Origin of the sequence: Streptomyces zagrosensis (assembly GCF_014203645.1) — a bacterium.
Classification (GTDB): Bacteria; Actinomycetota; Actinomycetes; order Streptomycetales; family Streptomycetaceae; genus Streptomyces; species Streptomyces zagrosensis.
In genome coordinates this window covers 804,353-860,815 of record NZ_JACHJL010000001.1, presented here as the reverse complement: position 1 = coordinate 860,815, position 56,463 = coordinate 804,353, and the positions used below count along the sequence as shown (strand labels likewise).

General features: G+C 69.3%; 55 protein-coding genes (2 of these 55 only partly in view). 23 read left to right on the top strand and 32 right to left on the bottom strand.

Annotated features, from left to right (window positions below; translation table 11 throughout):
- A protein-coding gene (locus FHS42_RS03650; protein ID WP_184569094.1) for an HNH endonuclease crosses the window boundary here: on the top strand, window positions 1-105 show its final stretch. It extends 399 nt beyond the left edge of the window; only the last 105 of its 504 coding nucleotides appear in the window; its start codon lies beyond the left edge, outside the window; the stop codon is at window positions 103-105.
- A gap of 164 nt (window positions 106-269) precedes the next feature.
- Here FHS42_RS03650 and FHS42_RS03645 read toward each other — a convergent pair whose 3' ends face one another.
- The 3 genes from FHS42_RS03645 to FHS42_RS03635 form a co-directional block, all read right to left on the bottom strand.
- On the bottom strand, window positions 270-1,220 hold the full coding sequence (locus FHS42_RS03645; RefSeq protein ID WP_184568980.1) for an SPFH domain-containing protein: 951 nt from the start codon (window positions 1,218-1,220) through the stop codon (window positions 270-272).
- Between the two features lie 123 nt (window positions 1,221-1,343).
- Window positions 1,344-1,766: an NfeD family protein gene (locus tag FHS42_RS03640; RefSeq protein WP_312866690.1), complete on the bottom strand. Its 423-nt coding sequence runs from the start codon at window positions 1,764-1,766 to the stop codon at window positions 1,344-1,346.
- Window positions 1,767-1,885: 119 nt separating this feature from the next.
- The gene (locus FHS42_RS03635; protein WP_184568979.1) at window positions 1,886-2,677 is read right to left on the bottom strand and encodes an ABC transporter ATP-binding protein; all 792 of its coding nucleotides are present in this window, start codon (window positions 2,675-2,677) and stop codon (window positions 1,886-1,888) included.
- A 110-nt stretch (window positions 2,678-2,787) separates the two neighbouring features.
- Here FHS42_RS03635 and FHS42_RS03630 point away from each other — a divergent pair, with 110 nt between their 5' ends.
- Entirely contained in the window at window positions 2,788-3,654 is an 867-nt protein-coding gene (locus FHS42_RS03630; RefSeq protein WP_184568978.1) for an Rv1486c family protein, read from the top strand.
- Window positions 3,655-3,789: 135 nt separating this feature from the next.
- Here the strand turns inward: FHS42_RS03630 and FHS42_RS03625 are convergent, their stop codons facing one another.
- From FHS42_RS03625 to FHS42_RS03610, 4 genes are all read right to left on the bottom strand, one after another.
- Window positions 3,790-4,029: a chaplin gene (locus FHS42_RS03625; RefSeq protein WP_184568977.1), complete on the bottom strand. Its 240-nt coding sequence runs from the start codon at window positions 4,027-4,029 to the stop codon at window positions 3,790-3,792.
- A 525-nt stretch (window positions 4,030-4,554) separates the two neighbouring features.
- Complete coding sequence (locus FHS42_RS03620) at window positions 4,555-4,797, bottom strand: chaplin (RefSeq protein WP_184568976.1); 243 nt, start codon at window positions 4,795-4,797, stop codon at window positions 4,555-4,557.
- Between the two features lie 114 nt (window positions 4,798-4,911).
- On the bottom strand, window positions 4,912-5,541 hold the full coding sequence (locus tag FHS42_RS03615; RefSeq protein ID WP_184569092.1) for a response regulator: 630 nt from the start codon (window positions 5,539-5,541) through the stop codon (window positions 4,912-4,914).
- Between the two features lie 58 nt (window positions 5,542-5,599).
- Window positions 5,600-6,760, bottom strand: coding sequence for a GAF domain-containing sensor histidine kinase (locus FHS42_RS03610; protein ID WP_184568975.1), 1,161 nt, complete (start codon window positions 6,758-6,760; stop codon window positions 5,600-5,602).
- Window positions 6,761-6,910: 150 nt separating this feature from the next.
- Between FHS42_RS03610 and FHS42_RS03605 the strand changes: the two genes are divergently transcribed.
- Window positions 6,911-7,612: a nitroreductase family protein gene (locus FHS42_RS03605; RefSeq protein ID WP_184568974.1), complete on the top strand. Its 702-nt coding sequence runs from the start codon at window positions 6,911-6,913 to the stop codon at window positions 7,610-7,612.
- Between the two features lie 322 nt (window positions 7,613-7,934).
- Window positions 7,935-8,702 carry a transglycosylase SLT domain-containing protein gene (locus FHS42_RS03600; protein ID WP_184568973.1) on the top strand — a complete coding sequence of 256 codons (768 nt, stop codon included), beginning with the start codon at window positions 7,935-7,937 and terminating at the stop codon, window positions 8,700-8,702.
- Window positions 8,703-8,940: 238 nt separating this feature from the next.
- Here the strand turns inward: FHS42_RS03600 and FHS42_RS03595 are convergent, their stop codons facing one another.
- Window positions 8,941-11,685 carry an ABC transporter ATP-binding protein/permease gene (locus FHS42_RS03595; RefSeq protein ID WP_184568972.1) on the bottom strand — a complete coding sequence of 915 codons (2,745 nt, stop codon included), beginning with the start codon at window positions 11,683-11,685 and terminating at the stop codon, window positions 8,941-8,943.
- Between the two features lie 999 nt (window positions 11,686-12,684).
- On the opposite strand from FHS42_RS03595, the gene serB reads away from it, so the two are divergent.
- Entirely contained in the window at window positions 12,685-13,929 is a 1,245-nt protein-coding gene (gene serB, locus FHS42_RS03590) for a phosphoserine phosphatase SerB (protein WP_184568971.1), read from the top strand.
- 35 nt (window positions 13,930-13,964) lie between these two features.
- Window positions 13,965-14,336 (top strand): VOC family protein, encoded by a 372-nt coding sequence (locus FHS42_RS03585; RefSeq protein ID WP_184568970.1) that lies wholly within the window; start codon window positions 13,965-13,967, stop codon window positions 14,334-14,336.
- 185 nt (window positions 14,337-14,521) lie between these two features.
- Here FHS42_RS03585 and FHS42_RS03580 read toward each other — a convergent pair whose 3' ends face one another.
- From FHS42_RS03580 to FHS42_RS03570, 4 genes are all read right to left on the bottom strand, one after another.
- On the bottom strand, window positions 14,522-15,040 hold the full coding sequence (locus FHS42_RS03580; RefSeq protein WP_184568969.1) for a SixA phosphatase family protein: 519 nt from the start codon (window positions 15,038-15,040) through the stop codon (window positions 14,522-14,524).
- A 401-nt stretch (window positions 15,041-15,441) separates the two neighbouring features.
- Entirely contained in the window at window positions 15,442-15,723 is a 282-nt protein-coding gene (locus FHS42_RS03575; protein WP_246494122.1) for a hypothetical protein, read from the bottom strand.
- Window positions 15,724-16,077: 354 nt separating this feature from the next.
- The gene (locus FHS42_RS38075; protein ID WP_281392684.1) at window positions 16,078-16,194 is read right to left on the bottom strand and encodes an SGM_5486 family transporter-associated protein; all 117 of its coding nucleotides are present in this window, start codon (window positions 16,192-16,194) and stop codon (window positions 16,078-16,080) included.
- Window positions 16,195-16,235: 41 nt separating this feature from the next.
- Window positions 16,236-17,768, bottom strand: coding sequence for a CynX/NimT family MFS transporter (locus FHS42_RS03570; protein WP_246494121.1), 1,533 nt, complete (start codon window positions 17,766-17,768; stop codon window positions 16,236-16,238).
- 198 nt (window positions 17,769-17,966) lie between these two features.
- Between FHS42_RS03570 and FHS42_RS03565 the strand changes: the two genes are divergently transcribed.
- Entirely contained in the window at window positions 17,967-18,641 is a 675-nt protein-coding gene (locus FHS42_RS03565; protein WP_184568968.1) for a FadR/GntR family transcriptional regulator, read from the top strand.
- Between the two features lie 35 nt (window positions 18,642-18,676).
- Here FHS42_RS03565 and FHS42_RS03560 read toward each other — a convergent pair whose 3' ends face one another.
- The 3 genes from FHS42_RS03560 to fabG form a co-directional block, all read right to left on the bottom strand.
- Window positions 18,677-18,967, bottom strand: a complete 291-nt coding sequence (locus tag FHS42_RS03560; RefSeq protein WP_184568967.1) for a hypothetical protein — start codon at window positions 18,965-18,967, stop codon at window positions 18,677-18,679.
- 329 nt (window positions 18,968-19,296) lie between these two features.
- Entirely contained in the window at window positions 19,297-20,073 is a 777-nt protein-coding gene (gene fabI, locus FHS42_RS03555; RefSeq protein ID WP_184568966.1) for an enoyl-ACP reductase FabI, read from the bottom strand.
- 5 nt (window positions 20,074-20,078) lie between these two features.
- Window positions 20,079-20,783: a 3-oxoacyl-[acyl-carrier-protein] reductase gene (gene fabG, locus FHS42_RS03550; RefSeq protein WP_184568965.1), complete on the bottom strand. Its 705-nt coding sequence runs from the start codon at window positions 20,781-20,783 to the stop codon at window positions 20,079-20,081.
- Between the two features lie 345 nt (window positions 20,784-21,128).
- Here fabG and FHS42_RS03545 point away from each other — a divergent pair, with 345 nt between their 5' ends.
- The 3 genes from FHS42_RS03545 to tyrS all read left to right on the top strand — a co-directional run bounded on the left by FHS42_RS03545 (window position 21,129) and on the right by tyrS (window position 25,416).
- The gene (locus tag FHS42_RS03545) at window positions 21,129-22,652 is read left to right on the top strand and encodes a TldD/PmbA family protein (protein ID WP_184568964.1); all 1,524 of its coding nucleotides are present in this window, start codon (window positions 21,129-21,131) and stop codon (window positions 22,650-22,652) included.
- On the top strand, window positions 22,649-24,082 hold the full coding sequence (locus tag FHS42_RS03540) for a metallopeptidase TldD-related protein (RefSeq protein ID WP_184568963.1): 1,434 nt from the start codon (window positions 22,649-22,651) through the stop codon (window positions 24,080-24,082). The genes FHS42_RS03545 and FHS42_RS03540 overlap by 4 nt, the downstream gene beginning before the upstream one ends.
- Window positions 24,083-24,147: 65 nt before the next feature.
- Entirely contained in the window at window positions 24,148-25,416 is a 1,269-nt protein-coding gene (tyrS, locus tag FHS42_RS03535) for a tyrosine--tRNA ligase (protein WP_184568962.1), read from the top strand.
- Between the two features lie 147 nt (window positions 25,417-25,563).
- On the opposite strand, the gene FHS42_RS03530 is transcribed toward tyrS, so the two are convergent.
- Window positions 25,564-25,836, bottom strand: a complete 273-nt coding sequence (locus FHS42_RS03530; protein ID WP_184568961.1) for a GlsB/YeaQ/YmgE family stress response membrane protein — start codon at window positions 25,834-25,836, stop codon at window positions 25,564-25,566.
- 214 nt (window positions 25,837-26,050) lie between these two features.
- Here FHS42_RS03530 and FHS42_RS03525 point away from each other — a divergent pair, with 214 nt between their 5' ends.
- Both FHS42_RS03525 and FHS42_RS03520 read left to right on the top strand, forming a co-directional pair.
- Window positions 26,051-26,425, top strand: coding sequence for a DUF3099 domain-containing protein (locus FHS42_RS03525; RefSeq protein ID WP_184568960.1), 375 nt, complete (start codon window positions 26,051-26,053; stop codon window positions 26,423-26,425).
- Window positions 26,426-26,663: 238 nt separating this feature from the next.
- A complete protein-coding gene (locus FHS42_RS03520) occupies window positions 26,664-26,852 on the top strand; it encodes a hypothetical protein (RefSeq protein ID WP_184569089.1) in 189 nt (62 codons plus the stop codon).
- Here the strand turns inward: FHS42_RS03520 and moaA are convergent, their stop codons facing one another.
- From moaA to FHS42_RS36545, 3 genes are all read right to left on the bottom strand, one after another.
- Window positions 26,853-27,842 (bottom strand): GTP 3',8-cyclase MoaA, encoded by a 990-nt coding sequence (gene moaA, locus FHS42_RS03515; RefSeq protein ID WP_184568959.1) that lies wholly within the window; start codon window positions 27,840-27,842, stop codon window positions 26,853-26,855.
- Between the two features lie 383 nt (window positions 27,843-28,225).
- Complete coding sequence (locus FHS42_RS03510) at window positions 28,226-29,848, bottom strand: monocarboxylic acid transporter (RefSeq protein ID WP_184568958.1); 1,623 nt, start codon at window positions 29,846-29,848, stop codon at window positions 28,226-28,228.
- The gene (locus FHS42_RS36545; protein WP_184568957.1) at window positions 29,845-30,192 is read right to left on the bottom strand and encodes a DUF485 domain-containing protein; all 348 of its coding nucleotides are present in this window, start codon (window positions 30,190-30,192) and stop codon (window positions 29,845-29,847) included. The genes FHS42_RS03510 and FHS42_RS36545 overlap by 4 nt, the downstream gene beginning before the upstream one ends.
- Before the next feature lie 526 nt (window positions 30,193-30,718).
- Between FHS42_RS36545 and FHS42_RS03500 the strand changes: the two genes are divergently transcribed.
- Window positions 30,719-32,284, top strand: a complete 1,566-nt coding sequence (locus tag FHS42_RS03500; RefSeq protein WP_184568956.1) for a S8 family peptidase — start codon at window positions 30,719-30,721, stop codon at window positions 32,282-32,284.
- A gap of 114 nt (window positions 32,285-32,398) precedes the next feature.
- Here the strand turns inward: FHS42_RS03500 and FHS42_RS03495 are convergent, their stop codons facing one another.
- On the bottom strand, window positions 32,399-33,220 hold the full coding sequence (locus FHS42_RS03495; RefSeq protein ID WP_184568955.1) for a lysoplasmalogenase: 822 nt from the start codon (window positions 33,218-33,220) through the stop codon (window positions 32,399-32,401).
- Window positions 33,217-34,260: a sterol desaturase family protein gene (locus FHS42_RS03490; protein ID WP_184568954.1), complete on the bottom strand. Its 1,044-nt coding sequence runs from the start codon at window positions 34,258-34,260 to the stop codon at window positions 33,217-33,219. The genes FHS42_RS03495 and FHS42_RS03490 overlap by 4 nt, the downstream gene beginning before the upstream one ends.
- Window positions 34,261-34,622: 362 nt before the next feature.
- Here FHS42_RS03490 and FHS42_RS03485 point away from each other — a divergent pair, with 362 nt between their 5' ends.
- The 5 genes from FHS42_RS03485 (at window position 34,623) to FHS42_RS03465 (ending at window position 41,145) form a co-directional block, all read left to right on the top strand.
- The gene (locus FHS42_RS03485) at window positions 34,623-35,630 is read left to right on the top strand and encodes a DEDDh family exonuclease (RefSeq protein ID WP_184568953.1); all 1,008 of its coding nucleotides are present in this window, start codon (window positions 34,623-34,625) and stop codon (window positions 35,628-35,630) included.
- A 190-nt stretch (window positions 35,631-35,820) separates the two neighbouring features.
- Window positions 35,821-36,726, top strand: a complete 906-nt coding sequence (locus FHS42_RS03480; RefSeq protein WP_184568952.1) for an SURF1 family cytochrome oxidase biogenesis protein — start codon at window positions 35,821-35,823, stop codon at window positions 36,724-36,726.
- A gap of 84 nt (window positions 36,727-36,810) precedes the next feature.
- Window positions 36,811-38,721: a glycoside hydrolase family 15 protein gene (locus FHS42_RS03475; protein WP_246494120.1), complete on the top strand. Its 1,911-nt coding sequence runs from the start codon at window positions 36,811-36,813 to the stop codon at window positions 38,719-38,721.
- A gap of 4 nt (window positions 38,722-38,725) precedes the next feature.
- Window positions 38,726-39,481: an SDR family oxidoreductase gene (locus tag FHS42_RS03470; protein ID WP_184568951.1), complete on the top strand. Its 756-nt coding sequence runs from the start codon at window positions 38,726-38,728 to the stop codon at window positions 39,479-39,481.
- 104 nt (window positions 39,482-39,585) lie between these two features.
- Window positions 39,586-41,145, top strand: coding sequence for a phosphatidylinositol-specific phospholipase C domain-containing protein (locus FHS42_RS03465; RefSeq protein ID WP_184568950.1), 1,560 nt, complete (start codon window positions 39,586-39,588; stop codon window positions 41,143-41,145).
- A gap of 185 nt (window positions 41,146-41,330) precedes the next feature.
- Here FHS42_RS03465 and amaP read toward each other — a convergent pair whose 3' ends face one another.
- From amaP to FHS42_RS03440, 5 genes are all read right to left on the bottom strand, one after another.
- Window positions 41,331-41,960, bottom strand: a complete 630-nt coding sequence (gene amaP / locus FHS42_RS03460; protein WP_184568949.1) for an alkaline shock response membrane anchor protein AmaP — start codon at window positions 41,958-41,960, stop codon at window positions 41,331-41,333.
- A gap of 8 nt (window positions 41,961-41,968) precedes the next feature.
- The gene (locus FHS42_RS03455) at window positions 41,969-42,733 is read right to left on the bottom strand and encodes a DUF6286 domain-containing protein (protein WP_376772523.1); all 765 of its coding nucleotides are present in this window, start codon (window positions 42,731-42,733) and stop codon (window positions 41,969-41,971) included.
- Between the two features lie 227 nt (window positions 42,734-42,960).
- Complete coding sequence (locus FHS42_RS03450) at window positions 42,961-43,332, bottom strand: Asp23/Gls24 family envelope stress response protein (RefSeq protein ID WP_184568947.1); 372 nt, start codon at window positions 43,330-43,332, stop codon at window positions 42,961-42,963.
- Between the two features lie 6 nt (window positions 43,333-43,338).
- Window positions 43,339-43,530 (bottom strand): hypothetical protein, encoded by a 192-nt coding sequence (locus FHS42_RS03445; RefSeq protein WP_184568946.1) that lies wholly within the window; start codon window positions 43,528-43,530, stop codon window positions 43,339-43,341.
- Between the two features lie 107 nt (window positions 43,531-43,637).
- Window positions 43,638-44,099 (bottom strand): Asp23/Gls24 family envelope stress response protein, encoded by a 462-nt coding sequence (locus FHS42_RS03440; protein ID WP_184568945.1) that lies wholly within the window; start codon window positions 44,097-44,099, stop codon window positions 43,638-43,640.
- Window positions 44,100-44,309: 210 nt separating this feature from the next.
- Here FHS42_RS03440 and FHS42_RS03435 point away from each other — a divergent pair, with 210 nt between their 5' ends.
- Window positions 44,310-45,305 (top strand): nucleopolyhedrovirus P10 family protein, encoded by a 996-nt coding sequence (locus FHS42_RS03435; protein WP_184568944.1) that lies wholly within the window; start codon window positions 44,310-44,312, stop codon window positions 45,303-45,305.
- A gap of 74 nt (window positions 45,306-45,379) precedes the next feature.
- Here FHS42_RS03435 and FHS42_RS03430 read toward each other — a convergent pair whose 3' ends face one another.
- The 5 genes from FHS42_RS03430 to FHS42_RS03410 form a co-directional block, all read right to left on the bottom strand.
- On the bottom strand, window positions 45,380-46,159 hold the full coding sequence (locus FHS42_RS03430; protein ID WP_184569087.1) for an enoyl-CoA hydratase/isomerase family protein: 780 nt from the start codon (window positions 46,157-46,159) through the stop codon (window positions 45,380-45,382).
- Between the two features lie 147 nt (window positions 46,160-46,306).
- Complete coding sequence (locus FHS42_RS03425) at window positions 46,307-46,528, bottom strand: helix-turn-helix domain-containing protein (protein WP_184568943.1); 222 nt, start codon at window positions 46,526-46,528, stop codon at window positions 46,307-46,309.
- Between the two features lie 364 nt (window positions 46,529-46,892).
- On the bottom strand, window positions 46,893-48,491 hold the full coding sequence (locus FHS42_RS03420; protein ID WP_184568942.1) for an ABC-F family ATP-binding cassette domain-containing protein: 1,599 nt from the start codon (window positions 48,489-48,491) through the stop codon (window positions 46,893-46,895).
- Between the two features lie 764 nt (window positions 48,492-49,255).
- Window positions 49,256-50,854, bottom strand: coding sequence for a hypothetical protein (locus FHS42_RS03415; protein WP_312866688.1), 1,599 nt, complete (start codon window positions 50,852-50,854; stop codon window positions 49,256-49,258).
- A 248-nt stretch (window positions 50,855-51,102) separates the two neighbouring features.
- Window positions 51,103-52,221 (bottom strand): alpha/beta hydrolase, encoded by a 1,119-nt coding sequence (locus tag FHS42_RS03410; RefSeq protein WP_184568941.1) that lies wholly within the window; start codon window positions 52,219-52,221, stop codon window positions 51,103-51,105.
- Between the two features lie 186 nt (window positions 52,222-52,407).
- Here FHS42_RS03410 and FHS42_RS03405 point away from each other — a divergent pair, with 186 nt between their 5' ends.
- Entirely contained in the window at window positions 52,408-52,704 is a 297-nt protein-coding gene (locus FHS42_RS03405) for a hypothetical protein (protein ID WP_184568940.1), read from the top strand.
- Window positions 52,705-52,740: 36 nt separating this feature from the next.
- On the opposite strand, the gene FHS42_RS03400 is transcribed toward FHS42_RS03405, so the two are convergent.
- The gene (locus tag FHS42_RS03400) at window positions 52,741-53,520 is read right to left on the bottom strand and encodes a class II aldolase/adducin family protein (protein WP_184568939.1); all 780 of its coding nucleotides are present in this window, start codon (window positions 53,518-53,520) and stop codon (window positions 52,741-52,743) included.
- Window positions 53,521-53,778: 258 nt separating this feature from the next.
- Between FHS42_RS03400 and FHS42_RS38975 the strand changes: the two genes are divergently transcribed.
- The 3 genes from FHS42_RS38975 to FHS42_RS03385 all read left to right on the top strand — a co-directional run.
- Window positions 53,779-54,873: a lysozyme gene (locus FHS42_RS38975; RefSeq protein WP_376772514.1), complete on the top strand. Its 1,095-nt coding sequence runs from the start codon at window positions 53,779-53,781 to the stop codon at window positions 54,871-54,873.
- A 155-nt stretch (window positions 54,874-55,028) separates the two neighbouring features.
- Window positions 55,029-56,375, top strand: coding sequence for an inorganic phosphate transporter (locus FHS42_RS03390; protein WP_184568938.1), 1,347 nt, complete (start codon window positions 55,029-55,031; stop codon window positions 56,373-56,375).
- 67 nt (window positions 56,376-56,442) lie between these two features.
- Window positions 56,443-56,463, top strand: partial view of a hypothetical protein gene (locus FHS42_RS03385; RefSeq protein ID WP_184568937.1) — the beginning only. Its footprint extends 228 nt past the window's final position; the window shows 21 of its 249 coding nt (coding positions 1-21); it begins with the start codon at window positions 56,443-56,445; its stop codon lies off the right edge, out of view.

The following is a 56,463-nucleotide window of genomic DNA, read 5'->3' as shown; positions in this document are numbered from 1 at the left end:
TTGCTGCGCGCGCCCTTCGCGCCGTCGCCATCGGACGCCCTGGTCCTGGGTCTCGGTGGTGCTGGTCGGCAGGCGCTCCCGGACTGGCTGCCGGTGCCCGCCTGACGGCACCGCAACGGTGTGAGGCAAAAACGATGGCCCCGTCGCTCGGTGGAGCGGCGGGGCCGTGTCGTGCGCCGGGTGCGGTCACCATGTGTACTGACTGCGGCGCGGTGGCTCTTGGGCCGCCGCGGGCGCGGATGGCCGGCGCGTGCGTAGTGCGGCTGTCGTCAGTCGATCCCGGGCTGCTCGCGACGCTGCCTGGGCGCAGCTTCCGAGCCGCCACCCGACCCTGAATTGCCGCCCATGGGGCCGAAGTTGCCGAGTGCGCCGCCTAGGCCCTTGAGGGCGTCACCGATCTCGCTGGGCACGATCCAGAGCTTGTTGGCGTCGCCCTCGGCGATCTTCGGGAGCATCTGGAGGTACTGGTAGGAGAGCAGTTTTTGGTCCGCGTCGCCCGCGTGGATGGATTCGAAGACCGTACGGATCGCTTGCGCCTCGCCCTCGGCACGCAGCGCGGCGGCTTTGGCATCACCTTCGGCGCGGAGGATGGAGGACTGCTTTTCACCCTCAGCGCGCAGAATTTCCGACTGCCGGACACCCTCGGCCTGCAAGATCGCGGCGCGCTTGTCACGGTCGGCGCGCATCTGCTTTTCCATCGAGTCCTGGATGGAGGTCGGCGGCTCGATCGCCTTCAGCTCAACGCGGTTGACGCGGATGCCCCATTTGCCGGTGGCCTCGTCCAGCACGCCGCGGAGCGCCGCGTTGATCTCCTCGCGGGAGGTCAGGGTCCGCTCCAGGTCCATGCCGCCGATGATGTTGCGCAGCGTGGTGACGGTGAGCTGCTCGATCGCCTGGATGTAGCTGGCGACCTCGTAGGTCGCGGCGCGGGCGTCGGTGACCTGGTAGTAGATGACGGTGTCGATGTTGACCACCAGGTTGTCCTGGGTGATCACCGGCTGCGGCGGGAAGGGGACGACCTGTTCACGCAGGTCAACGCGGTTACGTACGGAGTCGATAAACGGGACGACGATGTTCAGTCCGGCGTTGAGGGTCCGTGTGTAGCGCCCGAAACGCTCGACGATGGCCGCGCTCGCCTGGGGGATGACTTGGATCGTCTTGATCAAGGCGATAAACACGAGCACCACCAGGATGATCAGGACGATGATGATCGAGTCCACTGTGGCTCCCCGTGCCCTTCGGTTGTCGGTCGATCTTGGATAGGTGAGTCTGTCAGATCAGCGGACCACCGCACAGCCGGGGCGCCGCTTCGTGTGCACAGCTCATATCCCTGTTCGTACGGCTCACATCACGACGGCGGTCGCTCCGTCGATCTCCACCACATCGACCTGTTGGCCCGGCTCGTATGCCTGGTCGTCGTCGAGGGAACGGGCGGACCAGACCTCGCCTGCGAGCTTGATGCGCCCGCCGCCTCTGTCAACTCGCTCCAGGACGACGGCCTGTCGGCCTTTCAGCGCTTCGATGCCACTGGCCAGGGACGGGCGCTGGGTACGGTTGCGCGCGGCGATCGGGCGCACGACGGCGACCAGCGCGACCGAGGCGATGGCGAAGACCACCACCTGGAGCACGACGCCACCGCCGAGCGCGGCAGTGAGGGCACCGGCGACGGCACCCACGGCGAACATTCCGAATTCGGGCATCGCCGTCAGTACGAGAGGGATACCCAGTCCGACGGCGGCAATTAGCCACCACACCCATGCGTCCACGGGGTCATGGTAGTTGTCGGATCACACCGAGGACAGGGCACCGCACAGTCTGCGCCATTACGGGCCGATCGGCCCCGTCGCGCCCAGGCTTCGACGCGGGATGCCGGCCGCGCGGCGGATCACTTCAGTGGCAGGCCCTGCGCGGTCCAGCGCTCACCGTTGCGCCCCACGACCAGGGGAAGGCCGAAACAGTGCGACAGGTTACGGGAGTTGAGTTCACTCTCCATGGGGCCGGCGGCTAGCACCTCACCCTGTCGGATCATCAGGACGTGGGTGAAGCCCGGGGGAATCTCCTCGACGTGGTGCGTCACCATGATCATGGAGGGTGCGTACGGATCGCGGGCGAGCCTGCCAAGCCGGCGCACGAGGTCCTCACGTCCGCCGAGGTCGAGACCGGCGGCGGGCTCGTCGAGGAGCAACAACTCGGGGTCGGTCATCATGGCGCGGGCAATCAGGGTGCGCTTGCGCTCACCCTCGGAGAGGGTGCCGAACTTGCGGTCGAGGTAATCGCTCATGCCCAGCCGGTCGAGGAAGGCACGGGCGCGGTCCTCGTCCACGGACTCGTAGCTCTCTTGCCAACTCGCGGTCATCCCGTAGGCGGCGGTGAGTACGGTCTGCAACACGGTTTGGCTGCGCGGCAGCTTGTCGGCCACGCCGATGCCTGCCATGCCGATGCGCGGCCGGAGGTCAAAAACGTCTACTCCGCCGAGCTTTTCGCCGAGGATCTGCACAGCGCCGGCGGTCGGGAACAGATAGCTGGAGGCAATGTTGAGGAGAGTCGTCTTGCCCGCGCCGTTGGGGCCAAGGATCACCCATCGTTCTCCCTCGGCGACCGACCACGAGACATGGTCCACCAGAGCCCGGCCGTCGCGGACCACAGATACGTCCACCAGCTCCAGAACATCGCTCATGAGCGCGTTGTCTCCCATTGCAGTCTCGTCATGTCGCGTGTGCCGGCGGGCACAGCTCCCAAGCAAAACCTACGCCACCCGTTGTCGGTGCCAGTCCTTAGGCTGGTGGCATGCTCGATGAACCTCGTTCAGGACGCCTGGCCGCGTGGGGAAACGCCCTTCTTGCCGGGCTTGTCTCCCCTGATGACGCGGCGCACCGTATGACCGGCGCGGATGCGTCACACCGCGTCGCCGACCTGCCGGAGAGACCTGCTCCGCCTGGTGTGACGCCGAATGCGGCGCCGGTCGGTCTGACGCTGGCGATAGGACGGTTGCGTGCGCTCGGCGCGACCGGGCTGTGTGTGGCGCTGCCGGTGGCGGGGCATCCGCTGGGGCTGAGTGGGCCCCCGGAGTTCAACGCGCGGGCGCTTGAGGCGGGTGAGGCGGTGATCGCGGTGGGCGTAGCACTCGGCCTGGTGCCCGAGGTGCGCCGGGCCGGGCCACAGGTGCCGGACGGCGCTGTGGGCCTTGGGTCGCCGAACGGCGGGGCGGTGACCGATGAGGACGTCCACACCGAGGTTCTGTGGCGCTGTCTGCCGGTCCGCGAGGCGCCGCCCGCGGATGTGCCCTCGCTCGGCGAGGCGGAGCGGGAGCTGCCCGATGCGCTGCGGGAGGCGACGCAGGTGCTGTCCCAGTTGAATGTGGCGGGATCAGGTCCCGTAGCCGCCGCGGCGCTCGATGCGTACCGGGCGCGGGCCGAGCGCAACCGTGAGGTGCTTGCGCCGGGCTATCCGCCGCGCGCGGTGCGGGTGCTGGAGTTGGCACAGCGGGTGGCTGCGCTGGTGGACATCGCGTACGGGCCCGAGCACGGTGGCGCGGTGAGCGCGTCCGAGATCGCGGCGCGGGCCGCGGCGCTGCGTCCGGTGGAGCGGACTGCGCGGCGCGCTCAGGTGGCGGCCTACAACGCGTACGTGGAGCAGCGGCTACGGCAACCCTAAGACGGGATCGGGGAAGCGGCGGGGTCTCGGGGGCGGACGAGAAGCCGGGGAAGGGCCGGAGGGAGGGGACAGGGAAAGTCCCCGCGGACCAGACGGCGGGTCCGCGGGGACTTTCGACTACAGAAGGCGCTGTGATCAGGCGTTGATGCAGGTGTTGCCCACGGCAGGGTTCAGCACGGCGATGACGCTGACCGTGTTGCCGCAGAGGTTGATCGGCACGTGAACCGGGACCTGGAGCTGGTCACCGGACAGGACACCGGGCGAGCCAACGGCGTTGCCGCGGGCCCCGCTGTCGGCGAACGCGGCGCCGGACGAGGCTCCGACGGCCACGCCGGCGGCGGCGATGACCAGGGCGGCCTTCTTGACAGTGCTCATGGAGTTCATGGGGTTCTACCTTCTGCTGGAATGTCCTAACGGCCCCAGCCGCGGGGCCGCATGTTGACAACGTTCGGGTGACTGACGTGACACGGGTGGCGGGCGCGTTTACCCACGATCGGGTTGAATCCGGCGACGGACCGTAACCTCTGGGTCACCCGTGAGGGGCCAGACAGCTCTGTTGTGGACTGCCCCGGACTGCCCCGGACTGCCCTGGCCTGTTGCGCCCCGGACCGGCCCGACGAATGCTCGCGGCCCCGGGGAACGCCCTCGATGGACGTATGTGCTCCGGTCGCGGGGCCGACCCCAGACACGAAGACCGTACGAAGGCCCGCAAGCATCCCCGCCGAGAAGGCGACCGGCCCCGTGTTGCAACGACCACTCGAATTCGCCAGGTGCCACGGGGCCGGAGGGGCTGCGGGGGGCGTCAGATCAGGGTCCGGGGGCGCGGCGCTCAGCCGGGTGCCCCCGGCCTGGCGAGAACAGCGCGCTACGGACCCGATCGGTCAAAGGGTGCGTACCCGATCAGACGTTGATGCAGAAGTTGCCGAAGGTGGGGTTCAGCAACCCGACCACGTTCACCGAGTTACCGCAGGCGTTCACGGGCACGTCCACCGGGACCTGGATCTGCTTGCCGGAACCGACCCCGGGCGAGCCCACGGCCTTGCCGTGAGCGACGGCGTCGCTCACCGAGGCGGCGCCCGCCCCAGCGACAGCGAGTCCGCCGACCATGATCGATACGGCGGCGGCCCTCTTGGAGTTCTTCACTGCTCAGCCCTTCTCAGCTTCGCCGCGGCTTGCCGCCGCGGCGTGCCCTGGAGAACGGCTGACCGCCACAGGGGCTGCGCTACCAGCCTGTCAATCACACGACCGTATGAAACGTCAGTCGCCAATCCCATGACGGACGGCCCACAGGGCAGCCTGGGTGCGGTCGGACAGGTCGAGCTTCATCAAGATGTTCGAGACGTGCGTCTTGACGGTCTTCTCCGACAGGACCAGGGCCCGGGCGATCTCCCGGTTGGAGCGGCCGTCCGCTATCAGCGCCAGCACCTCCCGCTCACGGTCGGTGAGGGTGCCACTACGCCCGTGGCCGCCGTGCGTCTCTTCCTGGGACAGCAGCGCCCCTGCCACCTCGGGCTGAAGCAGCACATGCCCGGCGTATACGGAGCGGATGGCGCCCGCGAGGGCCTCCGGGTCCACGTCCTTGTATACGTAGCCGGCCGCGCCGGCGCGTAGCGCAGGGACGACGGTGCGCTGCTCGGTGAAACTGGTGACGATCAGCACCCGGGCCGGATTGTCCAGCTCGCGGAGCTTGCGCAGTGCGTCGATTCCATCGGCGCCCGGCATCTTGACGTCCATCAGGACGACGTCGGGCCGTAGCTCCTCGGCGCGGGCGACGCCCTCCTCGCCGTCCGACGCCTCGCCGACCACCTCGATGTCCTCCTGCACTTCGAGGAAAGTGCGCAAGCCCCGGCGCACCACCTGGTGGTCATCGACCAGCAGCACCGAGATGCGCTGCTGCCCGGTGCGTGGCGGCTGGGTCGCGGCCGTTTGCTGTGTGCTCTCCGGTTCAGCCACCGGGCACCTCCATCTCGATCACGGTGCCCTTGCCGGGCGCGGATTCCACGGTGAGTGCGCCGCCAACAGCGGCTGCCCGGTCGCGCATGGAGACCAGCCCCAGATGCCGTCCGGCGCGGCGGACTGCGGACGGGTCGAAGCCACAGCCGTCATCGCGTACGCACAGCAGCGCGCCGCTGTCACCGTGCCGGGCCAGCGTCACCTCGACGTGGGCCGCTCCCGCATGCCGCAGTGCGTTGTGCAGGGCCTCCTGGGCGACCCGCAGCAGCGCCTCCTCCTGGGCGGACGGCAATGCGCGTACGCCCTGGGAGGCAAAGGTGACCTGGGCGTTCTGGGCGCGGTCGAGGACCTGTACCTGGGTACGCAGGGTAGCGACGAGGCCATCCTCGTCGAGCGCGGCCGGGCGCAGTTCCACGACGGCGGCGCGTAGCTCGTCGGCGGCTTCCGCGGCCAGGGCCGCCACCTGTTGCAGCTCGCTCTTGGCTCGGTCCGGGTCGCGGTCTACGAGGGCGGTGGCGGCCTGGGCCGTCAGGCGCAGCGAAAAGAGCTTTTGGGCGACGGCGTCGTGCAGCTCGTGGGCGAGCCGGGCGCGCTCGCCCGCGATGGTCAGCTCGCGGCTGCGCTCGTAGAGCCTGGCGTTGGTCAGCGCGATGGCGGCGTGCTGGGCGAGGATGCCGAGCAGTTCCTCGTCATCGGCGGTGAAGCCGCAACCACCCGCCGGCTTGCGGCACTGCTTGTTGGCCAGGAAGAGCGCGCCGAGCACCTCATCGCCATCGGCGATGGGCAGGCCGAGGAAGTCGGACATCTCGGGGTGCGCGGTGGGCCAGCCTTCGAACCTGGGGTCAGTCCTGACGTCGGCCAGCCGCTGCGGCGTCGCGTCCTTGAGCATGGCGGCGAGGATGCCGTGCTGGCGTGGCAGCGGGCCGATGGCCTTCCACTGCTTGTCACTCACGCCGTCCACGACGAACTGGGCGAAGCCCCCGTGATCGTCGGGGACGCCGAGCGCCGCGTACTTGGCGTTGAGCAGTTCGCGGGCCGAAACGACGATCGTCTTAAGGACGTCACGAACCTCCAGTTGTCGGTTCATGGCGAGCAGCGCGGTACTCACGGCTGCCAGGCCGGTTCCGGGGCCGAATCCCGGTCCTTTGGTCATGGCCTCACCGTACCGGCGGGCTCAGGGGGGCGTATCGGGCCGGCGACGGCAGGGGGCTGGGCCGTGGGACCTAGGCCGAAGGGCCCTGGCGGGGCGGGAAATTCTGGCATCCGTCCCCCATGACGACCGGGCCAGGGCCAGACTCGGCGTATGTCTGTACTCACGCGGAACTGGACCCCAACCCACGGCGACCCCTACCGACCAGTCCCCTACCGCCCTACGCGGATGGACCCGACCGAGTCCCTGGAGCGCGCAGCCGAACTGCGGCGACGGATGGATGAGCGCAGGACCGTACGGCAGTTCTCCGCCGATCCGGTGCCTGAGCAGGTGGTACACGACGCCATCGCCTGCGCGGCCACCGCACCTTCCGGGGCGCACCAGCAGCCTTGGACCTTCGTTTTGGTCAAGAATCCCGAGGTGCGGCGCCAGATCAGGGAGGCAGCGGAGGAAGAGGAACGCCGTTCCTATGAGGGGCGGCTCGGCGAGGAGTGGCTGGCGGCGCTGCGGCCCCTGGGCACCGACGAGGTCAAGCCGCACCTCACGGACGCGCCGCAGCTCATCGTCGTCTTTGAACAGCGCTACTGGTTGGGCGAGGACGGCGCCAAACGCAAGCATTACTACGTGGACGAGTCGGTGGGCATAGCCGTCGGGATGTTGCTGTCCGCACTGCATCTGTCGGGGCTCGCTGCCTTGATCCACACGCCCAGTCCGATGCGGTTCCTGTCCCAGGTGCTGGGGCGGCCGGAAAACGAGAAGGCGTTCGCCGTGATTCCGGTCGGCTATCCCGCGGATGACTGCGCGGTTCCCGACCTGACGCGCAAGGCGCTGCCACAGGTGATGGTCGAGGTCTGATTTCGGCCACCGTTCGTAGGCAGGTGCTCACACCGGGCGATGCTGTGGGGTGCCCGGTGTGAGCCCGCGCATAGGACCCAGATCACCTACGAACGGGAGTAGTGGACGATAACGCCCTCATGGGCGGGAACCCACCCCGATTGGCCAGGTCCGACTACCCCCCTTTGCCACGAAGCGGGGTAGTACGTCACACCTTTGCCAGGGGTTTTTGCGGCCGCTAACAATTGCGGAGTCGCACGGCGCCGTCATCAGACGCGGCGCTCTTCTTTCGCGCCGATGCTCCGGCCACTGCGACTCCCGCGATCAGAAGAGGTTCCCCCGCATGCCCGTCCCCAGCATTCGTGGTTATCACCGCCTGCCCAAGACCCACAAGTTCTCCACTGCCGGCATAGCCGCCGCGGGCGCCGTCGCTCTGGCGTTCGCGGTTGTCCCCGGCCAGTCCGACGCCAAGCCGAACTCGACGGCGCTGTCCGCACAGCCCGTCGCCCTGGCTCAAGCGGCGTTCGGCGGCAAGGCACTGCACTCCAGCCTGACCCAGCAGTCGCAGACCGCGCAGAAGCAGGCGAAGACCGAGGCCATCGCGCGTAAGACGGCTGCCGTCAATGCGGAGCAGAAGGCCACCGCCGATGCGCTGAAGTCTCGGCAGGTCAAGGCCGCGGCCGACATGAAGGCCGCGAAGGAGCGCACCGCTGGGCAGAGCGCGGCCAAGGAGCGCTCGGGCAAGACCGCCAGCCGGTCCGCCGCGCGCCTGCCGGTCCCGACCACCTACGCCGACAACCTCGATGGCTGGATCAAGGAGTCGCTGTCCATCCTGCAAAAGAAGGGCATCCCGGCCAGCTACGAGGGCATTCACCGCAACGTCATGCGGGAGTCCAGCGGTGACCCGCAGGCCATGAACGACTGGGACGTCAACGCGGTCGCGGGCATCCCGTCCAAGGGCCTGCTTCAGGTGATCCCGCCGACGTTCAAGGCGTTCCACGTCGAGGGCACGTCCTGGAACATCTACGACCCGGTCGCCAACATCACGGCCGCCTGCAATTACGCGGCTCAGAAGTACGGCTCGATGGACAACGTGGACTCGGCGTACTAAGCGGTACGGCCGGGCCTCCCCCACCGGCCGTGTGCGCGCCAGGCTCCCGCTCGGGCCTGGTTGCGCGCAACCGCATGGTGCACCTCCCGTAGGTGCGGGTTCTGTGCCGTGTGGCGCGCATCCTGTAGGACGCGCTCCTTGCCTCGCATGACGTCGAAGGGCGGCACCCTCCCCGGGGTGCCGCCCTTCGACGTCGTCGTATGGTCCCCCGCGCGTGACGCGTCAGGCCCGTGTGCCGCTACTTGCGCATGACCTCCGGCTCATGGCGACGCAGCAGCCGCGCGACGGCGAAGCCGCAGATGACCCCCAGGGCGATCAGCATGAACATGTCGATGCTCCACTGCCCGACCGAGTGCTCCCACAGCGGGTCGAGGTCCTTGGGCTTCTTGCGATCCCAGGGGTTCATGACGTTTCCGAGGTCGAGCGTCGCGCCCGAGGCCCCGATGGCCCAGCGGGAGGGCATGAGATAGGCGAACTGCTCAACGCCGGGCGAGTCGTAGATCTTGAACAGCACACCGGTGAACACGACCTGCACGATGGCGAACATCACCAGCAGCGGCATGGTCTTCTCGGAGGTCTTCACCAGCGCGGAGATGACCAGGCCGAACATCATCGAGGTGAAGCCAAGGGCGATGATCACCAGACACAGTTCGGCCGCGGGCGGGATGATCAGCCCGTCGTCCGGCAGGTCGCGGGTGGAGAAGCCGATCGCGCAGATGATGACGCCCTGTAGCGCGGTGATGAGGCCCAGCACGATGACCTTGGACATCAGGTAGGCGGAGCGGGAGAGGCCGACCGCTCGCTCTCGTTCGTAGATCACCCGTTCCTTGATCAGTTCTCGTACGGAGTTGGCGGCGCCGGAGAAGCACATGCCGACCGCGAGGATCAGCATGATCGTGCCCGCGTCCTGACTGTGCTGTCCCTTCGGCCCGGCGACCAGGTCGTACTCGGAGGGGATGACCACGCTGACCGCGCCGAGCACGGCGGGCAGGATGATCATCAGGCCGATGAATCCCCGGTCCGAGGCGATCACCGACACATAGCGCCGCATCAGCGTCCACAACTGCGACACCCAGCTCTGCGGCTTTTGCGTGCGCGCCGGTGGCGGCTGCACATGGACGGACTGCGCGGCGACGGCGTCGATGTCGGCCGCGTACATCTGGTAGTGCTGCGAGCCGCGCCAGCGGCCCGCCCAGTCGTAGTCGCGATAGTTCTCGAACGCGGAGAAGATATCGGCCCAGGTCTCGTAGCCGAAGAAGTTGAGCGCCTCCTCCGGCGGGCCGAAGTAGGCGACGGAGCCGCCGGGGGCCATCACCAAAAGCTTGTCGCACAGGGCGAGCTCGGCGACGGAGTGCGTGACGACGAGCACCGTACGGCCGTCGTCGGCAAGGCCGCGCAGCAACTGCATCACATCGCGGTCCATGCCCGGGTCCAGGCCCGACGTCGGCTCGTCGAGGAATATCAAGGACGGCTTGGTCAGCAGCTCCAGGGCCACCGACACGCGCTTGCGCTGGCCGCCGGAGAGCGAGGTGACGCGCTTGGCGGAGTGGATGTCGAGCTTCAGCTCGCGCAGCACCTCGCCGATCCTGGCTTCCCGCTCGGCCTCGGCAGTGTCGCCGGGGAAGCGGAGCTTGGCCGCGTACCGGAGCGCCTTTTTTACGGTCAGCTCCTTGTGCAGGATGTCGTCCTGCGGCACAAGGCCGATGCGCTGCCGCAGCTCGGCGAACTGCTTGTACAGGTTCCGGTTGTCGTACAGGACGTCGCCCTGGTCGGCGGGGCGGTAGCCGGTGAGCGCGCGCAGCAGCGTCGATTTGCCGGACCCTGAGGGGCCGATGACGGCGACCAGCGACTTCTCGGGGACGCCGAAGGTGACGTCCTTGAGGATCTGCTTGCCGCCATCCACGGTGACGGTCAGGTGGCGGGCCGAGAAGGACACCTCACCGGTGTCAACGAACTCCTCAAGGCGGTCACCGACCAGCCGGAAGGTGGAGTGACCGACACCGACGATGTCGCTGGGGCCGATGATCTGGCGGCGGACCGGCTGGCCGTTGACATAGGTGCCGTTGTGGCTACCGAGGTCAACGATCTCGAACCGGCCATCGGACATGGCCCTGAACTCGGCGTGGTTTCGCGAGACTTGGAGGTCCGAGACGACCAGTTCATTCTCCAGCGCACGGCCGATTCGCATCACGCGTCCGACAGCGATCTGGTGGAAGGTGGTCGGGCTCCGATCCCCGTGCGCCGGTACGGCACCGGGGCCATCCCCACCCGGCGTCTTCTGCGCGGGGATCGCTTGTGGCGCCTGCTGCGGTACCTGCTGCGGGTGTTGGTGCTGCTGGTGCGGGACCTGCTGCTGATGTTGCTGCTGGTACGCCTGCGGGGGCTGCATGTGCGGCGCCTGCTGCTGCCCAGGGAACTGCTGCGGCTGGGCGGCGTGCTGCTGCCAGCCCGGCTGTTGCTGGCCCGGCGGCTGAACCGGCTGTTGCTGGCCCGGCGGCTGCTGGCCCGGCTGTTGCCAGTGCTGTTGCTGCTGCGGGTGTTGCTGCTGGTTTCCGCTGAAGCCCGACTGTGGCTGCGGGGCGGAAGCCTGCTGCGACGCGGCTATCGCATTCTGCGCGCCGTACGCCTCGGCCTTCAGCGGCGCTTCCCCAGCGGCCCCGGCGGTCCCAGCGGCCACGGGCGCGCCGGTGAAGTTCAGCCGCGGGCCGTCGGAGGCGTTGCCCAGATGGACGGTCACACCCGGGGCGATCTCCACGTGCTGAATGCGCTGGCCTTGCACATAGGTGCCGTTGGTGCTGCCGTGGTCCTCGATAAGCCAGCCGTGCCCACCCCATCGCACGGTGGCGTGCCGCCACGAAACCCGAGCGTCCTCCAACACCATGTCGCCCTGCGGATCGCGCCCGAGGCTGTACGCCCTGGACGGATCGAGCGTCCAGGTCTGTCCATTCAATTCCAGTACGACTTCCGGCACTCCATGCCCCAATTACTTGTCCCCCGAGTTACCCCCTACAGCAGGGAGTCTAGGGATGGCGAACATCGTGAGGAACTATTTCAGGCTCGGTCCCCTAACCGAAAGCCGGGCCTTGACACGGCCCTGTAACGGGTGCCGTGAACTGCGGAGAAAATCCCCCGGAGAACAGTAAGCACCACGGATGCGTACGGATCACACGTATCCGGGCACTCAGTGCGGTAATCGAGGGACGGCGAGCAGCAGAGCGGGGGCGGGCTCCCAAGCGCCTGCCAGCGGAGTGCGCCGGCTCCACACGGCTCCACAGCCTCACCGAGATGGCAACAATACGGTCACGATCAATGACCTCACCCTTGCCCTCGACGATTCCTTGCGCTTGGCGATGCCCTCGTCGATTTCGGCGACAGTGACGGAGCCGGCCGCCAGAGGAATCCCCGGCAATCTTGGCGGCGAACTCCGAGATATAGCCGATTTCGGCGATATCGGCAGCAGTTCGCTGGACCGAATCCCCCGACCGCCCGCACACAAAGGCCACGGAGGCTCCGTCTTTGCTCCCTTCCCTCCTCCCTGCACACTGGCGAATCGCTCCCCGGCAGCGCTCACGGGGCGCGCCGCTGTCTCGCGCACGGGCATGGGGCCGCCGGCTGGAGGAAGCCGGGCTCGCGGCCAGCGACTGGAGGGGGCCAGGCTCGCGCGACCCTCCCCCGCGCACCACCATGTGTCGCGTAACGCACCGGACAGTGTAAGAGGGCCCCGTAGCGGCTCGGGGCGCAGTCCCCGACTGTGGGAACCACCCGGACAGCCGCATCATCGTCTGATGAGCACCGTGCGGTCGGTGCAGCCCTTGCCGTACGCCGCCTACGCCGCACAGCGACCGCGCAGGAGCCGCGGCGGAACCAGACAAAAACGGAACCTCACGTGCCGGTGACAGCCCGGCGACCAGTAGCCGTACGACTGTCCGCGCTCCGGACAGGCGGACGGTATACCTCCCGGGCCAGCTACCGTGGAATCACCATGAGCACCTCGCAGACCATCCCTGTCACGTCCGTGCCCGGCGACGACGTACCCACCCTTCTCGTCAAGATCTTCGGCAAGGACCGCCCCGGCATCACCGCCGGACTCTTCGACACACTCGCGGCCTTTGAGGTCAACGTTGTTGACATCGAGCAGGTCGTCACCCGCGGCCGGATAGTGCTCTGCGCTCTGGTCACCGCGCCGGAGGGGAACGGCGCCACGGAGGGCGAGCTGCGCTCGACCGTGCACAGCTGGGCCGACGCTCAGCAGCTGCAAGCCGAGATCATCTCCGGCCTGGGCGACAACCGACCGCGAGGCACGGGCCGCTCGCACGTCACCGTGCTCGGCCACCCGCTGACCGCCGATTCGACGGCGGCCATCGCCGCGCGCATCACCGGCATCGGCGGCAACATCGACCGTATCTTCCGGCTCGCCAAGTACCCCGTGACGGCCGTGGAGTTCGCCGTGTCCGGCACTGAAACGGAGCCCTTGCGTACGGCGCTCGCGCTGGAGGGCGCGGCACTCGGCGTGGATGTCGCGGTGGTGGCCTCCGGGCTCCAGCGGCGCGCACAGCGGCTGGTGGTGATGGATGTGGACTCGACCCTGATCCAAGACGAGGTGATCGAGCTCTTCGCGGCGCACGCCGGCTGTGAGGCCGAGGTCGCCGAGGTCACGGCGCGGGCGATGCGCGGCGAGCTGGACTTCGAGCAGTCACTGCACGAGCGGGTCGCGCTGCTGGCGGGGCTCGATGAGTCGGTGGTGGACAAGGTACGGGCGGAGGTCCGGCTCACGCCGGGGGCGCGGACCCTGATTCGTACGCTCAAGCACCTCGGCTATCAAGTGGGCGTGGTGTCCGGGGGGTTCACCCAGGTCACCGACGACCTCAAGGACCGCCTTGGGCTCGCCTTCGCCTCGGCCAACACGTTGGAGATAGTGGACGGCAAGCTCACCGGGCGTGTGGTGGGTGAGGTCGTGGACCGCGCGGGCAAGGCCAGGCTGCTGCGCAGGTTCGCGGCCGAGGCCGGGGTGCCACTGGCGCAGACCGTGGCGATCGGTGACGGCGCCAACGACCTGGACATGCTCAACGCAGCGGGACTCGGCGTCGCCTTCAATGCCAAGCCCGTGGTGCGGAAGGCCGCGCACACCGCTGTCAATGTGCCGTTTTTGGACACCGTTCTGTATCTGCTCGGCATCACCCGCGAAGAGGTCGAGGCCGCGGAGACGCACACGCCCGAGGATTTCTAGGGTCCTCCACGCGATCACCGGGCACACTGGCCGCCATGCCTATCTCGCTTCATCACATCGTCATCGACGCCCATGATTTGCCCGCCCTGGCCCGGTTTTGGGCTGAGGTGCTGGGTTGGCGGATTCTGTCCGAGCGGGAGCGGGAGGTCGTGATCGGTCCGGACGAGAGCGCGCCAGTGGGTATCTGCTTCATGCCGGTGACAGAACGTAAGGCCGGCAAGAACCGTCTGCACCTCGATCTGACGACCGCGGCGCGGGACCGGGAGGCCGAAATCGAGCGCGTCATCGCACTCGGTGCCCGCATGGCGGACGTCGGCCAGAGCGGCAACGAGTCATGGACCGTGCTGGTCGATCCGGAAGGCAATGAATTTTGCGTGGTTCGCCCGAAGGAGACCCTTATCGGCTAATGGCTGTTTCGGGCCATCGCATTCGGAGCTCGGGGCCGCCCAGCAGCGCGGCGCCGAGTTTCCCGCGTGGGCCGCTCATATCGCGAGCCGGGGCCGCAGCGGCGCGGTCCCGGCTCGTGATGCCGGCCCGGCGGGCCATGGGGCCACGGTCGCCGGCCGGCGGCTGGCACCGGCCGGCGCGCGGCTCACTCCTGCGGTGACCAGTAGGCGGTCAGCCGGCCCGCGCCATGCTCGACCGACTTCCAAGAGCCCTGGAAGGTCAGCACCGCGATGGCCGCGGTCGGGAAGCCGCCCCGCGCCATTCGCGCCAGCGCATCGCCCTCGGCGTCGCCCGCCAGGGCATCGGCTAGGGCGTGCACGCTCGGGTTGTGGCCCACCAGCAGCAGGTCGTTGACGTCGTCAGAGGTTTCGTTGATCAAAGCGATGAGTTCGCCGAGCGACGCCTCGTACATCCGGTCCTCGTAGACCGTCTTCGGGCGCTGCGGCAGTTCGTGGACCATGAGCTTCCAGGTCTCGCGGGTACGGACCGCACTGGAGCAGAGGGTGAGTTCCGGGGTGATGCCGGCCGAGGCGAGCCAGCGTCCAGCGACCGGAGCATCTCTGCGACCACGCTCCGCGAGAGGCCGCTCATGATCGGCTTCTTCGGCCCACTCGGCCTTCGCATGTCGGACAATGACAATCCTGCGGAGAACATCGACGCTCATGCATTCCAGCTTCGCATGAAACGAACTGCAAGGCGCGGGGTGTTGGGACGCTGGCCCGGTACGAGTGGCGGCGCGCGCGGGGGCGCGGCCATCAGCATGTGTGCTGGTACGGGCCCTGTTCGCGCCGGGAACAAGGCTCTCGGCCCCGGGTAGGCGCACCCAGTGTCAGGGGGCCGCACGGTCCTCGCCGAGCCCGCTGGGCCGGCCCCGGAACCGTTCGCTCCGCGGCAGTAGCGCGGCCGAGTGGCGAGGCGCTGCCAGAGCGGCGGCAGCGAACGGGCAGGGGCGGCGGAACGGTGCCGGGCAGGGGAACGGGCAGCGGCAGGAAACGGGCGGCGGAACGGGCACCTGTGAGGTAAGGCCCGGATGCCGGTGCGGTGGCTGAGCCGTGGTCCGTGGTCCTACGACAGCAGCTGAACGATCGAGTCCCGGACCCAGGTGAAGAATTGCGCGATATGTCCCGTACCGCTCTGGGCGGCATGGGCGTCAGACGGGCTGAAGAGCAGCAACAGCAGAGCCGCGAACACCACGGCGGGCAGCGCGATGGCCCACCACGGAAGCTGCACCTCCACCCCGTCCCGGTGGACGCCGGCGGAGCGCAGCCCTGCGCCGGAAGCGACACGAGTACCGGAGGCCCGCGTCCGGTCGGGCCGTCCGGCGTGGCTGTACGCAGGGGCTGGCATGGGATCGCCTCCGGAGAACGATGGGGCGGCGCACCCGCCTGCACGGCCGCGCCCACCGCTGCGGCGCGGTGTACATCGAACCTATGAAAGCTTGACCACTGAGCCCATCCGGTGACCCACCCACTTACCCCTGAGCCTTACCCCCTAGGGGAGGGTGGGGCTAGCACCACCATGCGAGCGAACGGGCGGCGGCCAGGTCGTACCGCAGCCGAGTGCGCCCGCGGCATCACCAGGTCGGGCGCACCGCGCCGACCAGCTCCGCCACACCGCGCCGACCAGCTCCGCTGTACCGCGCCGTCCAGATCCGCCGCACCGCGCTGGGTGCCGTGCCGCGCTCCGTGTGGGTGGTGGGGTTCAGGGGGAGGCGATCGTGGCGATCACGCCGATGACGATGGTGATGCCGAGCATCACGCCGAGGATGGTCAGCAGCTTCTTCTGACCGTTTTGGGGGTTCGGATCGAGGACAGGCATGCGCCCAGTGTCCCACTCCCCCGTGACGGGCCGCGCCGAGGTCAGATCTCGTCCTCGACGGTGCGGTCGCGGCCTGCCAGGACCCCCGCGGCGATCTGCGGTATCAGCAGCCCGGCCATCAGGATGATCGGCAGATCCCAGCCGCCGGTGTGCTGGTAGAGCACTCCGACCAGCAGCGGGCCAGGGATCGAGATGAGATAGCCGACGCTCTGTGCGAAGGCCGACAGCCGGACCACTCCGGCGCTGCTTCGGGCCCGCATGCCGATCATGGTGAGGGCGAGTGAGAAGGCGCAGTTGGAGATGCCGAGCAACAGTGCCCAGGCCCAGGCGCCTGCGGCGGGTGCCAGCCACAGTCCCGTGTAACCGACGAGCCCGCAGGACCCGAGGACGACCACCAACACGCCCTGATGCCGCAGCCGGGACGCGAGCTGGGGCAGCACGAAGGAGAGCGGCACACCGAGGGCCATGGTCAGGGCCAGCAAAACGCCCGCGGTGGAGGCGGAGACCCCGGCGTCGCGGAAGATCTGCGGCATCCAGCCCATGGTGATGTACGCGCCGGTCGCCTGGAGCCCGAAGAAGACCGCGAGGGACCAGGCGGTGGGGCTGCGGGTGATGCGGCGGCTTCCCGGCTCGGCGGAGCCGGCGAGGGCGCCCTGCGGGGCCGGGGCGTCCGCACCGGTGGCGACAGGTGCGGCGGGGTTGGCCGGTGAGGCGGGTGCATCGGATGGGGTGCGTGCGGCGCCCGCTTCGGATGGCGCGGGTGTGGCGCCCGTACGCGCGGGCCGCTCGGTCCGCACCACGGCGAGCCAGGGCACCACCGCTACGGCGGCGAGCGTGGCCCAGAGCACGAGACCGATCCGCCAGTTGTCGCCCAGCGCACCGGTCAGCGGCACGGTGCTGGCCGCGGCGACCGATGTACCAAGGGCGAGCGCCATGGTGTAGATGCCGGTCATCGACCCGACCCGGTCGGGGAACCGGCGCTTGACGATCACCGGCAGCAAGATGTTGCTCACCGCTATCCCGGCGAGCGCGAGCGCACTGGCGAGCAGGAACCCAACGGTGCCGCCGGCGAAGGGACGGATCAAGGTGCCCGTGCCGATGGCGGCCAGCCCCGCGCAGACCACGGCCGCCGGCCCCCACCTGCGGGCCAGGCGGGGCGCCGTCAGGCCGAAGACGGCGAAGCACAGGGCGGGCATGGAGGTGAGCATTCCGGCGGTGGTGCCGCTCATTCCGAGCCCGTCGCGTACCTCCTCAAGCAGCGCGCCGAGGCTGGTGATGGCGGGTCGGAGGTTGAGCGCGGCCAAGATCAGCGCGGCGATCAGCAAGCGGCGCTGCCATGGCGCACCCCGCTGCGCCGCATGGTCGGCCGCTGCGCCGCGTTCCAGGTCAGCGCCGGCAGCGGCCCGTGTGCCGTGCTTGGTGAGCACGCCCGTGCCGGCGGCTCCCAGCGCACCGGGGGTCGCCGGCGCTCCCTGCATGCCCCGGGCCGTGGGAGCGGGCGGGCGGCCTGGCGCGGGCGCGGGTTCGCCGCGCGGGGCCGTATTGCCGCTCGTAGGAAGGTCGTCGTCCGCCATGGCGCCATCATAGAATCATGGGATGAATGACTGTCCAGTCCGCTGGGGTGCCCGTTGGCCGGTGCACGGGGCCGTGCCGCCGCGCGGGGGCACTCCTCGTACGGGGAGCGGTCGAACGACCTGTGCGCTACCCCCTAGCGGCGGCGCGGCATCATGGAGGCTTCGCCAGCCGCTCGGCCGTCACCGTCCAGGAGAGTCATGCCACTGACCTCACCCCGGCGTTCCGCGCTCGCCGACCAGGTGATCGCCCAGCTCCGCGCCCAGATCACCTCCGGCGAGTGGCCGGTGGGTTCGCGCATCCCCACCGAGCCCGAACTCGTCGAGCAGCTCGGGGTGGCCCGTAACACCGTCCGTGAAGCGGTCCGTGCCCTCGCGCACAACGGTCTGCTCGACATCAAACAGGGTTCGGGGACCTATGTGATCGCCACCAGCGAGTTGGCCGGGGTGATGAACCGCCGGTTCGCCGGTGCAGACCCCCGGCACATCGCTGAGCTGCGCAGCGCGCTGGAGGCGGAAGCGGCACGGCTGGCAGCGCGGCGTCGTACGGAGCAGGACATGGCGCAGCTCAGCACACTGCTAGAGCGGCGCGAGCGGGCTTGGGAGTCCGGCGCCGCGGAGAGCTTTGTCGAGGCGGACGCCACGCTGCACATGGCCGTCGTGGCTGCCTCTCACAACGAGGTGCTCGCGGAGTTGTACGCGGACCTCAGCATGGTGCTGCGGGACTTCCTGCGCGCCGACGTCGGCGACCGGCTGCGGCCCGAGTCCTATGTGGACCACGCGCGGCTGGTGGCGGCGATCCGCGAGCGGGACGACGTACGGGCCGCTGCGGAGGCGAGTGCGCACCCGTTCGGGTGCCGTTTCAAGGACGAGTGAGGGGCACCCACTGCTCGGCCGCGCCTGCCCACGGTTCAGCCGTGCGTGACCCAAACGCGCTGCATGTCCTTCCAGCAGCGATCCGGAAACGTGCTGACCTGGGCCGGGCCCACCTCGACGGCGCGGCCGTCGATATCCGGGTCCCACCAGCGGCGGCACTCGATGTGCAACTGGATGCAGCCCGTGTCCGCGTCGGGGTTGAAGCAGGTGGCGGTGCCCACACTGCCGCGTACCGAGGTGCGGCATTTCGCCTCGGTCGGCGCGGCGTCGGCGAGCGGCGCCACCAGTACGGTCAGGCCCGCCGCGGCAGCGGCCAGAGCGGCCATCCGGCGATGGCGCACGCGCCCGCCGGCACCTCCTGCGCACGCTGCCGGGAGGCAGTTTCCCGGCCCTTTCAGTGTGGCCGCGGTCGCTCGACCGCACGCATGGAGACGCCGGACGCCCGCTCGCCCGAGGGCGAAGCGGGCGTCACATCGGCTTGTACGAGCGCACGCCGCACGGGCGCACCTCGTACCAGACTCAAGGAGCCGATCGGCCGGCGTCGGCGTGCGACGTCGGTGCGGCACACCCCACCGATGCAGGTCGGGTGCCCGCGCGGGACGATTGACTGCCAGGCCAGCGGGCCGGGCCCGGTCATCGGGCCAGCAGGCTGGGGTCAGGCGCCCATCATGTGTACGCCGCCATCGACGTGCACGACCTCGCCGGTGGTCTTGGGGAAGAAGTCGGACAGCAGCCCGACCACGCCACGGCCGGCGGGCTCGGGGTCGGCCAGGTCCCAGCCGATGGGGGCGCGGTGGTTCCAGACGTCGGCCAGTTCCTCGAAGCCCGGGATGGACTTGGCGGCCATCGACTTGAGCGGCCCTGCCGAGATCATGTTGCAGCGGACGTTCTTGGCACCCAGATCGCGCGCCAGGTAGCGGCCGGTGGACTCCAGGGCGGCCTTGGCCACGCCCATCCAGTCGTACTTGGGCCAGGCGATCGACCCGTCGAAGGTGATCCCGACGACTGACCCACCGCCGCGCTGCTCAAGCAGCGGAAGGCAGGCCATCGTCAGCGACTTCAGCGAGTACGCCGAGACGTGCAGCGCGGTGGAGACATCCTCCCAGTCCGCCTCAAGGAAGTTGAACGCGCCCGGCGGGCCGAAGGCGATCGAGTGCACCACGCCGTCCAGGCCGGTGTCGTCGCTGGAGTGCTCGCGGATCTTGTCCGCGAGCGAGTCCAGGTGCTCCTGGTTTTGTACATCCAACTCGATGACCGGCGCGGGCTTGGGCAGCCGCTTGGCGATCCGCTGCACCAGCGTGACCCGCCCGAAGCCGGTCAAAATGACCTCCGCGCCCTCCTCCTGCGCCACCTTCGCGGCGTGGAAGGCGATGGAGTGGTCGGTGAGGACGCCGGTGATCAGGATGCGCTTGCCTGCGAGGATTCCACTCATGTCGTTCAGTGACCCATGCCCAATCCGCCGTCGATGGGGATGACGGCTCCAGTGATGTACGCGGCCTCGTCAGAGGCCAGGAAGCGGACCGAGGCGGCGATCTCCTCGGCCTGGCCGTAACGGCCCAGCGGCACCTGCTTCACAATGCCCTCCCGCTGCTCGTCGCTGAGCGCACGGGTCATGTCCGTATCGACGAAGCCAGGGGCGACGACGTTCACGGTGATGTTGCGGGACCCGAGCTCGCGCGCGAGGGAGCGGGCGAAGCCCACCAGACCGGCCTTGGAGGCGGCGTAGTTCGCCTGACCCGCGGAGCCGAGCAGGCCCACAACGGAGGAAATGAGCACGATACGCCCCTTGCGGGCGCGCAGCATGGCGCGGTTGGCGCGCTTGACGACGCGGAAGGTGCCGGTGAGGTTGGTGTCCAGGACGGTGCTGAAGTCCTCTTCCGACATGCGCATCAAAAGCTGGTCGCGGGTCACGCCCGCGTTGGCGATCAGCACCTCGACCGCGCCCTGCTTCTCCTCGATCTCCTTGTACGCCTGCTCCACCTGCTCCGGCTCCGTGACGTCGCACTTCACGGCAAGAAACCCGGCCGGCGGCTCGCCGGAGCGGTAGGTAATGGCAACCTTGTCCCCCGCTTCGGCGAACGCACGAGCGATGGCGAGGCCGATGCCCCGGTTTCCTCCGGTGACGAGAACCGAGCGGCTCAAGGGTTCACCCTTTCGATAAGCGGTCTGGATACCCGAAAACTATCTCTCCACGGCTGCCGCGGCGAAGCCGCCTCCGACAGGGGCGTACGGCCCCCGCTGTGGAGTCCCTACAGAAGCGGGCGCTCCACCGGCCTCGGCCGGCTCCCGGCGGTTCCCGGCGTGGAGGGACGCGGCGCAGGGGCCGCTCCCGTACGGGCGGCGCAGTCACCGCTTTTCTGGCGGCAGAGGCGCTGTTCTTGTGGCGGCAGAGCCGTCTCGTCACGCCGGCGCGAAAGTTCGCCTACCCGGCGCGGTGGCGTGATTCACTGCCGTGACGCATCGAGTCATCGAGAAGGTGAGGCGCCCGTGGCGCACGAGATTGACGAGTCCTTCCTCGCGCTGCCGCTCCGCGCGCTCGCCGACGCGGCGCTGGCACGCGCTCGCGCCCTGGGCGCCGCACACGCGGAATTCCGCTTCGAGCGGGTGCGCAGCGCATCGTGGCGACTGCGAGACGCAAAGCCTGCGGGCTCATCGGACACCACCGAACTGGGCTACGCGGTGCGGGTGGTGCACGGTGGGGCGTGGGGGTTCGCCTCGGGTGTGAACCTGAGCATGGACGCGGCGGCGCGCGTGGCGGGGCAGGCAGTGGCGATGGCCCAGTTGTCCGCGAAGGTGATCAAGGCGGCCGGGTCCACCGAGGTCGTGGAGTTGGCGGACGAGCCGGTGCACGCGGAGCAGACCTGGGTCTCCTCGTACGAGATCGACCCGTTCGCGGTGCCCGACGCCGAGAAGACCGGCCTGTTGGCGCAGTGGAGCGAACGGCTGCTCGCCGCGGATGGCGTGGCGCACGCGGACGCGTCGCTGCTGACCGTGCACGAGAACAAGTTCTACGCGGACACCGCTGGCACCGTCACCACCCAGCAACGGGTGCGGCTGCACCCGGAGTTGACGGCCGTGGCCGTGGACCCGGCGACGGGTGAGTTCGACTCGATGCGCACCCTCGCGCCGCCGGTCGGCAGGGGTTGGGAGTATCTGACCGGCACCGGTTGGGACTGGGACGGCGAGCTGGCGCGGATGCCGGAACTGCTCGCGGACAAGATGCGCGCCCCATCGGTTGAGGCGGGGGCGTACGACCTGGTGGTGGACCCGTCCAATCTGTGGCTGACCATCCATGAGTCGATCGGACATGCCACCGAACTGGATCGCGCGCTTGGCTACGAGGCGGCGTACGCAGGCACCTCGTTCGCCACCTTCGACCAGCTCGGCTCCCTCGCGTACGGCTCCGGGATCATGAACGTGACCGGTGACCGCACCGCCGAGCACGGCCTGGCCACCATCGGCTACGACGATGAGGGGGTGGCCGCGCAGTCCTGGGACCTGATCAAGGACGGCACCCTCGTGGGGTACCAGCTCGACCGCCGGATCGCGAAGCTGACCGGCTTCGAGCGGTCCAACGGGTGCGCGTACGCGGATTCGCCGGGCCATGTGCCGGTGCAACGGATGGCGAACGTCTCGCTCCAACCCGCGCCGCAGGGCCCGTCCACCGACGAGCTGATCGGGGAGGTTGAGCGCGGCATCTATGTCGTGGGTGACCGCTCCTGGTCGATCGACATGCAGCGGTACAACTTCCAGTTCACCGGTCAGCGCTTCTTCAAGATCGAGAACGGTCGGCTGGCCGGCCAGTTGCGCGACGTCGCCTACCAGGCGACCACCACCGACTTCTGGGGCTCGATGTCGGCAGTCGGCGGGCCGCAGACCTATGTGCTGGGCGGCGCGTTCAACTGCGGCAAGGCCCAGCCGGGCCAGGTGGCGTCCGTCTCGCACGGCTGCCCGTCCGCACTGTTTCGCAATGTGAACATCCTGAACACCACGCAGGAGGCCGGGCGATGAGCGCCGCCACACCGAGCACCAACGCACCGCACGAGATCGTCGAGCGGGCCCTTGAGTTGTCCCGTGCCGACGCCTGCGTGGTGATCGCGGACGAGCAGTCCAGCACCAATCTGCGCTGGGCGCGCAACGCGCTGACCACCAATGGCGTCACCCGCGGCCGTACGCTCACCGTGATCGCGACGGTGAACGGCCGCGAAGGCACCGCCTGCGGGGTCGTCTCGCGGTCCGCGGTGACCGCCGATGACGTCGAACCCTTGGTACGGGCCGCCGAGGCCGCCGCCAGGGACGCGGGCCCGGCTGAGGACGCCGGGCCGCTGACCAGTGGCGCGGGCATCGTCCCGGCCGCGGACTTCGCCGGCGCCCCCGCCGAAACCTCATCCGATGTGTTCGCGGCGTTCGCCCCGGCGCTGGGTGAGTCCTTCGGCCTGGCCCGGCGCGCCGGGCGCGAGCTGTACGGCTACGCGTACCACGAGATGGTCTCCAGTTACCTCGGCACCTCCACTGGGCTGCGGCTGCGGCACGACCAGCCCAGCGGCACCCTGGAGTTGAACGCGAAGGCACCGGGCACCGGCACCACGACGACACCACGCTCCGCGTGGGCCGGGCGCGCCACCCGGGACTTCACCGACGTGGACCCGCTGGCCCTGGACGCGGAGTTGGCCCAGCGCCTGGAGTGGGCGAAGCGGCGCAGCGAGTTGCCCGCCGGGCGGTACGAAACGTTGCTGCCCCCGACCGCCGTGGCCGACTTGCTCATCTACCAGCTCTGGTCGTCATCGGGCCGGGACGCGGCCGAGGGCCGCACCGTGTTCAGCAAGCCGGGCGGTGGTACCAGGATCGGCGACAGGCTGTCCGAGCTGCCGCTGACGCTGCGCAGCGACCCGGCCGAGCCCGGCCTTGAGGCGGCGCCGTTCGTGCTGGCGCACAGCTCCGAGGGCGATGCGTCGGTGTTCGACAACGGGCTGCCGCTGGGGGCCACCGACTGGATCAAGGACGGTGCGCTGACGCGGCTGGTGACCAGCCGGCACAGCGCCGAGCTGACCGGGCTGCCGGTGGCGCCCGCGGTGGGCAACCTGATCTTGGACGGGGGCGGCTCCCGGACCCTTGACGAGATGGTCGCTGACGCCGGACATGACGGGCCCGCGCTGCTGCTGACCTGCATGTGGTACATCCGCGAGGTCGATCCGGCGACATTGCTGCTGACCGGTCTCACCCGCGACGGCGTGTACCTGGTGGAGCGGGGCGAGGTCACCGGCGAGGTGAACAACTTCCGGTTCAACGAGTCGCCGGTGGACCTGCTGTCCCGGGCCAGCGAGGCGGGCCGCACCGAGCGCACGCTGCCACGCGAGTGGGGTGACTGGTTCACCCGGGCCGCCATGCCCGCGCTGCGGGTGCCGGATTTCCATATGAGCTCGGTCAGCCAGGGCGTATAACCTCATACGCGGAAAAGAGTCGGCCCCGCGCGGCCGGCCGAGACAGCCAAGGAGATACGAGAACCGTGACGGACATCGTCGATGACCTGAAGTGGCGTGGGCTGTTCGCCCAGTCCACGGACGAGGACGCTTTGCGCAAGGCCCTCGCGGACGGTCCCGTCACCTTCTATTGCGGCTTCGACCCGACCGCCGCATCGCTGCACGTCGGCCATCTGGTGCAGGTGCTCACGGTGCGGCGGCTCCAGCAGGCCGGGCACCGGCCACTGGCCCTTGTGGGCGGGGCGACGGGGCAGATCGGTGACCCCCGGCCGACCGCCGAGCGCACGCTGAACGATCCCGAGACGGTCGCGAACTGGGTCACACGGCTGCGGACCCAGATCGAACCGTTCCTGTCCTTCGACGGCGAGAACGCGGCCGTGCTGGTGAACAACCTGGACTGGACGGCGGGCCTGTCCGCGATCGAGTTCCTGCGGGACATCGGCAAGCACTTTCGGGTCAACAAGATGCTCACCAAGGACTCGGTCGCCCGCCGCCTTGAGTCCGAGCAGGGCATCAGCTACACCGAGTTCAGCTACCAGCTGCTCCAGGGCATGGACTTCCTGGAGCTGTACCGGCGATACGGCTGCGTGCTCCAGCAGGGCGGCAGCGACCAGTGGGGCAACCTCACGGCCGGGATCGACCTGATCCACCGCCTGGAGTCGGACGCCGTGGTGCATGCGCTGGCGACGCCGTTGATGACCAAGGCGGACGGCACCAAGTTCGGCAAGACCGAGGGCGGGGCCGTCTGGCTCGATCCGGAGATGACGACTCCGTACGCCTTCTACCAGTTCTGGCTCAATGTGGATGACCGGGACATCGGCCGGTACGCGCGCATCTTGTCCTTCAAGAGCCGCGAGGAGCTGGCGGAGCTGGAGCAGCTGACCGAGGACCGGCCGCAGGCGCGCACCGCGCAGCGTGCGCTGGCCGAGGAGCTGACGGCGCTGGTGCACGGGCCCGACCAGTGCGCGGCGGTCATGGCCGCCTCCCGGGCACTCTTTGGGCAGGGTGACCTCGCCGCGCTGGATGGGGCGACGCTCAACGCGGCGCTGTCCGAGCTGCCGCACGCGAGGATGACCTCGCTGGCGCCGGTCATTGATCTGTTCGCCGCGGTGGGTCTGGTGGCGAGCAAGTCGGCCGCACGGCGCACGGTGAAGGAGGGCGGGGCGTACGTGAACAACGTCAAGGTGACCTCTGAGGACGCCGTGCTCGACGAGGCGGACCTGCTGCACGGCCGCTGGCTGGTGCTGCGGCGGGGCAAGAAGAACCTGGCCGCGATCGAGGTCGCGGCCGGCTGAGCCGCCGGTCCTCGCTCGCGCGATAGGCCGCGGCACCGGCCGGCACAACCTGGCGTGCGATGTTCTGGCCGGCCTACACCGGACGGTCACGGTGGCCGGCCGGCCCACGCCAGACGGTCACCGTGCCGGCCGGCCCCTGTTCGGCGGTCAAGCGCGGCGTTTGCCTCGGATCGAGGCCCAGAGCGAATCGCCGACGCCGACGACGAGAACAGCACCGGCCAGTTGCAGCAGGTGCCGAATCCAGTCCACGCCCTTGGTGTCGTCCACTCCGATCCAGCCGGCAACGGAGTTGCCGATGATGCTGCCGATGATGCCGAAGATGACCGTCAGCCAGAGCGGGATGTTCTGTTTGCCGGGAAGGATGGCCTTGGCCAGTAGGCCGAGTACCAGACCCACAATGATTGCCCACAACCAGCTCATGTCGCCTCCTCGTGCGGCGCCGTGTGCGCATGACGTCATCAGTGTCCGGCCGGTTCGGCTACGCCGCATTTCGGAGCGCGCCATACGCGGCACGGCGCCGCGTGGTCGAGCTCATCGCGCGCGCCCCGGTCTCGTAGCGGCATCAGCCTCGGCGTACCGTGGACGGTGTCCGGAACCGGGTACGTTCGACCCGTCAGTCAGGTGGTGGAGCCAGATGCGGAAGCAGAGCGAGCCCGAGGTTTTCCGGATTACCGGAGCCAGGCAGGGGTTGGCGGACGATGTGCGGGGCAGACAGCGGCGCTATATGATTTCGATGAGTGTTCGAACGGTGTCGGTCGTGCTGGCGGCTGTACTGTGGAACGTTGAGCGCCATGTCGCCATCGTCGCCCTGGTGTTGGGGATTTTGTTGCCGTATGTCTCGGTAGTGATCGCCAACGCAGGCCGGGAGAACGCCCCGCGGCTGCCTTCGACATTCGTTCCCGCGCCCACTCGGCCCGCGCTCGCGGCCCCGACTGAGCCGTCAGCACCGGAATCCGGACGCGAAGAGCCCACCTCCGCTACCGGCGACGCACGAGAGCACCACGGCTGACCTGCGGTGACGTAGCTACCTCAAGAAAACCTCAGATCAATCATGCGGTTCCGCTGCACCGCGATGGGTCCCCCGTGACATACTTCGTAGGCGCTCCGCATCCCCCGTCGGAGCGACGGACCGACGCCGGGCGGCTCCCCCCGTGGCTGCCCGGCGTCGCCATGTCTAGACCAATATCGCGAGGCAAACACCGTCGCGTAGGGTCGGACGTGTGAACTCGCCCGATACATCCGATGCCATGTGCTCTGCCAAGGGTTGCCGCGAGGCCGCGGTGTGGGTGCTCGCTTGGAACAATCCGAAGCTGCACACCCCCGAGCGCCGCAAGACCTGGCTGGCGTGTGCGGAGCACCGCGAGTATCTCTCCAACTTCCTTGGTATGCGCGGCTTTTTGAAGGACGTCGTGCCGCTGGCCGAATGGGCCGAATGATCAGCCACCGATCGCTGACATCGGCCGCTGCGGCTGGAGGAAGGACGGGTCGTCCAGCCCTGACCCTGCCTTCTTGCCCCACATGGCGCGTTGCCACAGCTCGGCGACCTCCGCGTCCGACGCATCGGAGCGCAGCACGGCTCGTAGGTCCGTCTCCTCGCGCGCGAACAGACAGGTGCGCACCTGACCGTCGGCGGTGAGCCGGGTGCGGTCACAGGCCCGGCAAAACGGCCGGGTGACGGAGGCGATGACGCCGACGCTGGCCGGGCCGCCGTCCACCAGCCAGCGTTCGGCCGGGGCCGAGCCGCGGGCGTCGTCGCTCTCGGGGGTGAGCGCGAAGCGCGTGTGCAGGCTGGTCAGGATGTCTCCGGCGGTGATCATTCCGTCGCGCTTCCAGCCGTGCTGGGCATCGAGTGGCATCTGCTCGATGAAGCGCAGTTCGTAGTCGTGTGTGATGGCCCAGGCGAGCAAGTCGGGGGCCTCGTCGTCGTTCAGACCTGGCATCAGGACCGCGTTGACCTTGACCGGGGTGAGCCCGACGGCGCGGGCCGCGGACAACCCGTCGAGCACGTCCTGGTGTCGCTTACGCCGTGTCATGGCCTGGAAGACGTCGGGGCGCAGGGTGTCCAGGGATACGTTGACCCGATCGAGCCCGGCGGCGCGTAGCGCGGCGGCGGTGCGGCCGAGGCCGATGCCGTTGGTGGTCAGCGAGAGCTGCGGGCGTGGGGTGAGGGCGGCGCAGCGTTCGACGATGGAGACCAGGCCGGGGCGTAGCAGTGGCTCGCCGCCGGTGAAACGGACCTCGGTGATGCCGAGGTCGCGTACGGCTATGGTGACCAGCCGCACGATCTCGTCATCGGTGAGCAGGTCGGGCTTGGCCAGCCAGCTCAGGCCCTCTTCTGGCATGCAGTAGGTGCACCGCAGGTTGCAGCGGTCGGTGAGGGACACTCGCAGATCGGTCGCGACCCGACCATAGGTATCGAGCAACATGGCGGCGACCCTTCCCACGAAATGCGCGTCTTGACGTTAACTGCGGGTCCCCCATGACCCAAGGTCCCCACGCCAAGTGTCCCGCAGCGTACGCGATGCCCCCGAAATGCAACAGAAAGTTGAAATGCTGCCACTGCCCCACTGCCGGCCGAGCTCGGCGGGGCCCCACCGGGTGCTGGTGGAGGCTCGAACCGGCGAGGGCTCGCGAGGCACGCGGGGCCCGCGCCCACGCCGGCGCGGACGCGGGCTCCGGCCCGAGACGGGCTCCGACGCGGGCTCCGACGCGGGCTCCGACGCGGGCTCCGACGGCTCGGCCCCGTTGCGGGGCGCCCCCGTTGCGGGGCGCCCCGTCATGGCCCGGTCCGGCCCCGCGCCGGGCGGGGTCAGTGTGCTCCGTACCCCGTGAGCGACCTCACCTCAAGTTCCGCGTACTTCTCCTTGTTCACCGGCTCCTTGGAGACCAGCGAGCCGATCCAGCCCAGCAGGAAACCGAGCGGGATGGAGACCAGACCCGGGTTCTCCAGCGGGAACCACTGAAAGTCCACGTCCGGGAACATCGAGCTCTCCTTGCCGGAGACCACCGGGGAGAAGAGCACGAGGAACACCGAGGAGACCAGGCCGCCGTAAATGGACCACAGCGCCCCCTGCGTGGTGAACCGCTTCCAAAACAGGCTGTACAGGATCGTCGGCAGGTTGGCGGAAGCGGCGACGGCGAAGGCGAGGGCCACCAGGCCAGCGACGTTCAGGTCGCGGGCGAAGACGCCCAGGGCCACCGCCACGATGCCGATGCCGACCGTCGCCCAACGGGCCGCCGAAAGCTCCTCCTTCTGGGTCGCCTGGCCCTTGCGGATGACGTTGGCGTACAGGTCGTGGGCAAAGGAGGACGAGGAGGCGAGGGTGAGCCCGGCGACGACGGCGAGGATGGTCGCGAACGCCACGGCCGAGATCACCGCGAGCAAGATTGCCCCGCCGGTCGAGTCGGGCCCACCCCCGATGTTTTGCGCGAGCAGTGGCGCCGCCGTATTGCCGGCCTTGTTGGACTTGATGATGTCGGTGCGTTCCAACAGTGCGGCGGCGCCGAAACCGAGCGCGATGGTCATGAGGTAGAAGCCGCCGATGATGCCGATCGCCCAGTTCACCGAGCGGCGCGCGGCCTGCGAGGTGGGGACGGTGTAGAAGCGGATCAGGATGTGGGGTAGGCCGGCCGTGCCGAGGACGAGCGCGATGCCGAGCGAGATGAAGTCGAGCTTGGTCGTGGCGTCTATCCCGTACTTGAGCCCTGGCTCAAGGAAGGCGCCGCCCGCGCCGCTGTTTTCGGCGGCCTCGCCGAGCAGCGCGGAGATGTTGAAGTCGTACTTCAGCAGCACCAGGAACGTGATCAGCAGGGTTCCGGCGATCAGCAGGACCGCCTTGATCATCTGCACCCAGGTGGTGCCCTTCATGCCGCCGATGGAGACGTAGAGGATCATCACCACGCCGACCAGTACCACGATGAGAATCTTGCCGACCTCGCTGGTGATGCCAAGCAGCAGCGAGACCAGCACGCCGGCGCCCGCCATCTGGGCCAGCAGATAGAAGATCGACACCACGATGGTGGAGACGCCGGCCGCGGTACGCACCGGGCGCTGCCGCATGCGGTACGCCAGCACGTCCCCCATGGTGAACCTGCCGGAGTTACGCAGCGGCTCGGCCACCAGGAGCAACGCCACCAGCCAGGCGACGAGGAAGCCGATGGAGTAGAGGAAGCCGTCGTAGCCGAAGAGGGCGATGGCGCCCGCGATGCCGAGGAAGGACGCGGCGGACATGTAGTCGCCGGAGATGGCGAGTCCGTTTTGGAAACCGGAGAACTGCCGTCCACCCGCGTAGAAGTCGTTGGCGTCCTTGGTCTGTTTGCCTGCCCATACCGTGACGCCGAGGGTGACCAGGACGAACGTCCCGAACAGCGAGATGATCAGCGGCCGGTGTTCGCTGACCCCCTCGGCCGCGAGTTGCAGCGTATCCGTCACGACTTACCCTCCAGGCGGGCCTTGATGGCGCTCGCCCGCGGGTCGAGCTTGGCGTTCGCGTGGCGGGCGTACCACCAGGCGATGGCGAAGGTGGACAAGAACTGCAACAGGCCGAAGACGAGGGCCACGTTGATGTTGCCAACAACCTGCTGGCCCATGAAGTCGCCCGCGTAGTTGGACAGCAGCACGTACAGCAGATACCAGCTGACGAACGCGATGGTCAGCGGGAAGGCGAACGAGCGGTGGGCGTGGCGCAGCTCGGCGAACTCCTCGCTCGACTGCTCCTTGATGAAGTCAGGCTGTCCGGCGTTGTGCGCGGGGTCTTGGGGCGGTGCGGGGTCCACGGTCTCTCCTGACGGTGGCGACTGGCTGGGGACGGAACTCGAAGACGAGTCTCGAAGACGAGTCTCGGAGACGAAGTCTCGGAAAAGAATCTTGGGAAAGGACCGGGCGCGGGTCCGCGGCGGATGGGGGCGGGGTGCACACGAGTTGAGGCAGCGGTCGGGGCAGTGATCTCGGGGCAGTGGCGGTCTCGGGGACAGTGGTGGGGAGTGTGGGCGGGGCTCGATGCTGCATGGATGGGACGGGGTCGCGCGCCGGGGGCGCGGTGGGGACGGGGCGGCGACGGAGTGTGGAGTGATCCGAGTCACGCATGGTAGGCCCAGGTAACGCCGTCGAACAGAGGACAGCGGTCGAAAGCGAAAAGATCCTTTCCGACACTGCCGCCCCACCCGTCACCCGGCCAGTCCTGGCGGGTTTTTGTACGTTATCCATTGAAGACAGGCCTTGATCAGCGCTAGCTTCACTCGTCATATACCGGCCCGAGCGCACCCTGCGCACGGGTGGTCCTACGGATGATGCGGAGAACCCATGGTTCAACTGAAGTCCAGACGTCGGCGCGCCCTGTTCGCGGTGCCTGCGGGACTCGCACTCACCGCGTCTCTCGGCTTTCTGCCCGGCGCGGCCTCGGCCACCACGCAGGACGCGCCGTCCTCCGCCACCACTACGGCGGCCAACGGCCCCACACTGTCGTACGTGGTGAACACGACCCCGGACAAGGCCACCGTCAACAAGGTCAAGAAGGAGATAGCCAAGGCCGGGGGCAAGGTCGTCACCGCTCACCAGCGGATTGGCGTCATCGTCGCCCATTCGGCCGCATCGGACTTCGCGCAGAAGATACGCAGCGTGGGGGGCGTACAGTCAGCGGGTGCCACCCGCACCGCGCCCCTGAAGGCCGCCGCCACCACCGAGGTCGGCAAGCCGCAGAAGATCAAGACCCCGCGCGTCACGGCGCAGAGCGAGGCAAAGGCCCTGGCCAGCGCCAAGGAGCCGCTGGAACCCCTACAGTGGGACCTTCCCGCCATCAAGGCGGACAAGGCAGCCAAGATCAACCCGGGCAGCAAGAACGTCACTGTCGCAGTGATCGACACCGGCGTGGATGACACCCACCCCGACCTCGCCCCGAACTTCGACCGCAAGGCGTCTGCCAACTGTGTGGGCGGCGTGCCGGACACCTCGAAGGGCGCCTGGCGCCCGTACAACGCGGACGAGGACTACCACGGCACCCACGTGGCCGGCTCGATCGCCGCCGCGCGCAACGGTGTCGGCGTCGCGGGTGTGGCCCCCGGCGTCAAGCTCTCCGCCATCAAGGTCAGCGAGCCCGAGACGAGCCTGTTCTACGCGGAAAGCGTGGTCTGCGCCTTCGTCTTCGCGGCCGACCATGACGTCGAGGTCACCAACAACAGCTACTACGTAGACCCGTGGATGTTCAACTGCAAGGACGACGCCGATCAAAAGGCCATCCTTGACGCGGTCGGCCGAGCCGCCAAGTACGCGCAGGACAAGGGCGCCATCAACATCGCCTCCGCCGGGAACTCAAACTTCGACCTCGGCGCGAAGTCGATCAAGGATGCTTCAAGCCCGAACGACACCAAGCCGACTGAGCGCACCATCGACCCGGCGAACTGCCTGGACGCGCCGACCCAGTTGCCCGGCGTCGTCACGGTGTCCGCAACCGGCGTCAAGTCGCTGAAGTCGTACTACTCCAACTACGGCCTCAACCCGTCAGCGGCTTCCGGTCAGATCGACGTCGCCGGCCCCGGCGGCGACCGCTACCAGGTGCCTGAGCTGCCCGCCAAGGACGGCCGCATCCTGTCCACCATGCCGGGCGGCGACTACGCCTACCTGCAAGGCACCTCGATGGCGGGCCCGCATGTCGCGGGCGTCGCGGCGCTGGTACGCAGCACGCACCCCAAGTCCAGCCCGCAGGAGGTGCAGTGGCTGCTGAAGCAGCAGGCCGACAACCCGGGGTGCCCGACCGCCCCGTACGACCCGGACAGTGACGGTGACGTTGACGCCACCTGCACCGGCACGAAGCATGTGAACAGCTTCTACGGGTACGGCATCGTGGACGCACTGGACGCGGTGAAGAAGTAACCAAGTGGTACGCGTGAGGCGCGAGTGACGCGCCCAGGCGTGGGGCCGGGCCGCCGTTGATTCGGCGGCCCGGCCCTTTCTTGTGGGCGCTCATGAGATGAGCCGGCGCACGCGTTAGCGCCCCCGATCGACAGGCCCGACGTGACGATCGCGATCCGTCACACCCCGGCCGTCAACGACCACCTCGCATCCTCGGGCCGTCTCGTCCGTCCCCGGCAACGCGCCCCATAACGTCCCCGCGCCCGACGCGTTGCCCAACAGCCCACGTGCCAATAGCACCTGGGCCCCCAGATACGTCAGCATGATCCAGAACTGGGGCACCGGGAGTTCGGGCCAGTCCGCGAGGCCGGCGGCGATCAACGTGTCGGACAGGAGGAACAACGCACCGCCCACACCGGCCACCACGCCAACGCGTAGTGCCCCGAGCGCCATCGCCGTGAGAAGCAGGCTGTACACCGCGACCGGCACCCGTAGGTCGGACTCCAGGTCGGGCCACAGGGCAGCGACCGTGACCAGCCAGGCGGTCGCATAGCCGATGACGATAAGCGTGACCGTGCGGCGTGGTGCCGTGACCGGGCCGCGTCGGGCGAACAGCACCAGATAGCAGCCGTGGCCCGCCGCGAAGGAGCCCATGCCGGCGAGGAATATCAGGTCCCCGCCGAGCTGAAGCAGCGTGTCACCGCCGCAGCCGAAGAACAGCGCCACCACGAGAAGCCGCGGCCCTCCTCGCAGCACTACACAACCGGCGAGCACCGGCATCAGCGCGGGCTTGGTGGCGTACTCCACCGGCTCGACGCCCGCGAGCAGCGAGAGGAGGTGGACGGCGGCGAGCAGCACGAAGGCGAGCAGCACGAAGGCGAGCAGCACGACCCGGGCGAGCCGCTCATCGTCCCCGCGGATGGCGCGGCGCTCCCCGCTCGTGATGTCGCGGCTCATGCGAAGCGCTTGGCGCGCTGAACCGGCACCGACTCACCGGCGGGCTCGTGTTCGGTTGCGCACGCCTCGCCGGAAACGGCCGCGGAGGCGAGCACGGACTCGGCGGCGGCAGGGGGCACGGGGGTGGCAGGGGGCACGGGGGTGGGGGCGGCAGGGAGCGCGAGGTCAGTTCCTGCGGCTGCAACCGCCGGCGCGTGCGCCGTTCGTAGGCGTTGTGGCTGCCAGCCGGGGCCGCGGAAGAGGCGGCCAGCGCGTTCGCTCCAGTTCTCGGCGGCGGCCAGATCACGGGCGATGGCGGCGTACTCGTGGGTGGCCACTCGGAATGGATGGTAGGTGTGAATGTTCTTGGTGAGGCCATAGACGGGGCGCTCCGTCTCGGCCACGAAGGAACCGAACACACGGTCCCAGACGATGAGGATGCCGCCGAAGTTGCGGTCGAGGTAGCCGCCCTGGGACGCGTGGTGAACCCGGTGGTGAGAGGCCGTGTTGAAGACGTACTCAATCGGCTTGGGCAAGGTGCCGACACGCTCGGTGTGCACCCAGAACTGGTAAACCAGATTGACGCCGGACAGGAAGGCGACCGCCGCCGGGTGCACGCCGCACAGCACCAGCGGAACGTAGAACGGCCAGACCGTCAGCGAGGTCCACGGCTGCCGCAGCGCCGTGGTGAGGTTGAACTTCTCGCTGGAGTGATGGACGACATGGCACGCCCACAGGACGCGGACGACGTGATGTCCGCGGTGCGACCAGTAGTAGAAGAAGTCCTGCGCCAGGAGCATCAGCGGCAGTGTCCACCACAGCACGGGCACGCGAAGCGGAGTTACTTCATAGAGGCTGGCGTAAATCGCGACAATCGGTATCTTCCATAGGAAATCAAAGAGGACACTGCCGACTCCCATCGTCACGCTGGTCGCGGCGTCCTTCACGTCGTAGCCCGCCGCGTCCTCGTCGGGACGCAGCCGATAGCTCACGATCTCGACAACGGTGAGCAGGACGAACGCCGGTATGGACCAGAGCACGGCATCGGGTAGGTGCGGCATAACCGCAAGATAGGGGCCTGCCGAGACGATGAATAGACGTTGTTACTGATGAGTTTCGAAACTCAGTAAGTACGCGGCCCCTGCGCGTCACCCAGCAGGATCGACCGACCACGTCGGGGGCAGCCGCTTGTCCCTTGCCGCGCCCGTCCCGGCCAAATAAAAATCGGATGTGTGCCCTTCAACCTCACTTCCGCGGCGAAGCGTTGACTATCCGATATCTCAACTGTCCAAGCCTGCACAGGAGTTGTGCGGTGCAACGTGGCGCGTATACGTGCCCACCGGCGCGGGCGCCGGTGCTCGCGGGCTCGCCCGGGATGCCCGCCGCAACCGGGTGTCAGCCGTGGCCCGTATCCTCATGGACCATGCTTGAAGACCGACCGGCAGCCGCACCGCGGATTCCTCCGCAGTCCGCTCCGCCGTCCCCGTGGCCGACCGCCTACCCCGAGGGGTATGCGGTCGTTGACGTGGAAACCACCGGGCTCGCCCGCGATGACCGCATAGTGTCGGCCGCCGTCTACCAACTTGACGCGCATGGCGAGGTACAGGACCACTGGTACACGCTGGTCAATCCGCAGCGCGACCCGGGCCCGGTCTGGATTCACGGCCTCACCAGCAGCGAACTGGCACATGCCCCGCTCTTCCCGGCCATCGCCGACGAGTTCGCGCGGCGCCTGGACGGCCGAGTGCTCGTGGCGCACAATGCCGTCTTCGACTGGTCGATGATCGCCCGGGAGTACGCACGCGCGCAGGGCGCCGCCCCGGTCCGGCAGCGGCTGTGCACCATCGCCCTCTCCAAGGAGCTGGGGCTGCCGCTGCCCAACCACAAGCTGGAGTCACTGGCCGCGCACTATGGCGTCATCCAGCGGCGGGCCCACCATGCGCTGGACGATGCGCGGGTGCTCGCCGAGACCTTTCGGCCCAGCCTGCATCTCGCGGCGGCGTCCGGCGTACGGTTGCCGCTCCTCGCCTGCCAGCCGCTCACCGAGTGGTCAGACGCGCCCACGGCTGGCGACCGACTTCCGGGCCAGCGCGCTGGCTACCGCCCGACGAGTTGGCGCCCCAGCCGAAAGCGTCCCGCGTGCCCGTATCCCAACCCCGGACGCTACGTACCGGGTGGACGGCTGTCACAGGGGATGCGCGTGGCATTTTCCGGCGACACCTCGGTCGATCGGGAACTGTTGGAGGATCGGGCCGTCGATGCCGGGTTGCACGTGGCGACCAGCGTCTCGCGGCTCACGAGCGTGCTGGTCACCAATGACCCCGACTCCCCCACGTCCAAGGTGATCAAGGCCCGCTCGTTCGGCACGCCGGTGATCGATGAGGCGGCGTTCATGCAACTGCTCCAGTCCGTGGAAGCGGCATCGGGCTGAACGGCATCGGGCTGAGCTGCATCGGGCTGAGCTGCATGGGGCTAACCGCTCGGTTCACGGCCCGTCGCACTGCTCACAGCCCGGCAGTCCCGCTCAGCACACCCTGGGCACACCACATTGGCCGCGCCCAACACGGTCGGAGAACGGCCCCGGGCGCTTCCATCCCGCGACCGAGTTGTACGGTCGTGGGGTGTACCGCTTCCTGTTGTCCCGGCAGTGGGTGATTCTCACCCTGGTGGGGCTCGTCCTCATCCCCGTGATGATCGAGCTGGGCTTCTGGCAGCTCCACCGCCACGAGCAGCGAGTCGCGCACAACCAGCAGGTGTCCAAGAGCCTGAACGCTCCTGCGGTCCCGGTGGGCGAACTGACCGGGGTCGGCCGCGACGTGGCGAAGAAGGACACCTCCCGCAAGGTGACGGCCGCCGGCAGGTACGACGCCCGGCATGAGGTGGTGGTGCGCCAGCGCACCGGTGCCGACGAGCAGTCCATCGGCTACTTCGTCGTCACCCCGCTACTCCTGGCTGACGGCAAGGCCGTGTTGATCAACCGAGGCTGGATTCCGGCACCGGGCAATCTGACCCGCTTCCCCAAGGTCCCCGCCCCGCCCTCGGGCGAGGTCGCCGTCTCCGGCCGGCTCAGGGCGGACGAGAGCACCGGCAGCAGCGGCATCAAGGACAAGAAGGGTCTGCCGCAGCGCCAGGTCATGCTCATCAGCAGCGAGCGCCAAGCCGCGTCAGTCGGCCGGCCCATGCTCAACGGCTATATCGAGCTGACCGGGTCCACCCCCAGGGGCACTAACCAGCCGGAGCCGGTCCCCACCCCCGACACCAGTGGCATCGGCTCGCACATGGCGTACGCGGTCCAGTGGTGGCTGTTCACCGCCGCCGTACCGATCGGCTGGGTGGTGCTCTTCCGCAGGGAGCTGCGCGATCAGGCGGCAGCAGCGGCGAAGGCCGCGAAGGCTGCGAGGAAAGCCGAGGAAGCGGCGGCAGCTGCCAGCCCCAGCGGCGACGAGCCATCAGCCGACGCGGACCTGTCCCCCTCAACGACGGGCAGCGGGGCGCACTCCACACTCCGGCCGGTTTCGCCGAAGTAGCCACGGCCGACCACCGGTGCAACGTGTAGCCCAGACGGCCGCCGCTGCTGCGTAGGGCCCCGTTCAGCGGGAACACGCCCGGGCATGGCCCAACGCATCGAAGATTACGCCATGATCGGCGACCTCCAGACGGCCGCGCTGGTCGGCCGGGACGGATCGATCGACTGGCTCTGCCTGCCCCGTTATGACTCGGGCGCCTGTTTCGCGGCGCTCCTCGGCGACCGTGACAACGGCCACTGGACCATCGCCCCCGCCCCCGTGGACGGCGAGCACGGTGCCAGGGCCCGAGACGGGCGCGCGGACGCGCATGACGACGGCGAGCACGGTGGGTCAGCGCGAGGGCGGGGGGAGCCCCGTGGCGGCGACGGCGCGGGTGAGGGCGAGCGCGCCCGCTGTACGCGCCGTTCCTATCTGCCCGACACCCTGATTTTGGAGACCATTTGGGAGACCACGACCGGTTCCGTCCGGGTGCTGGACTTCATGCCCCAGCGCGACCGCGCCCCGGATGTGGTCCGCATCGTCGAGGGCATGTCCGGACGGGTCGAAATGCACAGCGTGCTGCGGCTGCGCTTCGACTACGGCCATGTCGTCCCGTGGATGCGACGGTGCGACGGCCACCGGGTCGCCGTCGCGGGCCCCGACTCGGTCTGGTTGCGCAGCGAGCCCGAGGTGCCCACCTACGGCCAGGACTTCAGCACCCGCTCCGAGTTCAGCGTTGCGGCCGGTGAGCGGGTGGCGTTCGTCCTGACGTGGCACCCCTCACACGAGCAGCGGCCGGAGCTCATCGACCCGTACGAGGCCCTGGAGCACAGCCGCGAGGACTGGTGCGCCTGGACGTCACAGTGCACCTACGAGGGTCCATACCGCGAGGCCGTCGTACGGTCGCTGATCACCCTCAAGGGACTGACTTACGCACCGACCGGCGGCATCGTGGCCGCGCCGACCACCTCGTTGCCGGAGGAAATCGGCGGCGTACGCAACTGGGACTACCGCTACTGCTGGCTGCGCGACTCCACCCTGGCGCTGGGCGCGCTGGTCCGCACCGGGTTCACCGAGGAGGCCGCCGCCTGGCGAGACTGGCTGCTGCGCGCGGTCGCGGGCGACCCCGCCGACCTACAGATCATGTACGGGATCTCCGGCGAGCGCCGACTGGCCGAGACGGAGCTCGGCTGGCTGCCGGGTTACGAGGACTCGACGCCGGTACGTATCGGCAACGACGCCGTCAACCAGCTCCAGCTCGATATCTACGGTGAGGTGATCGACTCCCTCGCCCTCGCCAGGAGCTTTGGCCTCCAGGCCACGGCGACGGCCTGGAGCTTGCAATGCGAGCTTCTCGACTTCCTTGAGTCGCGGTGGCGCGACCCGGACGAGGGGCTGTGGGAGGTCCGCGGGCCGCGCCGACACTTCGTGCACTCCAAGGTGATGGCCTGGGTCGCGGCTGACCGCGCGGTGCGCACCCTCGAAAAGCACCCCACGTTGCACGGCGACCCGGCGCGCTGGCGGGCGATGCGCGATGAGGTGCACCGCGAGGTGTGCACGAAGGGCTTTGACGCCGAGCGCGGCACCTTCACCCAGTCCTACGGCTCCACCGAATTGGACGCGGCCACCCTGCTCATCCCGCGGGTCGGGTTCTTGCCACCGAACGACCCGCGCGTCGTCGGCACCGTGGATGCGGTGCAAAGGGAACTGAGCGAGAACGGACTCCTGCGCCGCTACAGCACGGACGGCACCTCGATCGACGGGCTGACCGGCACGGAGGCGCCGTTCTTGGTCTGCTCGTTCTGGCTCGCGGACGCGCTGCACCTCATCGGCCGCACCAAGGACGCCACCGCCCTTTTCGAGCGCCTGCTCTCGCTCCGTAACGACGTCGGTCTACTCGCCGAGGAGTACGACGTCCAGCACGGCCGCCAGCTGGGGAACTTCCCGCAGGCATTCAGCCACATCGGCCTGGTGGGGACGGCCCTCGCATTGTCCGGGCTGATCACGGCAGACTAAGGCCATGGATCTTGGACTCAAAGACCGGGTATACGTCGTCACGGGTGCCACCCGCGGCCTGGGCAACGCCACCGCGCGCGAACTCGTCGGCGACGGGGCGAAGGTCGTCATCAGCGGCCGGGACGAGGAGAAGGTCACCGCCGCGGCCCAGGCGCTGGGCTCCGGCGCGTTCGGCGTGGCCGCGGACAACGCCGATCCGGCAGCTGCCGGGCGGCTGATCGACACCGCCCGCGAGCGTTTCGGCCGCTTCGACGGCATTCTCATCAGCGTCGGCGGCCCGCCAGCGGGTTCGGCAGCCGAGAACACCGACGCGCAGTGGCTCACGGCCTTTGAGTCGGTGTTCCTCGGCGCGGTGAGGCTGGCTCGTACGGCGGCCGAATCGCTCACCTCCGGTGGGGTGATCGGCCTCGTCCTGTCCGGGTCCGTGCGGGAGCCGATCCCGAACCTGACCATCTCCAACGGGCTGCGCCCGGGACTGGCCGGCTTCGCCAAGTCACTGGCCGCCGAGGTCGGCCCGCGCGGCATCCGCGTCGTGGGATTGCTGCCCGCGCGCATCGACACCGACCGGGTACGGGAGCTCGACGGGCTCTCGGGCGACACGGACGCGGCACGCGAGCGGCACAGCGCCACCATTCCGCTGCGCCGCTACGGCACCCCCCAGGAGTTCGGCCGCACTGCCGCGTTCCTGCTCTCGCCGGCCGCTTCGTATCTGACCGGCGTGATGCTGCCGGTGGATGGCGGTGCGCTGCCCGGGTTGTGAGCTGGTTTCGCGGCGGGCCGGACGTAAGCGGGACGTAAGCAAAACGTGAGCGGTGCGGGACAGGCTGGATTTCGCACCGCCGCCCGTACTCGGTCAGGAGTTCCATGACCCGCACCATCGCCCGCGCCGACGGCGTCCGACCGCCCCGGCGCTCCCGCCGGTTGGCCGTTCTGGTCTCGGCCGCCTGCCTCGCCCTGAGCGCCACGCTGCTCAGCCCCGCCACCGCCGGGGCGGCCGGTTCGACCAACGAGGACGCCTTCAAGAACCTCGGTCAGGCGGACCGCGCCGAGTGGATGTGGGGCATCGCGAGCGACACCAAGCTCTCGAACATGTCCATCCCCGGCACCCATGACACGCTCGCGATCCACGGCGGGTCCTGGGTGCAGACGCAGGAGGACTGGGGGGACAGCGCGGACACCCTGACGGCCCAGTTGGACCGCGGCATCCGGGCCATCGACATCCGGGCCCGCGTCTCCGGGAACGCCTCCTTCACGATCCACCACGGCGCGTACTATCAGAACGCCAATTTCGACGACGTCCTGAGCAAGGCGCAGTCGTTCCTCCGCGCGCACCCGACCGAGTCGATCATTATGCGCCTGAAGGCCGAATGCCCGTACACGGGCGTCGACGCCCCTGAGTGCGCGAATGACCCCAAGTCGGTGACCCCGGAAAAGGTCCGGGCGATCTTCGGCGACTACGTGCGGAAGTACCCCGGCCTCTTCTACACCGCCTCGGTGTCCGGTGCCGGCCGGGCGAGCGTGCCCACGCTCGGGCAGGTCCGCGGCAAGGTGGTCCTGGGCAGCTTCGACAGTGCCGAAACCGACGACTACGGGCTCAAGGGCTTCAACGACAGGCAGGAAGACAACTGGGCGCCAGGGAGCATCGGGGAGAAGTGGGGTGACGTCAAGGACAACGTCGACAAGGCGATCGCCGGCTCCCCCAATGATCTGTACGTGACATATTCGTCCGGGTCCAAATTTCCCAATCTTTTCCCGTCCCTGCTGGCCGGTGGATGGTGGGAGAACCGGAACGGTGTGAACACCCAGGTCCCCGGAGTCAACTACCACCTGATGAAGCACCTCAACACCAGTGCGGGCCGCGTCGGCATCATCATGACGGACTTCCCGGGCTGGGGCCTGGTGAACGCGATCATCGACCACAACGGCGACAACGAGGTCAAGGGCGGCCAGCGATCGATCTGGCTGGTCAACCCCGACAAGACGTACAACAACAGCCAGTACCAGGACCGGTGCATGGTCCGCGGACCGGAGTTCGACAGCTCCAAGAACGGCGGCCTGGTCACCCAGCGCGCGTGCCAGTCGAGCCCGCCCAGTAGCCACCAGTGGGTGGCTACGAAGCCGGACACGTTCGACGGCAAGGGCCACTTCTGGATCAAGGCGAGCAACGGCAAGTGCCTGACCATGCCCTACAACGACGGTGTCACGCCCAAGGCCGGCACCCAGCTCTTCTGGTGGCCGTGCGAGACCCGCTGGTTCTCGGGCAGTCAGATGTGGGAGGTCATGCCGACCAAGCTCGCCACCGCGAACGGGTCCCGGCCGGCCTACTGGTTCAGGAACAACTGGACGAACCTGTGCCTGTCGATGGACCCGGCCACCGCCTCCAAGTCGGGCGGCAAGGTCACCCAGGACGTCTGCCCCCGGTAGCACCGCGCCCCTGTCGAGCATGCCTCAGGCCGTCCCCCTTCCAGGGGGGGGCGGCCTGTTCGCTCACCGAAAGCCGCTACGGAAGTGGCGATCGCCCCCGTGCCTGGTACGCCCAGTCGCTCCCGCACCCGCCCCCGGCCCCGCACCCGGCCCGCGTGCCCGGCCAGGCACCGGGCATCGCCGCGTCAGCTCACCCGTTCCGCCCGATGCCGTACCGCGCGCAGCCTGACCTCGGCGGGCAACTGCTCAAGTCCGGCCGATGCGCGGGCGTGCTCCAGGGCCTCGGCGCGCAAGGTGGCCAGCGTCTGCGCTGGTTGGGCATGCGCGGCCAGGGCGAGCCTGACCCGGGCCTCGGGGGCGGTGCGGCGACCGCGCAGTGTGACGTGGGCGCGTTCGACCCCTTCCATCGCCTCGGCCTCAGCACTCAGGACGCCCTCAAGGGCTCGGCCGCGCAGCAGCGCGCCCTCCCCCTCGCCGCTGTCCACCAGCACCTCGCTCAGCCGCCGGCGCCGCAGCTGGGCAAGCAGCCACCACAGGGCGAGTAGCACGGTCAGCGCGAGTGCGGCGATGACCACCGGCCACCACCAGTTCTCGTCCCGCCAGCGCCGCCGGTCGCCGTGGGTCAGCAGTACGTCGTCGGGCCCGTCGAAGGGCCAGCTGCCGGGCAAGCTGAAACTCCAGCGGCGTTGCAGATCGAGCCCGCCGATCAAAACGGCTGCCCCCAGGGCGAGCAAGAGCACTCCGGCCAGTGCCATGAGCACCCGGTTGACGACCCGCGTCTTGGCCCGTCCCACCCGAACCGGCTTCGCCGACATCTTCCGCCTCATCTCTTCGTCGGCCGTCGAACCTGTACCCGCAGGCCCGGCCGGCGGGCCAGGCCGAGTTGCCGAATGCCGTCGTCGAGCGCGGCGTCCAGGTCCGTGCGCACCTCGTCCAGTTCCCTGAAGTGCGCCAGCGCGCGCACCTTGACCCGGCGTCGTCCGGCATGGACGCGTACGGCCCGCACGCCGGGTACTTCCATGGCCCGGTCCCGTAGCACCAGCGCCACTGCCGAGCGGTCGAGCCCGGCGCGTACCCGCGTGTCGGGGCGCATCGGCAGTACCCCGCGCCGTCCCGGAGTAAGCGCCAAAATGATCAGCCACAGGCCGAGCGCCATGGCGATCGACGCCCCGGTCACGATCCACACGTCATCCAGCGACCGGGTGGCCAACTCGTCGCTGAGCCGTCGCCGCCAGCGCATCGCGGGCCGGTCGGCCCGCACTGCCGACACGTCGTACAGCAGTAGTCCGGTCGCGCCGAGTACGACGAGCGCGAGCAGCGCAGCGGGCACGCGGCGGGTGGACCAAAAGCGTCGAGCGCGTTCGTGGGCGCCGGGGGCGGGCGTGTACTTGGCTGACGAGGTGGTCTGGTCCGACGTGGTGCCGCCGCCGTCTGACTCCGCCGCGTCGGAAGCGGCGGCCTCGAACGCGCCACCGCCCAGGGAGCCTTCGGCGGTGGACGAGGCGAGCCCTTGGGAGGAGCGGCTGCCGCCGGCGGGCGCCTTCTCCAACACCGGCAGTCGCCGTGTCGTCTTTGCACTGGACGCCAGTACGCCGTCCGGAGCTGATCCGGCGTCCGATGAGGGGGCGCCTCCGGTTCTGGATGCGCCGGCTGGGCCGGCCGTACGCGCCTCGCGCGCATCGCTGGACGGGGCGCCGTCACCCGAGGCGGGGCCAGAGCCCGTTGCGGAACCGGATGCTCCGCGGGTGTCCGATGCGCCGTCTGGCTCGCGCCGGCCGTCGCCTGCACCCTCGTCGGCAGTGGGTTCCTCGTCGCTCACTGCACCCTCCCCTGGCCTGCGCCCTCCAACGCCGGTACGTGCAGCCGCTCGACCGTGACCGCCACCTCCCGCACGTCCATCCCCGCCAACGCCCCTACCCGCCCGGTCACCTGACGACGCACGGCGCCACACTGGGCACCGATGTCGCAGGGATAGCCAAGTTCCACCGCGACCCGCACCCGGGCCTCGCCGCGCAGCCCGTCGCGGCCTGGTCGGTCGCGTACCGCGACGGCGGCGTGTGGCGGCTTGCCGGGGGCTCTTTGCGTACTTTGGGCGCCGCGCACCGCCTCCCGTGCCGCCTGCGAAGCGATCTTCGCGATGACACGGTCGGCGATCCGAGTCGAGCCCCGTTCACCAGATCGCACCACGCGGCCTCACCGCCGTCGGCCGTCGCGCTCACGAGGGCGGAAGAAGTCGCCCAACTCCAGTTCCCCATCGAGGAATTTGCCGGCCACGAACCCAATCAGTCCTAGCGCCGCCACCAACAGAAAGGCCCCGAACCCGCCGAAGTATCCGGCAAATCCCAGCGCCATCCCGGCGGCCAGGCCGACAACGGCCATGCTCATCGTGAACTCCTTTTGTGTTCACTACATCCACTGCGTCCGCTCCACCTCACCGGGTTCCATCGGGTCTCACCGGCTCTCACCGGGTCTCCCGATCCGATTCGACCCGACTACTGGAGCCGCGACTCAGACTCGTCCTCTTCCTCGTCAGGCAGCTTTACGTCGCTGACCACGATATTGACTTCGACCACCTCAAGGCTGGTCATCCGCTCGACCGCGGAAATGACATCTTCCCGCACACTGCGTGTGACATCGCCGATGGATACGCCGTAATCCACCACGATTTCCAGGTCGAGCGCCGTCTGCACCTCGCCGACCTCGGCCTTGACGCCGCGCGTCACGGACCGGCCGCCGCCCGGAACCCGGTCCCGCACCGCGCCGAAGGTGCGCGCGAAGCCGCTGCCCATGGCGTGCACGCCCGGCACATCTCGCGCGGCCATGCCCGCGATCTTCTCCACGACGCCGTCAGCGATCGTCGTCTTGCCCCGGGACGCCGGAGCGCCGCCCCCTTTGGGGCTCGACGCTCCAGGAGCGGCGTTCCCCGTCTGCTGCTTTTGTGTCGTGTCCGTCATCGCCCATCGTCCCTTTCCATGCGGAGCGGAGGGAGCGGCCTGACCGTTCCTTATGCCACCGTAAGCACGTCTGAAGCGAACCGCTCTTGGAGCGTGGCAGTCGTGGGAACGCCTGCCTGACTGGTGGGTCGGGGCCAGCTCGCGCCATCGGGTACGGCAGGCTGAGCGGCGGACGGCGAAGCGTGCGTACGGCAGGAAGGGTGGCGGGCCGTGGTGGCGGACCGGTTGGCGCAGGCGGTACGGCAGCAGCTGGGGCTCGGCAGGCTACTGCCACTTGGCGAGGCGCGGGACGGCGCCTGGCTGACCGAGCACGCGGCTACGGAGGTGTTGCGCGCCGCGGCTGCGGCGGTGCCCGGGGTGCGGCTCGCTGCGCTGAGCGTCGATCTCGCCGACCCGGCAGATGTGGCCAAGCCCGCTGTTCCGGCGCCGCCGACCGCGCTGTCGCCCGGTCCGCTGCGACTGGCGGGCGAGTTCCTCGCGGCGGCGGACCAGCCGTTGCCCGCAGCGGCCGATCGGCTCCGCCAGACGCTGTACGACGCCTCGGTCCACCAGCTCGGGCTCGTGGTCAAGACGGTGGATCTACGCGTGACGGGTCTGCTGGACGACGAGGCGCACCCCGCCGGTGAGCCTGCCGGGGCAGCCGGGGGCGCGGCGGGCGGCGCAGGCGCGCGCGAGGCAACTGGCGGCGGCGCCCGCAAGGACACGGAAGCCGCGGATGGACGGTCCGGCCGAGCCGCCGACGAAGGACGAGTGCCGGCTCCGGCTGCTCCGGCGCACCGTGGGCCCAGCGGCGCCGCCGAAGCGGAGGCGCGCGTCGCCGATGCCGTCGCGGCCGTACCGGGCGTCGCTCGGCTCGCGCCGGCGTTGGGCGGTCTGACCCGCCCCGTACGGATCGACGCCCCGGCAGCTGAGAGCGCCTACGCGAACGCCCACGCGGACGCGGGCACGAACACAGACGCCGCCACTGACGTGCGCGACCCACGCCCTGGCCCCCGACCCGCTCCCGGCGCTGCGGGGGCAGCCGCCCCGGCGGCACGCCATGTGCAGGTGCAGGTGGCGGTGTCGGTGGGGCATCGGGCGGTGGAGGTCGCGCGCGCCGTGCGAACGATGGTCGGCGCCGTGCTGACGGCCGAAGCGCCGGGTCAGGTGACGGTAGCCGTGCTGGTCACGGCCGTGGAAGCGCCGGATGGGACGGGATCGGGCTGAGTCCGCGCGCCGCCCGCTAGCGCGCGCTGCGAGCGCGCGCTACCGCCGGCTACCGCAGTCACACCGCAGCGTCGCTATTCGGCCAGACCCGCCAGGTCCTGGAGGCGACGGCCCTGCGCTGCGCGCTCTGCCGCGCGCTGCTCATCGAGGGTGCGGCCCAGCGCACTGCGCAGCAGCGCCTTCGTTTCGATCACCGCGTCGCGGGGGGCGGCCAGCAGCGCGGCGGCAAGGTCTTGGGTCGCCGCATCGAGTTCGGCGGCGGGCACGACAAGGTTGGCGAGACCGGTGCGCTCGGCCTCGTCGGCGTGCACAAAGCGGCCCGTGGCGCAGATCTCCAGCGCCCGGGCGTAACCGACGAGGGAGACCAGTGGCTGGGTGCCCGTGAGATCGGGCACCAGCCCCAGGCTGGTCTCGCGCATCGCAAATTGAGCGTCCTGAGCACAGACGCGCAGGTCACACGCGAGTGCCAGTTGGAAGCCGGCACCGATGGCGTGCCCCTGGACCGCGGCTATGGTGACGATGTCGTTGCGGCGCCACCACGTGAACGCCTCCTGGTATTCGGCGATGGTCGCGTCACGTTCCGCCTCGGGGCCGCGCCCCAAGGCGATGAAGGACGGCTCACCGTCGAAGCCATCGGGCGTGAACGCCTGGCGGTCCAGGCCCGCGGAGAAGGACTTTCCCTCTCCGCGCAACACCACGACGCGCACATCGCCCGGCAATAACTGCCCGACCCTTGCCAGGGCCCGCCAAAGAGCGGGCGTCTGAGCGTTGCGCTTGGCCGGATTGGTCAAGGTCACCGTGGCAATGGCGTCATCGATGGTCAGGCGTACGCCGTCCGTGTCGAGCAGGGTCACAGAAACCTCCGGTCGGTCGCGAGCAGTCACTGCCGTAACTTAACTGCACAGTAACTACTCGGCCGACCGGACCGCCGACCGGGTACCACCATCGACGCACCTCATGCGCCGCGGCGGCATGACGCGATCTCGGACGAAAACTACAGATCAGGTCGAGGCAACTTTTTTCCCTCGCGTCGCTCCACCGCGACCACGCAGCGTTACTCCTGATTCGCTGAGCATGCGATGGACGAAGCCGTAGGAACGGCCCGTCTCCTCGGCCAGCGCGCGGATACTCGCGCCGGAGTCGTACTTTTTCTTGAGGTCTGCCGCGAGCTTTTCGCGCGCGGCGCCGGTTACCCGGCTGCCCTTCTTCAGAGTCTCGGCCACCCGTGCCTCCTCATGGGAAGTGCGCTATGGGACTCTCATGATCACCCCTAGGCGCCTTCCTGGCCACCCATTCGACAAGGTCCGCGTGAGGAGCTTCCGGCCAACAGGCGGCTCTGGCGGCGCCGAAACGTGAGATTCCGGATGCTTGTACGCGTACGCCCATTCGGAGTGCTCGGCGAAGCGGCAGGTCAGAGGCGACGTGAGCGGACCGCCTCGAACGCACCCGGCGCTACGCTCCGTGCGCACGTCCGGGCCATAAAGACGCGCCGAAAGATGAGCCCTTCTCACTCAGATGAAGGATCACGCCTCGGCCGAATGATCCAGAACGCTTGGATCAAGCCGAACCGCGCACACATCGTGAACGTCAGGCGAGCGCCACCAGGTCCGCATAGTCCTGGCCCCACAGGTCTTCCACGCCGTCCGGCAGCAGGATGATCCGCTCCGGCTGGAGCGCGTGCACCGCTCCCTCGTCGTGTGTGACCAAAACGACGGCGCCGCTGAAGGTGCGCAGCGCGCCCAGGATCTCCCCGCGGCTGGCGAGGTCGAGGTTGTTCGTCGGCTCGTCAAGGAGCAGCACATTGGCCGACGACACCACGAGTGTGGCCAGCGCGAGGCGGGTCTTCTCACCGCCGGAGAGCACACGGGCGGGCTTGTCCACGTCGTCGCCTGAGAACAGGAACGACCCGAGCGTCTTACGGATGGCCACCAGGTCCAGATCGGGCGCCGACGAGCGCATGTTCTCCAGGACGGTGCGGTCCGGGTCGAGCGTCTCGTGCTCCTGCGCGTAGTAGCCGAGCTTGAGGCCGTGGCCGGGGGTGACGGCGCCGGTGTCGGGTTTTTCGACGCCCGCGAGCAGCCGCAGCAACGTGGTCTTGCCCGCGCCGTTGAGGCCGAGGATGACGACGCGGGAGCCCCGGTCGATGGCGAGGTCAACGTCGGTGAAGATCTCCAGCGAGCCGTACGACTTGGACAGGCCCTCCGCTGTCAGCGGGGTCTTGCCGCACGGTGCAGGGTCGGGGAAGCGGAGTTTGGCGACCTTGTCGGAGGCCCGCACCTCATCGAGCCCGGCGAGCAGCTTCTCGGCGCGACGTGCCATGTTCTGCGCGGCAACCGTCTTGGTGGCCTTGGCACGCATCTTGTCGGCCTGCGTGTTCAGCGCAGCGGCCTTCTTTTCGGCGTTGGCGCGCTCGCGCTTGCGGCGCTTCTCATCGGCCTCGCGCTGCGCCAGGTACAGCTTCCAGCCCATGTTGTAGATGTCGATGTTGGCCCGGTTGGCGTCCAGGTAGAAGACCTTGTTGACGACCGTCTCCACCAATTGGACATCGTGCGAGATGACGATGAAGCCGCCACGGTAGGTCTTCAGATAGTCCCGCAGCCAGATGATCGAGTCGGCGTCGAGGTGGTTGGTCGGCTCGTCCAGCAGCAGTGTGTCGGAGTCCGAGAAGAGAATGCGTGCCAGTTCGACGCGGCGGCGCTGACCACCGGAAAGGGTGTGCAGGGGTTGGCCGAGCACTCGGTCGGGCAGTCCCAGGCTGGCAGCGATGGTCGCGGCCTCGGCCTCGGCGGCGTAACCGCCCTTGGTGAGGAATTCCGTCTCCAGGCGCTCGTACTTCTTCATCGCCTTTTCTTGGGTGGCGCCCGACCCGTTCGCCATCCGGTCCTCGTTCTCGCGCATGTTGCGCAGTACGGCGTCCAGGCCGCGGGCGGACAGGATGCGGTCCCTGGCGAGTACGTCGAGATCGCCGGTGCGCGGGTCCTGCGGGAGGTAGCCGACGTCTCCGGAGCGGGTGATGCTCCCCGCGGCGGGCGTGCCCTCACCCGCGAGGCACTTGGTGAGCGTGGTCTTGCCAGCGCCGTTACGGCCCACAAGTCCAATGCGGTCACCCTTGGCGATACGGAAAGAGGCGGATTCGATGAGCACTCGGGCGCCTGCGCGCAGCTCAAGGCCAGTGGCGGTGATCACGGGGAAGACTCCAGGGCGGAAACGGACGGCGGAAAGGACAGGCGCGCAATCTCGGCCGCATGCAGCGCACCGGGCGATGGCGGCGGCGGACGACGCACCCCGGGCGAACACCCCGACGGACAGCCGGCGAAGCGCCAACAAAACGCCAACGAACGCCAACGAAACCCTGCCGAGGGGAGAGGGCCGGGCGGAAGCCGTCTAATGCGCAAGGAGAATGGCCATACGGACCACTGTAGCGGTGGCCGGCAAGTGCTTTTCCTCGGGTACGACAGGAACGCGCCGCTCCAGGCGTTGCCGCACCTTGGTGTCAAAATGTGAAGCGAGTCACAGTAAAGGGGCTCGGCGCCGTCAGCACACCGGAAAAGCGATCGACATGGCAGGCACTCCCCTGGGCCACGCGACGATTTACCCGGCCTTGCTCTACCGCGACGCGTAGTCGGGCGCGCGACATTGAGGGCAATGTGTGGAGCTTGAGGACCTACACACCGGGCGCCTAGTACATCCGGTGTGCAGCAGCACACCAGATGCCCGGCACAGGAGGCTGGCCGGCCTCGGCGGAAGCGGCCAGCCTCGGCGGAAGCAGCAGGCCCAGGAGAGAGCGGCCGGCCGCGCTGCGCGAGGCCGGGTGGCTCGGCGGCGTCGAGGCGGTGCGGGGCTGCCCCGGATGCAGCTGAATGCGGCCGGGTGCGGCTGGATGTGTGCGCAAACAGCCACCGGAGGGCGTGCGGACCGGCACGCTGCGCCCCGCCCTAGGGATGCAGGGACTACTCCCCGCCCGTATGGACCTGGAACGCCGCGCGGCGGACCGCCTTGGCCAGGGCCGGATCGGGGTGGGCGGCTGCCAGGGCCACCAGGACTTGGACCGTACGCGGGTGGCCCACCTCACGGACCTCGGCCAGCAGCGCGGGGACCGTGCCCTGGACCGCCGATTCGAGATGGCGTACGAGCAGTCTTATCTCCCCGTGATCGGCGATCGCCGCGGCCGTGTCCACCCAAAGCCAGGTCGCCTCCTCGCGGGTGAGCACCTCCAGGGTGTCCTCCGGGTCGGCGCCTGCCTGTTCGGCGAGCCACAGCAGGGCGTAGGGCCGTAGCCGGGACTCATCCACGGCGACGCGCACCGCGGGCTCGGCCGGGGCGCCCACCACGCGCAGCGCCTCGAAGGCCAGCCCGCGCAGCAGTGCGTCGTCGCCACGGGCCGCGTCGAGCAACTCGCCGACCGCGCTGCCGACCGGGCGCGCGGCAAGCCAAGCACGGTACTCGGCGCGGGCCGGACCCGGCGTGAGCTGGGCGCAGCCTCGCAGCATGTCCTCGGCGGGCTGTTCGATGTTCCCGGCGGGGCTCTGTGCGGCGACGCAGATTTGCTCCAGTTTGACCCACACTGCCCAGTTGCCGAGCGCGGTCAGCTCGGCCTCTCGGCGGTCCTTCGTGTCCGCGTCGCGCACGACGAGCGCGCCGACAGCAGCGAGCCCGTCCAGGGCCCAGCTCAGCAGCTCCTCGGGGACGTCGCACTCGGGCGAACCGGTAGCGCGCCCCTCCCCCGCACCTGCCGTGGCGGCCCGCGGCCCGATGGCGGCTTCGGGGTCGTCCGGCGCGAGCGCCGTGGCCCTACCGAGGGCTGCCGGCGGCTGAGCCAACGGCTGAGCTGGCGCCGCCGCCGTGCGGCCCGCCGGGCCTGGCGTCGATTTCGGGGCGCGCTGCCCGTACGGCACCTCGCAGCGCTCCGTACGCAGCTCCGCGACCCGCTTGCGGAGCAGGTCGAGGAGTGCGGGGAAACCCACGGGGCCCGCCGAGAGCTGAAGGAGCGAGAGCAACTGCGGTACGGCCTCGATGACTTCCGCTACGGCGGCCGGATCGGCCGCCGCGCCGGCCTCGGCGTGTGGCTGCCGGCCCTCCGCAAGCCAGGGGCGGGCGATGGACCAGGCGTCGAAGAGCGCGACCCAGCCGCGGAGCACGGCGGAGTCGTCGCGGTCCCAGGCGCGCAGCCGCCAGCCGGCCCGGGCGGTGCCGCCGTGCAGTTCGATCAGGCCCGCGAGCCGGGCCCGATCCCAGTCGGTGCGTACCTGAAGCGGCGTCAACGCCAGGGCCTTGGCGGCTCGGTCGGCGGCCACGTCGGACAGGGCGCCATACGCACCTGGCCGCAGCGCCGCGTCGCCGCCTGGCTCGGCGGCGGCCCAACGGGCCACGCGGACGGCACCGGCGAGCGAGGCCCGTGCCTGGCGGGCGAGTTCCGCTGGTGGCGGAGTGCCCTCCGGTGGTCGCGGCGCGGGGCGGGTGCCGCGCTGCGGCACTGCCCTGCGGGCACCGGCGATCGGCCGGTGAGGGACAAGTCGGAGTCGGGAGTCGCGCGGGGTACGGGACGTCACAAGAGCAGTCTTGCCCCTGACGGCCCGAAAACCCAATCGGTGGTCATCCGGCCGCGTTCCCGTAACGGGTGGGGGCGATGAGACGCATGTGTCAGCTTCGTTCGCGCCCCGGCCCCGCCCGGCACAGCCGCCCCGGCGACGCCCAGGCGACGACAGCAGGAGGAACAGGCAACGGCAGCACTACGACAAGATGAACCGCGCTCGCCCGCATGGGCACCCACCTGCGCGCGCTGCCATGCGGGCGGCGCTCACACCAGTGGGGTCAGAAATCGGCGCAGGGCCTCTTCGTACCCGGCGGGGTCGGCGTTCCACATGGCCGCGTGCGGCGCACGCGGGACGCTGCGCAAGGTGATGAGGTCGGGGCGGCGGTCGGCGAGTTCGCGGGAGGTTGCCCAGGGCGCCAGATGGTCATCGGGTCCGTGCACGATCAGTGCGGGGACGGACAAGCGGCTCACATCCGCGAACTCGGCGAGGTGACCCGCATGCAGCGAGGTGCGGCCCTGCGCGGCACGCACCACGAGCGGCAACAGGAAGCGCGGGGTGCCGCGGGCTGCGGCGAGCGCACGCAGCGTGGTCTGCCAGTCGAGCACGGGCGAATCGAGGATGATCCCGCTGATCAGGTGCCGCAGCGAGGAGTGCATGGCGGTGTGCAGGGCCATGGAGGCGCCGGTGGACCAGCCGAACAGCACGACGCGCCGCGCCCCGCGCTGTGTCGCGTACCGTACGGCCGCGTCGAGGTCGCGCCACTCGGTGTGCCCCAGGCGGCTGACGCCATCGGGCGAACGGGGCGCGCCGGCGTCCCCCCGGTAAGCCACATCGAGCACCGGCAGTTGCTTGCGGTGCAGAAAGTCCATGACGACCAAGGGGTGCTCGCGGGTGCCGCCCAGACCGTGCGCCGTGATGACCCAGGTGTCACGGGCCGCGGGCACGAACCAGGCGGGCAGGGGGCCGAGTTCGCCCGGAATGTCAATCTTCTCGTAGGCGAGGCCCAGCGCCTGGCTGGGGTCGCCCGCGTACACCTGCGGGGTGAGCCAGACCCGCGCGCCTGGTTCCAGGGTGCCGCGGGTGACCGTCTCCAGGCGGCGTACGACGCAGTCGGGCGGGTGCGGCGCGCTGTCGACGACGGGTCCAACAGCCGCATGACAACCGTCGCCGGTCAGTCCGTACATGCCCGGGCGCTGCGTGGCGAGGGTGCGGGTCAAGGTGACGTGTCCGGCGGCGGTGGAGTGCACGGTGAGCTTGGGTTCGCCGGGGAGCGGGCGACCTGGCATGAGGGCAGCCCCGCTCGCGTACCGCCCGGCCAGCACGGCCGTCCCGGCACCCAGCACGGTGGTGGCGGCCACTGCCGCCGCTGTACGTGAACGCATCCTCCCCAGTGTGGGCGGGCAGACCCGAGCCGGCCAGTGGACGACCGTCACCGGGTGAGCCCGTCGCCGTGATCGCCATGGCGCAAACGCGTCGCTGTGAAGGGCCCGAGTTGCCAGCTATCCGCGCGCTGGCGCGAGCATGGGCGCGCATGGTCCTCGAACTCCCCTTCGTGGAACACTCCGTGGGTGCCTATCTGGATAACCCCGCGCCGCCTGGGCGCCAGCGCTGCCTTGTACGCCGTCTTCGTCTTCGGCTGGCACCTCGGTCAGCCTCTCCCCGACGTCGGCTGCGCCACCGAATCGGCTACCGCATCCGACGAGCCGGTGGAACTCGGGGAGCCCGGCGACGTCACCAGCGACCTGTACGGGACGGCCCAGCAGCTTGTCACTTACGACTTCGTCTCCACCGCAACGATCCTGTCGTGCGAGCCCGGGACGGCCCGCCCCCGCTTGTTGGCCTGGGTGACCGGCGACTGGCGCTGAGGAACTGCCGCTTTTCGATCGGTGGGTCGGGCGCGGCTAGCTGGACGGTTGGCCGTAGGTACGCAGGCGGTGCGTCGCCTCGTCGAGTTGGGCCTCGGTGAGCAGAGTGGGGGTGTGGCCCGGGACGGTCACCGCCGTCAGCCAGACCCGGCACATCCACTCCAGTTGCGCGGTGCGGTCGTACGCCTGACGCAGAGTGTCCCCGTAAACGATCGTGCCGTGGTTGCGCAGCAGACAGCCGGTGCGGTCGCGGAGGGCGGCCAGCATGTGTCGGGCCAGTTCATCGCTGCCGTAGAGCGCGTACGGGGCGACGCGGACGGGGCCGCCGAGCGCTCCCATCATGTAATGGACGGCGGGCAGTTCCGTAACGAGCGTGGAGACGGCCGTGGCGTGCACGGCGTGGGTGTGCACGACCGCACGGGCGTGGGTGGCGCGGTAGATCGCGAGGTGCATCGGCAGTTCGCTGGTGGGACGGCGGTGCCCCAGCAAGGGGTGGCCTTCGAGGTCAACGCCGACGATGTCATCCGGGCCGAGTTCGTCGTACGGGATGCCGCTCGGGGTCACCAGGACCGTGTCGCCGACGCGTGCCGAGACATTGCCTGATGTGCCGACGACCAGCCCGTCGTCCGTGGTACGCCGGGCCGTGGCCACCACCTCGTCCCAGGCCCGCCACACCTCGGCTGCGGCTGGGCCAGGTGCCGGGGCAGTGGCCCGCCCCAGGTCTGGCTGCGCCGCCGCTCGTGCTCCGGCCGGCTCCGCCGCCGCGGCCGGTTCGGTTCCCCGCTGCGCCTGCGTCCCCTGCGTTTCGCTCGCCATCCAGGCCACCTCCGGTTTCGATCCTGTCAGGTCGGCCCACCGTCGCCCGGACGGCGGTGGCATGCCGCACACCCCGGAAGGCGCTGAGAGCCGACGAGGACTGACGAGAGCCGACGAGAGCTGACGAGAAGATCCAAGGAGGGGATCGGGAGAAAAAGAGACAAGAGGAAAAGAGGAAGAAGGGGTGCAACAGGGCGGGTGTGGGGCGCTGAGGGTCAAGGGGTAACGGCTACTTTCCGACACTTTCCGAGTAACGGTGTGAGCACCCAGTGCGAGGAGAGCGACGGCATGGCGGAAGCGCGTACGGAGGAGAACGAACACCGAGGCACCTCTCGGCACGAGCACGGGGGTGCGTACGAGGACGCGTACGGGCGTGAGCGCCCGGGCCCCCACCCGTTCGCACGCTGGGGCACGTACGGGCTTGAGCGCCGGGGCGCGCACCGGCGTCGGCGCGGGCAGCGGCTCGTGCGGGGCGTCGGGGCGATGCTCGCGGGCGCCATCGCGCTCGGGGTGCCCGCGCTGGCCGCGCCTACCCCCACCGCCGCGGCCGGAGCCATCGCACCCGCCGCAGCCATCGCACCAGCCGCCGCACCACCTCGCGCCGCCGCGCCCGTCGCGGCTGCCTTCCCCCGCGTTGTGGCCGCGCCCAGCGCGCGCCGGGCGCAGGCGCTCGGAAGACCAACCAGGGCGCTGCCTGGGGCCGCACCCGCCCGGTGGGCCTACCGACCCCGCGGGCACGATGTGTCCTCGCACCAAGGGAACGTGAACTGGCGGGCAGCCAGGAACGCCGGGGCGGCGTTCGTCTACGTCAAGGCCACCGAGTCAACCACCTACCGGAACCCGTACTTCAGACAGCAGTACAACGGCGCACGGAGCGTCGGGCTGCTGCACGGGGCGTACCACTTCGCCCTCCCGAACACCTCCTCCGGCGCCGCCCAGGCCGCGCATTTCCTCCGCAACGGGGGCCGGCCGGCGAACGACGGCTGGTCGCTGCCGCCAGCGCTGGACCTTGAGTCGAACCCGTACCACACAAAACGGGCGTGCTACGGGTTGAGCGATGCGGCGATGGTGGGCTGGATTTCGTCGTTCAGCGCCGAGGTCCGACGCCAGACGGGGCGGCATCCGGTGCTCTATACCACAACTCGCTGGTGGCGCCAGTGCACCGGAGAGAGCAGGGCCTTCGCCGACCGGCACCCGCTGTGGCTAGCGAGTTGGAGCAGCACCCCCGGCCCGCTTCCGGCAGGCTGGAAGGCATACACATTTTGGCAGCACGCGAACCGTGGAAAGCTTCCAGGTGACCAGAACATGTACAACGGTTCCATGGCCGCTCTGCGGCGCCTAACAAGCCGCTGACCAGGGGAGTTACAGGGCCCCCCGGTCACCCCTGGGGGCGCCACCTAAGCACCCCCCATATCCCGTCACCGCAATGCCCTACCTAGTTCACCTTCCGTTCACTGTGCCTCCTTACGGTCGCCGGGACGTTGTCCCCTCAACGATTGCCTGGGTGAATGGAACACATCACGCTTCTCATCGGGATCGTGATCATCACGGCCTTGGTGTTCGACTTCACAAACGGCTTCCACGACACGGCCAATGCCATGGCCACCACCATTTCGACCGGGGCACTTCGGCCGAAGACGGCCGTGGCCATGTCGGCGGTGCTCAACCTTGTCGGCGCGTTCTTGTCGGTGGAGGTTGCGAAGACCATTTCCGGAGGCATCGTCGATGAGGGCTCCGGCATTCAACCCGAAGTGATCTTCGCGGGGTTGGTCGGTGCGATCGTCTGGAATCTCCTGACCTGGCTCGCGGGACTGCCCTCTAGTTCCTCGCACGCCCTGTTCGGTGGCCTCATCGGCGCCACGCTGGTCTCTGTCGGCATGGACGGGGTCAACGGGGACGCGGTCGTCATGAAGGTCCTCATCCCGGCGGTGGCCGCACCGCTGGTGGCCGGCATCGCCGCCTTGGTCGCCACTCGGCTCACCTACCGGATCGCCCGCGACCGCGATCCGCAGGACACCGCCAAGGGCTACCGCGCCGGGCAAATCGCTTCCGCCGCCCTGGTCTCCCTCGCCCACGGCACCAACGACGCGCAAAAGACGATGGGCGTCATCACCCTGGCCCTGGTCACCGGTGGCGTCGTCGCGCCCGCTTCGGACCCGCCGATGTGGGTCATCGTCTCGGCCGGTGTCGCCATCGCGCTCGGTACGTACCTGGGCGGTTGGCGCATCATTCGCACCATGGGCAAGGGCCTCACCGACATTCAGCCGCCGCAGGGCTTTGCCGCCCAGACCGGCGCCGCCACCGTCATCCTGGCCTCCTCACACCTCGGCTTCGCGCTCTCCACCACCCAGGTCTGTTCCGGCTCCGTGATGGGCTCGGGCCTGGGCCGCAAGGGCGGAGTGGTGCGCTGGTCCACCGCCGGCCGAATGGTGATCGCCTGGGGACTGACCCTGCCCGCCGCCGGGCTGGTGGCCGGCGCCGCCGCGCTCCTGGCCGATCAGGGCAACTGGGGCGTCGCCATGGTCGCCGTGCTGGCCGCCATCGCGTGCGGTGCGATATGGGTGGCCTCGCGGCGCCAGCCGATTGACCACACCAACGTCAACGACACCAACGTCAACGACACCAGCGGCGCCGAGAGCGCTGCCGGTCCTTCGGTACTCGCCCCGCCGTCCACCGGAGCCGCACTCGCGCAGTCGGCCACCGAAGCCGTACCGGTCACGACGACGCCTGTCGCAGCCCCCGTCGCAGCTCCGGTTCCGAGCGCCGCAATTGCAGCTGCTCCGATCCCCGCCACCCCGACTCCGGTCACCCCAGCTACAGCCGCGGCCACCGCGCCCGCCAAGGCCACGGTCTAGCCATCGCCCCAGCCGCGTTCGTACGAAGAGCAGCGGTACCTCCCGCGGACGACAAGGAAGCATCGCCATGAACATTGACTGGGCCGCA

What these genes read in the sequence shown, in the direction of transcription:
- FHS42_RS03635 (WP_184568979.1), bottom strand. Translation starts at nt 2,677, where the DNA reads ATGAGCGATGTTCTGGAGCTGGTGGACGTATCTGTGGTCCGCGACGGC.
- FHS42_RS03630 (WP_184568978.1), top strand. Translation starts at nt 2,788, where the DNA reads ATGCTCGATGAACCTCGTTCAGGACGCCTGGCCGCGTGGGGAAACGCC.
- FHS42_RS03625 (WP_184568977.1), bottom strand. Translation starts at nt 4,029, where the DNA reads ATGAGCACTGTCAAGAAGGCCGCCCTGGTCATCGCCGCCGCCGGCGTG.
- FHS42_RS03610 (WP_184568975.1), bottom strand. Translation starts at nt 6,760, where the DNA reads ATGACCAAAGGACCGGGATTCGGCCCCGGAACCGGCCTGGCAGCCGTG.
- FHS42_RS03605 (WP_184568974.1), top strand. Translation starts at nt 6,911, where the DNA reads ATGTCTGTACTCACGCGGAACTGGACCCCAACCCACGGCGACCCCTAC.
- FHS42_RS03600 (WP_184568973.1), top strand. Translation starts at nt 7,935, where the DNA reads ATGCCCGTCCCCAGCATTCGTGGTTATCACCGCCTGCCCAAGACCCAC.
- serB (WP_184568971.1), top strand. Translation starts at nt 12,685, where the DNA reads ATGAGCACCTCGCAGACCATCCCTGTCACGTCCGTGCCCGGCGACGAC.
- FHS42_RS03585 (WP_184568970.1), top strand. Translation starts at nt 13,965, where the DNA reads ATGCCTATCTCGCTTCATCACATCGTCATCGACGCCCATGATTTGCCC.
- FHS42_RS03580 (WP_184568969.1), bottom strand. Translation starts at nt 15,040, where the DNA reads ATGAGCGTCGATGTTCTCCGCAGGATTGTCATTGTCCGACATGCGAAG.
- FHS42_RS03575 (WP_246494122.1), bottom strand. Translation starts at nt 15,723, where the DNA reads ATGCCAGCCCCTGCGTACAGCCACGCCGGACGGCCCGACCGGACGCGG.
- FHS42_RS38075 (WP_281392684.1), bottom strand. Translation starts at nt 16,194, where the DNA reads ATGCCTGTCCTCGATCCGAACCCCCAAAACGGTCAGAAGAAGCTGCTG.
- FHS42_RS03570 (WP_246494121.1), bottom strand. Translation starts at nt 17,768, where the DNA reads ATGGCGGACGACGACCTTCCTACGAGCGGCAATACGGCCCCGCGCGGC.
- FHS42_RS03565 (WP_184568968.1), top strand. Translation starts at nt 17,967, where the DNA reads ATGCCACTGACCTCACCCCGGCGTTCCGCGCTCGCCGACCAGGTGATC.
- FHS42_RS03560 (WP_184568967.1), bottom strand. Translation starts at nt 18,967, where the DNA reads ATGGCCGCTCTGGCCGCTGCCGCGGCGGGCCTGACCGTACTGGTGGCG.
- fabI (WP_184568966.1), bottom strand. Translation starts at nt 20,073, where the DNA reads ATGAGTGGAATCCTCGCAGGCAAGCGCATCCTGATCACCGGCGTCCTC.
- FHS42_RS03540 (WP_184568963.1), top strand. Translation starts at nt 22,649, where the DNA reads ATGAGCGCCGCCACACCGAGCACCAACGCACCGCACGAGATCGTCGAG.
- FHS42_RS03530 (WP_184568961.1), bottom strand. Translation starts at nt 25,836, where the DNA reads ATGAGCTGGTTGTGGGCAATCATTGTGGGTCTGGTACTCGGCCTACTG.
- FHS42_RS03525 (WP_184568960.1), top strand. Translation starts at nt 26,051, where the DNA reads ATGCGGAAGCAGAGCGAGCCCGAGGTTTTCCGGATTACCGGAGCCAGG.
- FHS42_RS03520 (WP_184569089.1), top strand. Translation starts at nt 26,664, where the DNA reads ATGTGCTCTGCCAAGGGTTGCCGCGAGGCCGCGGTGTGGGTGCTCGCT.
- moaA (WP_184568959.1), bottom strand. Translation starts at nt 27,842, where the DNA reads ATGTTGCTCGATACCTATGGTCGGGTCGCGACCGATCTGCGAGTGTCC.
- FHS42_RS03500 (WP_184568956.1), top strand. Translation starts at nt 30,719, where the DNA reads ATGGTTCAACTGAAGTCCAGACGTCGGCGCGCCCTGTTCGCGGTGCCT.
- FHS42_RS03495 (WP_184568955.1), bottom strand. Translation starts at nt 33,220, where the DNA reads ATGAGCCGCGACATCACGAGCGGGGAGCGCCGCGCCATCCGCGGGGAC.
- FHS42_RS03490 (WP_184568954.1), bottom strand. Translation starts at nt 34,260, where the DNA reads ATGCCGCACCTACCCGATGCCGTGCTCTGGTCCATACCGGCGTTCGTC.
- FHS42_RS03485 (WP_184568953.1), top strand. Translation starts at nt 34,623, where the DNA reads ATGCTTGAAGACCGACCGGCAGCCGCACCGCGGATTCCTCCGCAGTCC.
- FHS42_RS03475 (WP_246494120.1), top strand. Translation starts at nt 36,811, where the DNA reads ATGGCCCAACGCATCGAAGATTACGCCATGATCGGCGACCTCCAGACG.
- FHS42_RS03470 (WP_184568951.1), top strand. Translation starts at nt 38,726, where the DNA reads ATGGATCTTGGACTCAAAGACCGGGTATACGTCGTCACGGGTGCCACC.
- FHS42_RS03465 (WP_184568950.1), top strand. Translation starts at nt 39,586, where the DNA reads ATGACCCGCACCATCGCCCGCGCCGACGGCGTCCGACCGCCCCGGCGC.
- amaP (WP_184568949.1), bottom strand. Translation starts at nt 41,960, where the DNA reads ATGTCGGCGAAGCCGGTTCGGGTGGGACGGGCCAAGACGCGGGTCGTC.
- FHS42_RS03445 (WP_184568946.1), bottom strand. Translation starts at nt 43,530, where the DNA reads ATGAGCATGGCCGTTGTCGGCCTGGCCGCCGGGATGGCGCTGGGATTT.
- FHS42_RS03440 (WP_184568945.1), bottom strand. Translation starts at nt 44,099, where the DNA reads ATGACGGACACGACACAAAAGCAGCAGACGGGGAACGCCGCTCCTGGA.
- FHS42_RS03410 (WP_184568941.1), bottom strand. Translation starts at nt 52,221, where the DNA reads ATGCGTTCACGTACAGCGGCGGCAGTGGCCGCCACCACCGTGCTGGGT.
- FHS42_RS03400 (WP_184568939.1), bottom strand. Translation starts at nt 53,520, where the DNA reads ATGGCGAGCGAAACGCAGGGGACGCAGGCGCAGCGGGGAACCGAACCG.
- FHS42_RS03390 (WP_184568938.1), top strand. Translation starts at nt 55,029, where the DNA reads ATGGAACACATCACGCTTCTCATCGGGATCGTGATCATCACGGCCTTG.